Raw genomic sequence first — 43748 nt, forward strand, 5'->3', positions numbered from 1 at the left:
CGTTGAACTATCTCTAATTTTTCATTAACTGATTTTGGACTTCTTTTAGACATATGAAAACTCCCCTTATAGTTTCTGCTGTGGCTTGACGGACAGCAGGCTTAGCGATAGTTAGTGCTTGGCTGTTACCTGTAACTTCATCTGCGACAAAAGCAACCACTTGACCTTTTTCATTTACAACTGCTACGGCAACCTTGCCTTGGGCTTCGATAGCTGCCTTTTGTTTAGCAAGCTCAGCTTGACGTTCTGCTTCTACTTGCTTATCATAAGCTGTTGTAAAGAGCTTCTTTTTCAGCTTGGGTCGCTTTGAGTTCTGCTAATAAAGTTTCTTTTTCAGCGAGCACTTCTTTGGAAGCTTTGAGATCTGCTTGGGCAGTTGCAAGTTTAGCTTGGGCTTGTTTGAGCAATTCTGGTGCATTCTTCAAGTCAGAAAGAGTTTGTTTTTCAGAAGTCAACTGAGCAGTCAAGGTTTGACCTTTAGCTTCAAGATCAGCTACTGCTTGCGTAGCTGCTTCAAGACTAGCTTTCAAGTTTGTTAGCTTAGCTACCTCAGCATTGTAGGTTGCTGTGGCACTATCAAGTGCCTCTTGTTTGTCAGCAAGCACTGCTTTAGCTGCTTCAAGACTAGCTTTTTTCGTTGTGATATCAGCAGTTAGACTCGCTACTGCTGCTTGGGCAGCGTCATTGGCTTGAGTAGACTCAGCTAGCTTGGCATTTGCTTGGTCGAGCTTTTCTTGGGCGCTTGGTGTTTGAATAGCTACTGCTTTTGCAGAGGCTAGAGCTACCTTAGCAGCGTCAAGTGTATCTTGAGCAGACTGCATTGCCTCTTGCGCTTTAACTTTTGCATCTTGTGCTTGAGCATTAGCACTTGTCGCTTGCTCTAATTCGGCTTTAGCTTGATTGTAGCTTGCTGTGATTGCTTCCACTGTCTTGGTATTTTCAATAGGAGTGATGTCAAAGTTATCTTTTGTAGCTTCTTCAACGTCTGTATCATCAACAGCAATAAAATGAACGCCACCATAAAAGTCCTTAGGGCTCGTCAAATCAACACCAAGATAAGTCACCTGAGCATCCTCATCTCTAAATCTGACACCAGCAATTGAGCCCGCATGATCCCATTCTGCGACACCACCTGCAACACCAGACATAAATAAGACGATAGAATTGTAGACTTCTCTTTTCAATTCAGAGAGTGTCGCAGTTTTCCCAATAAAAGAGCCTGCCCAGTTTTCATAAAACTGGATATCCGTCTCTGTCCCTAGTGGCGCACTGATGTCTAAACCAAAATAAGCTGCTGCTGCATTGATCGCTTTGCCATCATGCCCTTTAGTCCATGTATCATGATTATCTGCAATATAACCATCTGTTACCAAGTCTGCAAATGTCACGCTAGAGCTTGTAACAACTGTTTCTGGCGTATCAAAGTATGCTCTAATTTGATTAATCAAATCAGAGGCAAATAAAGAAAGTTCTGTAATGACTGTATCTGGTAGGTTATTGGTATCGTAAACTGTCGTCTCTTCATTTGGATTACTCTTAAAAACATTTGTCTCAGAAACCGTTTGATACAATGCTAGCAAACGATCAAATGCTGCTTGTCTTTCTTCGTCTGATACGACGAAATGAAATACATAATCGCCATTTTCATCCACATCGTAAGAGGTGATGTCAGCGTTGTATAGCGTCTCTAGTGCTTGTACATACTCGTCAGGTAAGGTAATAATATTGATAGCCTTGTAGTCGTTTTCAGCTTTGGTAAAAGCTTCTTGCTTAGAAAGAAGTACGTCTGCTGTTTCAGTGGCTTTGGTGTTTGCTTGAGATAGTGCTTCTACTTTAGTATCAAGGTCTGTCTGGGCTGTGGTTTGCGCTTTTTCAGCTGTGTCGATAGCTTGCGCTCGTTTGGCATCTGCTGCCTGAGCGTCAGCCAATGCTGCTTGCGCTTTCGCAACGACTTCTTTATCCGCATCCACTTGCTTTTGCGTGCTTTCAGCTTTATCGTAGACCGCTTGAGCATTTGTCCCATCCAAAATAGCTTGCGCTTGATCAACGGATGCTTGAGCGCTATCAACTGCTGTTTGTGCCTTAGAGACACGGTCTTGCGCTTGATTGACAACTGTTTCTTGAGCAGCTACTGCCTCTTTTGCTATCGCTTCTGTTTCTTTTGAGTCATTGATGGCTTGACTATTCGTTGCAATCTCATCTGTCGTTACTGTGATTGTCTTTTCTGCTTGTTGAATAGCTTCAGGTGTTGCCTTGGCTACATTTTCCTCTGCTGTAGCTACTTCTGACTGAGCGCTGTCTACTTCTGCTTGATTTTGAGTAACAACTTCTTGAACCTTTACAACTTCAGCTTGAGCATTCGTCACTGCCTCTGTAGCGATATCAACATCCGATTTAGCACTGGCTAACTGCTCCTGTGTAACAGGCGTTGCTTGCTGTGCCTCTTGAACAGTCGTTTCTTGAGTCGTCACCTCATCTGCTTGAACATTCGAGATAAATCCTACTGCTCCAAGAGCGAGCGTTGCTCCTCCGATAACTGTAACTGCTTTCTTCATAGATCAAAAACTCCTTATTTCGGCAAAATTCAAGTCCAAGTTAGCCAGCGTATAACACCTCTCTGGGAGTTTTGTAATCTAATACTTTCTTAGGATAGTTATTGATCCAATTTTCAATGAATGTGACCTGTTTTTAGGTCGCATTTTTACTTCCCTTTGGTAACCAACGTTCAATATTTCTACGGTCTGATAGTGTTAAATGTTTTCCTTTTGGTGTATAATAGTCTTGCATCTCAGAGTCTTTCTAATTGTTTTTGTGGTGATTACAATTATATCTCTCTGAGGTGTTTTTTCATACTTTTAAGTCTAACTTCATTTTAGAACTTTTAAAAACTCCTTATTTCCTAAATAGATCTCAATTATATCATAACCTTAAGGTTTTTTTAAGTTATTTTTGTATACGCTACCATTTTTTAGCAAAAAAACGAGAACATCTTGTGTTCTCGCTTATAGTATTTTAATTTTTCCGATTTAATTTAACGACACACTCTGTCCGTGCTGTATGTGGAAACATATCGACGGACTGGATGTAGTCGACTGTGTAGACTTTGCTTAGTTTTGCAAGGTCGCGTGCAAGGGTTGAAGCGTTACAAGAAACGTAGACCATTTTTTCAGGTTGAACGTCCAAGATGGTAGCTAGTAACTTGTCATCTAGTCCTGTGCGTGGTGGGTCAACGATTAGGGCATTAGCTCGGTAACCTTCCTTGTACCATCGAGGGATGATGTCCTCAGCTTTTCCTGCTTCGTAAATAGCATTGGTGAAGCCAAGGCGCTTGGCATTTTCCTTGGCATCTGCGATAGCTTCTGGGATAATGTCCATACCTCGTACCTCAGCCACCTTGTCCGCAAAGATAAAACCGATCGTCCCCACACCGCAGTAAGCATCAATGATTTGATCCTTTGGTGAGACGTCGAGCGCTCTTACGACCTCACCGTAGAGACGATTGGTTTGCTCTGGATTGAGCTGGTAAAAGGCTCTTGGAGACAGCTCAAAGCTGTAATTAAGTACTTCTTCTGTGATGGTCTCTTTCCCCCAGAGGATAGTGGTTTTATCGCCATAAATATCACTGCTTTTGCTGGTATTAAGATTGACCGCTATCGTTTTTATCTGTGGAAATTCTCGAATCAACTCGGCAATCACATCATCAAAATCAAGCGCCTTGCTGGTGATGAAAATCAGCTGGACTTGACCACTTGCTTGTCCTTTTCGTATCATGACCGTACGCACTCCTGCAATTTTACGTTCATTGTAGATAGGGAGATGGTACTTATCTAAAAGCTGAGTGACACGATTGATGATTGCCTGCGTCAGCTCATCTTGTACCAAACAGTCAGTGAGTGCGACCAAGCGGTGACTGCCTTGCTGATAGAGTCCTGCCTTGACACTGCCACCAAAAGAGCGGGTCTGAAACTGCAACTTAGCACGGTAATGCCAAGGATTGTCCATGCCAATAGTTGGGCGGATGTCGTAGGAGGTATAACCTTCTGGTTTAAACTTTTTCAGCGCTTGCTTGATGACATCATCTTTGTAGGCAAGCTGCTGGTCATAGCGCAGGTGCATAATCTGACAGCCCCCACAAGTCTCATAAATCGAGCAGGCTGGCTGCACACGATAGGGTGAGGGTTTGTTAATGGTGAGAAGCCGTGCCTGCGCAAAATTACGCTTAACCGCTGTAATCTGACAATAGACATCCTCACCCGTCAAAGCACCCTCAACAAAAATCAAGGTCTTTTTATAAAAACCAATGCCCTCGCCATTGATCCCCATACGCTTTATCTTGAGTGGAATACGTTGTTTTACCTTTACATTCATACAGTTATTATACCACAATGCTAGACGATGAGAAAATGGGCAGTTTGTGTTAGAATAAAGGCAAAGCAACATCAAAGGAAGAACCATGAAGATCACAAAACTGGAAAAAAAGAAACGGCTCTATCTGCTAGAGCTAGACGAAGCTGAGCGTCTCTACATCACAGAGGACACCGTTGTGCGCTTTTTCCTCAGCAAGGACAAAATTATCAGCCAAGAAGAGTTAGAAGCTATCAAAGACTTTGCTCAGTTTTCTTATGGCAAAAACTTGGCACTCTACGCCCTGTCCTTCAAGCCACGCACGGAAAAAGAAACCCGTGACTATCTGCTCAAGTATGAGATTGATGAGACGGTGATTGACAAAGTCATCACAAATCTCAAAAAAGACAAATGGCTTGATGACACCAAGTATGCTAACACTTTTATCGAGCAAAGCCTAGCAACTAGCGACAAAGGAGCCTACATCATCCAGCAAAAGCTCAAACAAAAAGGCATTTCTCAAGACATCATCGAAAAAGCCTTGGAAAATCAAGACTTTAGCCCTGTCCTTGAAAAAACGACGGCTAAGCTGGTCAAAAAATACCAAGACAAACTGCCACTAAACGCTCTCAAAACAAAAGTCAAGCAAAGCCTCACCACCAAGGGTTTCTCCTATCAAGAAGCAAACCTAGCCGTTGACAGCCTAGAGCTTGAGCGAGACGATGAACAAGAGGACACCCTCATTGAGCGAGACTTGGAAAAACTCCATCGTAAATACAGCAGACGCTATGACGGTTACGAGCTCAAACAACGCTTGACCCAAGCGCTCATGCGAAAGGGCTATGACTACAGCGACATCAAAAGCCACTTGAGAGAATATTAACAGTTTTTACTATTATTATTTAAGAAATCTCTGACAATCGTACACTTAGGGGTGCGATTTTTTTCAAATTATGGTAAACTATAAGGGATAAATTTTAATTGTAGAAAGTTGGTAAGCCATGAAATTACCCAAGGAAGGCGACTTTATTACAATTCAAAGTTATAAACATGATGGCAGTTTGCACCGAACATGGCGCGATACAATGGTACTAAAAACAACAGAAAATGCTCTTATCGGTGTTAATGACCATACTCTAGTCACCGAAAGTGATGGCAGGCGTTGGGTAACGCGTGAGCCTGCTATCGTTTACTTTCACAAGAAGTATTGGTTCAATATTGTTGCCATGATACGAGACAATGGGATTTCCTACTACTGCAACTTAGCGAGTCCTTATCTGCTTGATGAGGAGGCGCTCAAGTATATTGATTATGACCTTGATGTCAAGGTCTTTGCAGATGGTGAGAAAAAATTGCTTGATGTGGATGAGTATGAGGCGCACAAGCGTAAGATGGGATACTCAGCAGACATCGACTACATCTTAAAGGAAAATGTCAAAATCTTGGTAGATTGGATTAACAACCAAAAAGGACCATTTTCTTCAGCCTATATCAACATTTGGTACAAACGTTATCTTGGACTGAAGAATCGTTAAAGTTGACAAAGAGGCTAGAGAGACATCTCAGTCTCTTTATTACTCTTAAAAGGAGGTTTTTATGGCATTTGACAAGACACGAGAACGCTATGCGAGTTTTGGGATTGCGACATCACTGTCGCATGAGCTCATCAATACCATCTGGGATGTGCTCGATAACTATCTAAAGGGAGTTGTACCTCTTGAAGAGGAGCTGACTTTTCACTTGATCAAGCGAGAGGACAAGCTCTCCATCCAGTATCTTGATGAAAAGAACAGCATCAGCATTGTCTTTGATTATGCGACTTCCTTTGACCCCTTTTTTCCTCATACTGTTTGCCTCATTGATGAGGGCGGGATTGAGACGATTTTGTTGCCTTATGAACTCTAAAAAAGCTTGGAGATTCCAAGCTTTTTTCGTTCTTTATAATAAGTCATCAATCAAGTCATCCAAGGCATCGTTGTCTGCCTGTGGAGTGATTTCTGTGATGGTGATACCTGCAACTGCTCGCTCAACCAGTCCCTCCACATCTAGACGAGCCTCATACTGCTCGACATTTTTAATCTTAGGATTGGTTTTTGGACGGTCTGGCGCAAAGATAGTACAACAGTCCTCAAAAGGCTGAATGGAAATATCAAAGGTATCAATCTTTTGAGCGATGTCAATAATCTCAAGCTTGTCCATGGTCACAACAGGACGGATGACAGGCGTTGTGGTGACGGCATTAATAGCCTGCATAGACTCTAGCGTCTGGCTTGCCACCTGCCCTAGGCTCTCACCGTTGATAATGACAAGTCCACGGCGTTCTTCACGGATACGGTCTGTAATACGCATCATAAAACGACGTGTCAGCGTCATGAGATAAGCTTCTGGCGCCTTTTCCTTGATTTCTTCTTGAATCTCAGTAAATGGCACCTCGATGAACTGGATATTGCCGCCAAATTTTGTCAATTTACGTGTCAAATCTTGCGCTTTCTTGAGAGCACCTGGGCTGGTATAAGGAGGGCTAGCAAAGTGCACTGCCTCAATATCAACCCCACGCTTTAGAGCAAGATAGCCTGCAACAGGTGAGTCAATCCCTCCAGACAGCATGAGCATACCACGCCCTGCTGTTCCTACCGGCAGTCCGCCAGCTCCCTTGATATTTTCATAAGAGAGGTAAGCCGCTTCGTCTCGGATTTCAATCTTGAGATTGACGTCAGGCTGCTTCATCTGTGCTTTTATCTGTGGCAAAACGTCAAAGACAGCATTTCCCATGACTTGGTTAAGCTCACGGCTGTCTAGCTCAAAGGTGTGGTCACTGCGTTTGCCAGTGATTTTAAAGGTCATACCATCTTGGTAGATAGAGATCATCAAGTTCTGCACTGCCTTTTTAATAGCAGGTACCGTCTTTTCCACCTTGTAAGAAGGCGAAAAGGCTTGAATCCCAAAAATCTGCTTGAGCGACTCGGCTACTGGCTGATAGTCTGTACCATTGAGATAGACGTGCGCACGGTCACGATCAGCCTGTACCGTCACGTCTGGATAAATAGACAAAACGTGCTTCATGTTTTGTTTGAGTTTGTTAATAAAACGCATACGGTTTTTGCCCTTGGTTGAGAGCTCGCCATAGCGTACCATAATTTCAGAATACTGCATATTACCTTCTAACTTTCTGTGTTTTTGCATAAACGTGTTTGAAAATGGTTAAAAATTGCTCCACTTGACTCATGTCATTGTCATCATCGAGACTGATACGAACCGCTGTTTGCGCTTCTTTTTGGGGCACTCCCATAGCAATCAGCGTCCCTGCTGGCTTACCAGCTTTTGAGGAACAAGCAGATGTGGTTGAGATATAGATAGCATGTTCTTCAAAGGCATGCACAACCACCTCACCACGCACACCTCGGATACCAAAGGTGATGATATTTGGCGCAAAACCTGCTTCATCTGTGAACAGTTGCACCCCGTCAAACTCTTCTAGTGCTTCTTGGATGACCTGCTTCATCTTAGTAATTTTTGGTAAAGCCAAGGCTTCCTTATCCAATGTCATACGGAGCGCACGTGCACTCGCCGCAATACCTGCGACATTTTCCGTTGTCGAGCGCAAATCGCTTTCTTGCCCGCCACCTGTTAGCAGTGGACTGATACGCTTGCCCTCTTTTTTGTAGAGGATACCGACACCACGCACACCGTGAAACTTATGAGCTGAAAAGGACGCTAGGTCCACACGGCTAGTCAGATAGTGGCTAACAGGAATCTTGCCAATCGCCTGCACCGCATCCACATGAAAGGTGATGGTTGGCTTGTCCGCCAGAAGCTCTGAAATCTCTGAAATCGGCTGAATAGAGCCAATCTCGTTATTGACCGCCATGACAGAGACAAGAATGGTCTCTGGTTTGATGAGCTTGGCTAGTGCAGCGACATCCACAAAACCACGGCTATCAACGGATGCGTAATCAACAGCGAAACCATGCTCGCCCAGCCATTTGGCAGACTCCTTGACCGCTGGATGCTCGATAGCAGACACGATGATGTGTTTGCCGTACTGCTCTTTTTCAAAAGCTGTGCCTTTTAGCGCCCAGTTGTCACTCTCAGTTCCACCTGAAGTGAAAAAAATCTCACTAGGCGCAACCCCTAGCAAATCCGCCACTTGTTTACGGCTCGCCTCCAAGATACGGGTCGCATTACTTCCTAGATTGTGGAGACTTGAGGGATTACCAAAAATTTTCGTTGCCACTTCCTGATAAGTCCTTAAAACTTCATCATAAGGACGGGTTGTGGCAGCATTGTCAAAGTAAATCATGTTTTATCTCTTCTCACTTGAAATCTTTTTACGAGTCAAACTCGTCAATCTTTACTATTATAACACATCCTGAGTGTGCGGTCAGCATTTTAAAATGAAGTTTTTGGTCGCTTTTTTTGTCGGAAAATCATATAATGAAAACAGACCATTTTTTCCTAATCAAAAGTTAAGGGTCAGGTGTTAAGATTAGATTATCTTAACCAAATCATCTCAGTCTTAAAGGAGTATCTTCTCATGTCAGAACATTATTCAAGACAGGATAAAAATGCGAAAAAATCATCGCAATCTCTTGAAAAACCTACTAAGCACATCAAGACAGGCTTTTCAGCGCTTCAAAAAACAGTAGCGCTTGTCGGTAGTATTTTGAGTATCATCGTGGCAAGTATCACCATTAACAATGCTATGAACGGCTCAAAGACAAAAGCTTCTAGCGATACATCAACCACTAAGACCGTAGTTATCAAAGAAAAAGACACAAACAGCAATACAACAACCTCTAGTAGTGCAACCACTAATAACAATCAAACAAACGATGACGAGGATGAACAAACCTATACAAGTAACACTACGACCCCGTCTAGTGATACAACTGTCAGCTCATCTACGCCTACTGTAAGCAGTAGAGATACAACGACAGTCTCAGACACGACAACTTCTGATGCTGCTAGCACAACAGCAGACAGCACTAACCCTTAAACCATTTGAAGCTTCAAATGGTTTTTTCCGTTTTTGACAGGAACATGCTATGATAACAGAGACTATTGATTGGATTCATTCTTATAAGGCAAATGGGAGACGTCCTGACAAGGAGCGTTTGCTGGCACTGCTTGCGGAGCTTAGCAATCCGCAGGAACAAGTGTCATGCGTCCACGTGGTCGGCACAAATGGTAAAGGTTCTACAACAGCTTACTTACAAGCACTCTTTAGCGCTTGTGATTACCGATGTGGCACCTTTACTTCGCCTTACATCACTTGCTTTAATGAGCGCATGGCTATTGACGGTGTGCCTATTTCTGATAGTGAACTTGAAGAGCTTTGCCAAGCTATCAAGCCGCATTTAGAAAAACTAGAAGAGCGCTATGGACGCTTGACGGAGTTTGAGCTGATCACTGCGCTGATGTTTTGCTATTTTGCCAAAGAAAAGCCTGACCTTGCTATCATTGAGGCGGGTATTGGTGGACTGCACGATGCGACCAACTGCTTTCGGGCGCAGGCTGTTGTCTGCCCCTCTATCAGCTTTGACCACACAGAGACACTGGGCGATAGTCTTGCAAAAATCGCAGCGCAAAAAGTCGGTGTGCTTGACGAGGGTGTCCCTGTGATTTTTGGTGCCTTTCAAAAGGAAGCTCAAGCTGTTTTTTACACTAAAGCTCGTGACACACACTCGCCTACTTTTGAGCTGGGAAAAGATTTTCAACTGAGACGAGAAGAGCAGAGTTTTGATTTTTCTTATCAAAGTTTTTCTTTAGAAAACATCCAGCTCGCTATGGTTGGCAGGCACCAGCAGGATAATGCTGCACTTGCTATCATGACCACGCTAGTTTTGAGTGAAAAATTTCCAAAGCTCAATCCTGAGAGCTATTTAGACGCACTCAAAGCCGTTCAAGTCAAAGGACGTACGGAGTGGTTGACGGCTAATCTGGTCATTGACGGTGCGCACAATGAAGGTGGGATCAAGAGCCTTCGTGACTGGCTGACCAGCCAATACCCCAATCGCTCGATAGCTATCCTTTTTGCAGGATTGCGCAGAAAGCCTCTTGAGAGTTTGCTGGAGCTCCTTGCAGGTTATGACGTCTCTGTGACCAGCTTTTCCTTTTTTGAGGCGGAACAGCTGGATAATTACCCAGATAGATATCTTAGAGTGGCTGACTTTGAGGAGTGGTTCCAAAGAGCAAAAGCAGATCCTAGCACCCTTTACGTCATGACAGGCTCGCTCTACTTTATCTCGGAAGTGAGAGAGCACTTTTTAAAATAAAAAAAGAGCTAGCATTCTAGCTCTTTTTTTACTTTAGCGCATAGTAACAAACTCTTCTGAGCCTGTTGGGTGGATGGCAACGGTGTTGTCAAAATCTTCTTTCGTTGCGCCCATTTTGATAGCTACTGCAAAGCCTTGAATCATCTCATCAACGCCGTAGCCAATAGCGTGAAGTCCTACGACTTTTTCCTCTTCACCTACCGTCACCAGCTTCATTTTGACCAATTGACGATGGTCTGTCACTGCCGTGTACATAGACGCAAAGCTTGACGTGTAGGCTTTAACATTGTCCTTGCCATACACTTCAATCGCTTTTTCCTCTGACAAGCCGACAGTGCCAATAACTGGGTGCGTGAAAATGACCGAAGGCACATTGGTGTAGTCCAGTCTTTCTTCCGGTTTATTGTTAAAGAGACGCTCTGACAGTCTACGACCCGCTGCGATAGCCACTGGTGTCAGGGCAATCTTACCATTAGCATCTCCAATAGCGTAAACACCAGAAACAGAGGTATTTTCATAAGCATCTGTCTCGATATAGCCATTTGCTTTTAACTTAATGTCTGTGTTTTCAAGTCCAATATTTTGCGTATTGGCACCACGACCAATCGCCCAGATAACACGCTCTGCCTCAATCGTCTCACCACTTTGCGCTTCAAACAAGAGAGTACCACGCTCTGTTTTTGTCAATGATTTTGGAATGCTTGTCGGGTGCATAGTGATACCTGCAGTTTCCATCTCAGCCATGACCTGCTCAGACAGCATGCTATCAAAACCACGTAGGATATGGTCACGACGAAAGGCAAGGTCGGTCTTGACGCCTAGCTCATTTAAAACGCCAGCAAGCTCTGCGGCGATATAGCCAGCTCCTACGACAAGCACTGATTTTGGTAAACTTTCCCAAGCAAAGAAATCATCAGATGTCTCACCCAGCTCACTTCCTGGAACATCTGGGTAGAGCGGATGACCACCCGTTGCGATAGTAATGTGCGGAGCAGTGTAAGTCTCGTCATTAACACTTACAGTGTGATTATCGACAAAGCTCGCAAAGCCATCAATACGCTCAACACCGTTACGCTCAAAGTTGTTGGCATAAGACTGTCTGGCACGAGAAACGTAACCATCTCTGCTCTCTTTGAGTTTACTAAAGTCAAAAGATCTGTCTTTAATCTCATAGCCATAGCCGCCAGCATACTTATGAATCGCTTCAGAGACTTGAGCGCCGTACCACATGATTTTTTTAGGCACACAGCCCACATTGACACAGGTACCTCCGACCTGACCGCCCTCAATCAAGAGCACTTTGGCGCCATACATAGCCGCACGATTGGCAGTCCCACTTCCGGCACTACCGCCACCGATAACGATATAATCATATTGTTTTACCATTTTTATTCCCCAATTCTTTTTGCTTTTGTTCTAATCTAACACAAAAAAAGCGGATACACAATTTTTTGCTACGGAAATTTTGTCTACACAAAAACAGCACTTGTCAAAAAGTACTGTTTTTCCTTTATTGAAGTTCCTGCAGTGGCGCAAAAATGATTTTTTCAATGTCAGCGACATAGACTGACAGACGCTGCTGAGCGTCAAGATAAGCTTTGAGAGTTGGATTGGCACTAAAGCGCTCAAGTAGTGTTTTGAACTCGTCTTGCTCTTCTTGAGAAGGGGTTTGACCAGACTGCACCATCATTTGTAAGCGAGATTGCACTTGTGTAAACTCGTCCCACAAGCTCTTAGCATCGCTATCGCTGTCAATAGCTGACTTTGCTTCTAAAACAGCCTTGTACTCTGGCAACTGGCGCAATTCACGCTCCAATTGATTGGCAACATCATAGATATTTGACATAAAAACCTCCTAAGATTTTATTGAATGGTGACTTTATACTGGGTATTTGCCTCGATGACCTTTTGCGCATGGGCTTGGTCTTTAGCATTTTTAAAGGAAATCTGCAAGATACCGTGGATATCATCACGATTTTCTTCATTGATACGCAAATTAACCAAGGAAGTTCCACGGAGCAACTCCAAAATGGTAAGGATAACATCCTCTTCGTCAGGGACATTGACAAAAATATCGTAAAAGCTGTCAACACCACCACGTTTGTGGATTTCCATCTCCTGACGAATGGTCTTGGCGTGGTTAAAATACTGCCAGATACCCTCATCATCCTGCGCCTTAATCTTATCAGCGATAGTGTCCAAGCGCTCCTTAAAATCCTCAATGCGCTCCAAAACGGCTTCTTTATTGGTCAAAAGGATACTCGTCCACATGCCCGCCTCACTCTCTGCGATACGGGTCATGTCACGAAAACCACCAGCCGCAAAATGATTGGTCATCTCATGTTCCTTGGCATAGTCGCCAGCCTGCTCCATGAGACTCGCCGCAATAACATGCGGAAAATGCGAAATCTGGCTGGTCACACGGTCATGCTCAACTGCATCAATGGTGATAAATCTAGCATGCAAACCAGACAAATCCGTCTTTAGCTCTTCTATCGTGTCATCCGTTGTTAATGCAGTTGGCGTGAGGATATAGTAGGCATTTTCAAAGAGATTGACATCTGCTGCGCTAGCACCTGACTTGTGACTCCCTGCCATTGGATGTGAGCCCACAAAGCGAACAGCTTGATTGGCAAAAGACGCTTCAGCTGCTTTGACAATCTCAAGCTTGGTTGAGCCAGCGTCGGTGATGAGGACATTTTCCTTGAGAGGCAGGTGCGCTAGCTTCTCGATAAAGGCGATAGTTTGCTTGATTGGTACCGCTAAGATAATAACGTCTGCCAAGGGCGCAAAGTGTGCAAAATCATCTGTCTCCTCGTCCACAATCCCACGCTCAAGAGCGATTTGACGGGATTTTTCCGAGCGATTATAGCCCAAGATAGTATAGTCAGGATGGTCACGCTTTATCCCAAGGGCTATAGATCCCCCGATAAGCCCCAAACCTGCTACATAAATGACTTTATGACCCATACTACCTCCTTGTGTTTCTCTTTAGGTTAAAAGTTTTTTAGATAGGTGCGGTAATCACTGACCGCTTTTTTCAGCTCTTCCATATTGTCAGATGAGAATTTTTCTAAGATTTCTGTGGCAAGAACAGTCGCTACAACAGACTCCATAACCACTCCCGCTGCTGGAAGCGCCGTAGGGTCTGAACGCTCGACCGTCGCCTTATAAGGCTCATGTGTCTCAATATCAACAGACATCAGCGGTTTATAAAGTGTTGGAATTGGCTTCATGACACCACGGATGACAAGTGGTTGACCATTGGTCATTCCACCTTCAAAGCCACCGAGATTGTTGGTACGGCGAGTGTAGCCGTCCTCTTTATTCCACAAAATCTCGTCCATGACCTGACTGCCCTTGAGGTAGCCCGCTTTAAAGCCAACCCCAAACTCAACACCCTTAAAAGCATTGATAGACACAACTGCTTGGGCGAGTTTGCCGTCTAGCTTTTTATCCCATTGCACGTAAGAACCTAGGCCTGCTGGCACGCCACCAACCACCGTCTCAACGACACCACCGATGGTATCTCCATCTTTTTTGATTTGGTCAATGTAGTCCTTGATTTCTTGCTCACGCTCTTGATTGACAATGGAAACCTCTGACTGGCTGGCACGTTCTTTGATATCAGCGACAGTAAGATTGTCTGGAACATCAATTTTCTTGCCACCAAAGACAACCACGTGATTGGCAATCGCAATATCTAATTCTGCCAGGATACGCTTAGCGACAGCACCTACTGCCACTCGCATGGTCGTCTCACGAGCAGAGGAGCGCTCTAGAGAATTGCGCAAATCCTCAAAACGATACTTCATCCCACCGACCAAGTCAGCATGCCCAGGACGTGGGTGGGTGATTTTACGCTTGGTTTTAAGACGATCCTCAACGTCCTCAACCGCCATAATATCTAGCCACTTTTGGTGGTCACGGTTGATGACATGTAGAGTAATAGGAGCACCTGTCGTTTTCCCATGACGCACACCAGAGGTGATTTCGACTTTGTCAGACTCGATTTTCATTCTTCCGCCACGTCCATAACCACCTTGACGGCGTTTCAAGTCAAGGTTGATGTCGTCAGCACTCAAGCTAAGCCCTGCTGGGACTCCTTCAATAATAGCGGTCAAGCGTGGTCCATGGGACTCACCTGCTGTTAAATATCTCATATTATCTCTCCAAGTATTCTTTCATCTCTGCTAGAGGAATTTGATTAATGCTGGCACGTCCTAATTCAGGTACGATGACCGTTTTAATGGTCTTACCTCGTGCTTTTTTATCATGGGTAAGGGCTGTGTAGAGCGTCTCAACCTCCCAAGGCTCATGGCTCGTTGGCAAGCCAAACTTCTCACACATCAAGCGAATATCCTCTGTGATACCCTGTGGCATTAAGCCTTTTTGCTCTGCGACACGTGCGATTTGCACCATGCCAATGGCTACCGCTTCGCCGTGCATGACCTGACCGTAACCAGCAGTCGCCTCAACAGCGTGCCCAATGGTGTGTCCAAAGTTGAGATAGAGGCGCACACCATTGTCAAGCTCATCCTCGACAACAACCTTACGCTTGACGTTACATGAGCGGTAAATGATACTCTCGGCGTGCTTTAGGATACTGTCTATTGAGCCATCCATATGCTGCAGCTCATCCCACAGCTCAACATCATCAATCAAACCGTACTTAATGACCTCACCCATACCCTCAATTAGCTCACGTTTACCAAGCGTCTGAAGGGTATCTGGGTCAATCAGCACACCATCTGGCTGGGTGAAAGTACCCACCATATTTTTAGCATAAGGAGTATTGACACCGGTCTTACCACCGATAGAGGAGTCGACTTGCGCAGTCAGGCTAGTTGGGATTTGCAAAAAGTGAATGCCACGCATATAAGTAGACGCTACAAAACCAGCTAAGTCGCCAACCACACCGCCACCAAGCGCCACAATACCATCGCTTCTAGTCATGCCTGCTTTTGCTAAAAATTCATAGGCTTTATTGACCGTTGTGAGATTTTTCCTGGCTTCGCCCTCTAAAAAATCAAAAACTGCCACTTCAAAGCCAGCGTCTTCTAAGCTCAACTTGACTTTTTCAGCATAGAGACGTCCGACATGGTTGTCTGTGATGATGACTATTTTTTGTGGCTGCCATAGGCTCTTAACCCATTGACCTGCCTTTGATAGACTGCCATGCTCGATGACGATATCATAGGGGCTTTGTGGTAAATCAACGTGTAATCGCATATCGTTCCTCCTCTTCTAAAGGATTAGTGTGTGTCGTAGGTTTCAGTTAGCGCCTGCCAAATCTCCTCTGTCGGCATGGTCACACCTGTCCAAGCTTCATAAGCTTCTGCAGCTTGGAAAAGGAGCATGCCTAACCCATTAAGCGCTGTTAGCCCTTTACTTCTCGCATAAGCTAAAAACGGTGTCTCAAAAGGCTGATAAATGACATCCGCCACCAAAAGATTATCTGGAAAAGTCATATCAGGCTTGATAATCATAGACTCTCCATCCATCCCGATACTTGTCGCATTGACAAGGAGTTGAGACTGAGCTGTCTTTTCCTCAATGCTATCAAGGTCTTCAACTGGCAAGACCTCAAGCTCTGCACCTGTTTTTTCAGAAATCATCTTGGCATAGGCTTTAGTTTGCTCTAAGAAGGGCGTTTGATTGAAAATAGTGATTTTCTTAGCGCCATTTAGGGCAGCTTGTGCGATGATAGCTGTCGCAGCACCGCCACCGCCTAGGATAGTCATGGTTTTGCCCTTGACGTCAAAGTCAGCAAAAGTCGCTAAACTTCTGAAAAAACCGATACCGTCTGTATTGTGCCCAATCAATTTGCCATCACGGTTGATAACAGTATTGACCGCACCAATCAATTGCGCAGACTCTGTCAACTCATCCATATAAGGCATGACCGTTTGCTTATAGGGCATGGAAATATTGACCCCAAACATATCATAGCGTTTGATATTGTCAAGACTAGCAGCAACGTCCTCTTCAGGGACATCCCAAGCGACGTAGACACCGTTGACACCTGTCTTGTCAAAAGCGTAGTTATGAATAAAAGGCGAAATCGAATGTTTTATCGGTCTAGCGACAACAGCAGCTAGACGTGTGTGTCCATCAATCTTCATCTAAGACCTCCTGAATGAGCTTCATATTGTTGAGCGAAACTTGCCCTGGTGCGCTGGCTTGGTCGAGACTAGCAAAAGTCCAGCTAGAGCCGACAAGGTCAGATGCCAAGCGTGAAATACGTCCCAATTTTCCCATAGACATGGTCGCAAACTCTTGCTCTGGATTGATACTCTTAAAACCACGGGTGTAGTTCATCAAGTCAAGCACTTCCTGCTCTGTCTTTGGCATGGTGGCAATCTTGACCACACGAGGCGCAAGAGACGTCAACTCTGAAAAGATTTCCATGATATCCTCTGGCATCTCCTCAAAATTGTGGTAAGACAGCACAAGATTTGGAAAATCAAGCATCTGTGAAAAGACATCCTTGTGTGAGTAATACTCAAAATCAATGTAATCAGGGTGATAGATGGCATCAATCTCACGAATCAAGCCAACATATTCCTCACTTGTAAGGGTCAGCTGACCGCCTTCTTTGCTGGTTCTTATGGTAAAGATGATTTCATGACCTGCAAATTTTTCAAAAATAGCAGGCGCAACTGTGATGATGTCATCTTTTGGTAATACATCTGCACGCCACTCGATAATATCAACTCCATGAAAGCGAGAGATGTCAATTGCTTGAGCCTCTTCTAAACTACGAGGCATTACTGGTACTACTATTTTCATTGCTCAACCTTTACTGTAAAAACTTTTAGATATTGACTTTGGGCGTCTGCCTTATTGCTCGCAAAATCGGATGGCAAAGTCTTAAAATCTAAATAGGTATGCGTAACTTCTCCAAAACCTTTCTCCAACTGCTTTTTAAACTGCGCCTTGCTGACATTTGCCGCATTGGTCGAGGCAATCAAAACGCCGTTTTCTGTGAGCAGCTCCAAAGCCTGACTAATCAGCTTGTGATAGTCCTTTGCGACTGAAAATGTTCGCTTTTTATTACGAGCAAAACTCGGCGGATCAAGAACGATCACCTCAAAACGTAATCCTTTTTTCTTGGCATATTTAAAGTAATCAAAGACATCCATAACCACAAAATGGTGATTTTCTAAAGAAAGACCATTTGCCATAAAATGCGCTTTAGAAAGCTCACGAGAGCGTTTTGCAAGGTCAACAGATGTCGTCTCAAGAGCACCTCCCATAGCTGCAGCTACTGAAAAAGCTGCTGTGTAGGAAAACATATTGAGCAGGCGTTTACCTGTCGCAAGACCATCTACCAAGCTCCCTCTCACCTCATGCTGATCAAGGAAGATACCTGTCATCAGACCATCATTTAGAAAAACGCTGTAAGCCACACCATTTTCTAAAATAGTAAAGGTCTCAGGTGCCTCCTGTCCATAGAGATGAGCGCTCTCATAGTCAAGCCCCTTAAAGCGAAGCTTTTCATAAGCGCCGATAAGTTCTGGAAAGACGGACTGAAAAGCTTCGATAATGGTCTGTCTATTCTCGTAGACAAAGGTATTGTACCATGAAAAAAGCGCATAATCACCATAGCGATCAATGGTTAAGCCACCAAAGTTATCGCCATCTTGATTGAAAAGACGATAAGCTGTAGTTTGGCTGTCATTTTCATAAGCTTGACGCTTTTGTCTTGCTTGCTCAAAAAGCGCTCTAAAGTAAGCCACATCAAGCTTTAGCTTTTTGGGCGATAAAAACCATCCCACGCCTTTATTTTGCTCAGACAAGTAAGCCGTTCCTAAAAAAGCAGACTTAGGCGAATAAAGGAAAACCAGCTGATTTGCTGATGTCTGGGTTGATATATCATGTTTGTCAAGAAGTTGGACGCCACTTGCAAGTTTTTTTTGCAAACTAGCATCGACAAATAGTTTACTCATACCTTCCATTATAGCAAAAATTCAAATATTTTCCCACCTAATTTACAATTTCAAATGATAACTTTTCCAAAAATATGTTATAATCAAATTTGAGATTTTAACTTTAGGAAATTGATAGCATAAGGATGTTCCTATTTTGAAAAAAATAAAAGAAACGCTTTTCGGAATTTTAAGCACACGTCTAGGCTTTGTCCTGACTTTGGTCTTGTGTTATTGGCTAAAGACCATGTGGGCTTATCACACTGATTTTAGTTTAGGACTGGAAAATATCTACCAAGTTCTCTTATCTATTTTCAATCCCATTCCACTAACACTACTGCTTTTGGGATTGTCTCTTTATGTTAAGAGAACAAAGGTATTTTATACTCTGGCTTGGGTTATTTATACCTTACTCAATGTCCTTTTGATTGCTAATGCCATTTACTACCGAGAATTTTCAGATTTCTTGACAGTCAATGCCATGCTAGCAAGTTCTAAGACATCGACAGGGCTTGGAGATTCAGCGCTCAATCTGATGCGTGTTACAGATATTATCTATATCCTAGACTACATCATCTTGATTGCTCTTTTTGCCACCAAGAAAATCCACACGGATAAGCGCCCATTTAACAAACGGGCAAGCTTTGCCGTAACGGCACTCTCTGGTATGCTCTTTTCAGTCAACCTCTTTTTGGCGGAGATTGACCGTCCTGAGCTTCTAACCAGAAGTTTCTCAAATGTTTACTTGGTGCGTGCCTTGGGGCTTCCAATGTTTACCGCCTACAGTGGTAATCAAACCTACCAAGCACAAAAAGAGCGCAGCCAATCAACCGCTGAAGAACTCAAGCAGGCAAAAGCCTATGTTGAAAAACACTACGCAGCGCCTAATCCTAAGTACTATGGTATTGCTAAGGGTCGCAATGTCATCGTCATCCACTTAGAGAGCTTCCAGCAGTTCTTGATTGACTACAAGCTAAACGTCGATGGTAAAGAGTACGAGGTCACACCGTTTATCAACTCACTTTACCATTCAAACGAAACACTTGCTTTTTCAAACTTCTTCCACCAAGTTAAGGCAGGAAAAACTTCTGACGCTGAGACTTTGATGGAAAACTCCCTCTTTGGTCTTAGCAGTGGTTCTTTCATGGTCAACTACGGTGGTGAGAATACCCAATTTGCCACACCAAATATCCTAGCGCAAAACGGTGGCTACACAAGCGCTGTTTTCCACGGAAATGTGGGGACTTTCTGGAACCGTAACAACGCCTACAAACAATGGGGCTACAACTACTTCTTTGACTCAAGCTATCTCTCAAAACTAACCAAGGAAAACTCTTTCCAATACGGTCTTAACGACAAGTACATGTTCAAGGACTCTATCAAGTATCTTGAGCATATGCAACAGCCGTTTTATGCTAAGTTTATCACGGTAAGTAACCACTTCCCATACACCAGTCTTGACGGTGACTCTAAGGAAAAAGGTTTCCCACTTGCCAAGACAAACGATGAAACCATTAACGGCTACTTTGCTACAGCCAACTATCTGGACTCTGCACTGCGTTCTTTCTTTGACTATTTGAAAGCGTCAGGTCTTTATGACAACTCTATCATCGTCATGTACGGTGACCACTATGGTATCTCAAACTCACGTAACACTAGTCTAGCACCACTTCTTGGAAAGAACTCTGAGACATGGACAGACTATGACAATGCTATGCTGCAGCATGTGCCTTATATGATTCACATTCCGGGCTATACAGAAGGTGGTATCAATGAGACTTATGGTGGGGAGGTCGATGCGCTTCCAACGCTTCTACATCTTCTCGGTATCGATACCAAGAACTATACGATGGTTGGACAAGACCTGCTCTCTACGCAAAACAGTCAGATTGTAGCGCTTCGGACATCTGGTTACTTTATCACACCAGAGTACACCAGCTACGGTGGACAGCTCTACTACACCAAGGACGGTACAGAAATCACCAATCCTGATAGCACGACCGAAGAAAAGGTCAAAGCTATCCGTGAAGCCGCTGCCGAACAGCTAAAAGTCAGCGACGAGATTCAAACAGGTGATTTGCTACGCTTTGATACGGACAATGGGCTCAAGACCGTTGACACCAGCAAGATTAACTACACCAAGGCGATGAGCCAGATGAAAGCCATCGAAAAGAAACTTGGTGATAAGTCAACCAGCCTCTACAGCCAAAACGGCAACAAGTCAACGCAAAGTCTCTTCAATGCACCAAGCTACCTGCAATTGAGCGAAACCATAACAAGTTCGAGCACCAGCTCAACTAGTGAGTCAGAAAGCTCCAGCACAAGTTCAGAATAATCACAAAAGCGACTAGCTATGCTAGTCGCTTTTAGTTTACTCTTTACTTTGCAATGGTAAAGAAATCCTTATAATCGCCTATATAGTTTCGCCCAGTTGTAATATCATACTGAATCATCTTCAAATCCTCTTGTGTTACCTTGTCACGCTTGTTTTGACTGTTTGGCAATGCTTTGGTCAAAAGAGCATAGTAAGGAGAAACTTTTGAATTTGTCTCTTCTAGGAGAAGGGCTGGAAAGTCATTGGAGCGAATCTCAGGATAATTGAGTTTTGGTGTGTCATAGTTTGACCAGATAAAGTAATCAGTCAAGTATTGACTCTCTGGGTTATCTTTAAAGAAATCCTCAGGATAAATGCCTGGTAGGTGATCTCCGTAAAAGACCACCGTGACTTTCTTAGGATACTCCTTTAGCTTATCCAAAAAAGCCTTCGTCGCTTTATCCGTCTCTGCGATTAAGTTAGTGTAATTATGAAGCTGCTGATTACGGCTCTCAGAAAAGTCCTGGCCAGAGATACTAATCGTATCACCGATATTGGAAGAGTAAGGACTGTGATTTTGCATAGTCATGACAGAGAAAAACTGGCTTTCATTGCTATTAAGCTTATCAAGGATGTTTTGATAAGTAGCTGTGTCACTATAGTGTACACCTAATGAACCTGTGTCTGTTGGTTTATCCTTTGTCCCAGAGGTCGCTACAAAGGTATCAAAGTCAAGCCTTGAGTAGACCAATTTGCGATTGTAATTACCAGCGCTAGCGAGATGGATAGCAATTCGATTTTTAGCACTGTACTGCTCGCTAAGTGTTGGCACATAGAACATGTAAGGAAAGACATCTGCATATAAAACTGAAACACCTGACTTAAAGTTCGTCATCGGAAGCCCTGTCAAGGACTGAAACTCCATATTAGCCGTTCCACCACCATAACCATCTGAGAGCATAAGACCACCTGTTGACTCTTGTTCAACTTGTGTGATGTACTCCAGTGGGTTAGCACTTGCGGTAATGCCTGCCAGTCTTGTTGGATTGGCTAAACTTTCACTCAAGATATAAATTACTGTCTGGTCAGATAGATTTTGCTGACGTGATTTGTTCAGCTCTGCTGCTGCATTTTTGTATTTGTCATAGATAGCTTTTATTTTAGCTCGGCTATAGCCTTTTGGTATCGCCATTTTCTTTGTAGTAAGGCTATTTACCCAGACATAGCTTAATGATTGATAATTAGCTTTAGCATTGATACCTAGCCAAGAAATATCATAGAGATTGTAAAGCGAGGAAAGTACAGGCACACCCGTTGGAAAACTCCCCTCATCATGGTTACTGATATAGCGAATACCTGTTACTGACACCACCAGCATAACAATGACCACACTCAAGCGCTCTTTCCATTTACGCATAATAGCACCAGACAAAAGGCGACCTCTAGCTAAGAAAAGAAGCCCTGAGACGACAAATATCCCTATCACAACAGCCATGATGATTTCATTGGAGACGTAGGCTTTGAAAAAGGAAATCTCTCGAATCCAAATCAAATCAGACGGCAAGAAGGGCTCTTGACGAAGCGCATACTTCGCTTGATTGACCACAGCAATGATAACTGCAAGTAAAATCACAAGTACCAAAGACACTAGATAGCGGTTGATGATAAGAAAAATGACAAAGAAAAGCAGTGTGAGGACGATAATCTGAAAAATCGTAGCTCCAGGAGCAGTGTAGTAATCGTACCATTTTCCCTTATCTGTGATACCTGCTTGGATGAAGTAATTGGCGATGGCTGCTACCAAAAGACTACTTGACAATGCCAAGGACAAGCTTGGACGATTGGATTTAAGATGATGGAGAGCCTTTAAGAACAGGTAATTAACAAAAAAGAAAAGAACAAAGAATGTTGAAACATACTGGATAACCGACCAAATGAGCTGCCCCTCGGATACCCCACTCCCAATAGGCAAAAGGTGGTTAGACTGGAGACGGTCTAAAAAGATATCTCCTGTCAGATAGACTGCTGACAGCATGCTTGAGAGGACAAGCCTGCGATTAAAACGTGATACATCAAGGCTAAACTGCTCTCTATCTTGTCCAAACTGAATGATGTATTGAAAACCATAAGCAAGGACAATAATCAGCACCGACTCTAACAAAAAATTGGTCTGCCAAAAGGACTTAAAGGCTTCCCAGTGAAAATCCTTATTATTAAGTGAGAGAGTCATATCCATCCAATAGGAGGCTATCAGATAAAGCACGTAACCACAGGCAAAGCGCACTACAAAGCGCCAAGTGACTAACCTACTAATCAAGAGACCAATGATAATCACAATCGGCACCTGAAAAAGAAATGGGAGCACACGACTCGTCTCGTTTTGTGCCACTGCTAGATTATTCCAAACAAGATAAATGCTAGACTCTAAAAAGAGTAGGAAAATAAGCACCTGATACCAAAAATTCCGTGAGGTCATCAAGTGCTTAAACCAATTAAGCATAGCTCTAAAAGAACGCTTGAACCACTTGCCGACAGCTTCTTTAGAAAAATTTTCCTTATTTAGTGTCGGTAGTATTCGATTGCTGACTTTTTTCATAATAATTACTAATCCATTTTGCGATTGGCTTTGGCCAAAACTGTTCATACATGAATAAATCTTCTTTTGTGCGGGTATTATCCTTTATGGTGTTGCTCGTTTCAGAATCCTCATGGATACGGTGAAACATCAACTGCTCTGGCACATAGTCAAAGCGCCCTTTCTTTTTAGCAATCTCTGCCCAAGCAAACCAGTCAATAGATACTTTCATTTCAGGGTCAAATTGGAAGTCTGACAGTTTTTCAAGATTATAGGTCACAGCAGGACAAGAGATAGGATTGCCCAGCGAAAGCACACGACGACGCCACCATTTCCATGACGGAAATACCGCTAAAGTGCCTAGCATAAGGCGCTTGATTTTGAGATTGGTGTTTACCGTGACCTTCTGGTTATTTTTAAACTCATAGTAATCACTGTAGGCAATCAAAGTCTTTGGCGACATTTTTGCCATAATTTTTTGAGCATAGTCGGGCTCGTAGTAGTCATCCTGATGTGCTATGGTGACATAAGGCGTTGTCACAAACGATAGCGCTGCATTCCAGTCTTTACCGATAGAACCGCCAGTTGCCGTATAATATGGAATGTGATACTGCTTACACAAATCCTCAATATAGCGGCTTGGAGTAGAGGTATAAAGCAAAATCTCTGATGAATAAGTCTGCTGCTTAAGAGAGGCAATACACTCACCAAGATAAGGGCTATCCCCATAAGCGCAAACAACAAAGCTGTGATTAGTCACGCTTGTCACCATCCTCTCTAATATCTTTTTTAACCATAGATACCTCTTGGATGAGGTCTTTAATAGCCTCTTTTTGCTTTGAAATCTGAATGGTTTGGAAAAAGAGCAAAACCATCAGTAAAATAACCGCTAAAAACAGGACAAAGTTGGAAGTTAGTTGAAAGCCTAGTATTCTGCTAAACCAACCTGGAATAGAAGGAAATAACGCACAAATCACCATCAAAATCCCTAACACCAACCACATAGCAGCTTGGTCAAAGAGAATTTTATTTTTATTGATCCCTCGGATGACAAAATATAAAAATAGCAAAGCTGTCACTAACATGACAAGAGAAAATATGGACATTACTCACTCTCCTTCATAAAGACTGCCACAACAATAGACAAACAAACCTCTAACATATAGCGAATGGATTTGAAAGGCGTAATCGAGGATTGCCCACCTGAGCGGTCATACATATTAGCTGGACACTCGACCACTCGTTTTTTACGCTTTAGGACATGTACCGTTGACTCTGGCTCTGGGTATTTTCTCGGATAGCGCTTAGCAAACTGAGCGACAATTTCTTTATTAGCTAAGCGGTAACCTGATGTGGTGTCATAGATTTTTTGACCTGTCACAAGCTTCATCATAAAGGAGATGACGTTGATACCAAAGCGGCGCATGAAGGTCGTTTGAAACTCTGAACGCACATCTCCGACAAAGCGTGACCCAATCACAAGATCTGCTTTGCCTCCTTTGATAGGCTCTAGAAGACTTGGTAGCGATGTAATATCGTGCTGACCGTCTCCATCAAATTGAACTGCCACATCATAGCCATGTCTAGCAGCGTACTTGTAACCTGTCTGAACGGCTCCACCAATTCCCAAGTTTGAAATCAGGTGAATGGCACTGAGATGATTACTATCTAAAATCTCCTTTGTTCTATCTGTTGACCCGTCATTGATGACGATATAGTCTAGAACAAAGTCCAGCTGCCTTTGCTCTCTAAAGTCTAAAATCGACTGCACCGTCTTTAAAATACTCTCTTCCTCATTGTAAGCAGGAATGATTACTAATACTTTCATACGTTATTATCCTTCATTTAGTAATTTCTTTGTCAGTAAAAAAACACCGATACTCAGCACCAAAAAAACAATCATGGCAATCAAAAAACTATATGCGGCACCAAGCATCCCTAACTTTGTAATCAAAGGCGTTGAAATCATCTTTGACACAATAAAGGTCACTATATAGACAACCATAAAATTCACTTGTTTTCTAAAGATAGTCATCATATTACCAATGACCGAAGCTAGCACATTAAAAATACCACCGAGCAGTAAAATCACAAACTCCCATTTATACTGCGTCAAAGGAACGCCATACAAAAGTCCAAGTACTTCTGTTCCTACCAAATAACCAGCTACTATTACAAATAGACCAAAGCCCAGCAAAATCAGAATGAGCTTTCCAAAAGAGCTATAAAACTGACGGTAGTCCTTGTCTAGCCATACCCTTGATAAATCTGTGATTAAGGGACGTAAAATGATCAACAGCAAGGACATGATAAAAGTCGGCATAAAGAGGATGTTAAAATCCCTCTGAAGCCCTGTCTGCAACTGCCCTGATGACAGTAAACCATCAATGACTAATTTAGGTTCATTAAAGATATAGTTAATTAAAAAACCACTAAAAAACAAGGGAAAGCAAGTAACTAGCACAGACCAGATTTGCTTGGCTTGCAAACGACGTCGCCACGTTATCGTATGACCAAAATGGCGTGACATATATCTAAAATCCAACAAGAAAGACAGCAACACATTTAAGCCAAAAATACCTAAGCAAGCTAACAAAAGCGAACCTGTCAAGAGCAATATGAGGTAGAAACTAATCATGATGACAATGCTTCTGAAAAAAAGGATTTTTCCAGCTAAGTCAGAGCGCTCATGTTGTTGGAAAAAGCCTTGAAACACATCTGAAAAAGCATCTACCGCACGGCTCATCACCAAGATAAGAAAGATTAAGGTCTTTTCAGCAGTATAGTGGCTAACAGCTGCAAAGATAAAGGTTGAGCCAATCATGAGCAAAATTGTCACAATTCTAGTTTCCAAATACACTTGAAAATCAAACTTCTCACGCACATCAGTCGCTTGATAATCCCGAACCTGAAACAAACCAACTACAAACAACTGCTGCCCAAGCGAATAAATAATTCCAAATAAATCTGAGGACTCTGGTGACAACAACCTGGCAGCAAATATCAAAAGGACTGTTGAAATTACAGAAGACGAAACTGAGCCAATCATATTCCAAATATAATTGCTCTTTTCATTTATAGCGTTACGTGTCATAAATTAGCCTTTACAGTAAAAACGAGCAAAGAGGGGAATGAGTTTACATTTTTCCATAATGGAAAAACTTGAAACAATGAAGCGAACCTTAAGAGACTCTCCTTTTAGTTGTTTATTAAAGAATGGAGAGAGGTTTGATTGTAAGTTTTTTCGTTCAATATAGCGGTATACTCTACTATGCTCCTCTACAAAGCGACTCGTACTGGCACTGCGCCCTGAATAAAGTAAATAGTAGATATAAAAGCGTTTGAAATAATACTTTTGAATACTATCTAAATTTTCTTGTTTACTTAATATAGCGTCAAATAAGTACAAAATATCAATATTAGGTTTAAATCCAACATGGTCTGTATTAGAGATACTCTCAGTATTAAAATACCAATTATAACCAATGTAATCAATGACCGTAACTTTTTTTGCAAATGAGTAAGCCAAGAGATTAAAGTAAACATCCTCACCTATTCCATAATCAAGAAATTCCAGATTATGCTGTACTAAAAACGCTCTACGATACAACTTTGCCCACGGTGCTATGACCATATATTTTGCCCAATCGGTGGTATTTAAGTGCTGTTGGTGTAATACTTTACTATCACTAACACGCTGGTAGCCTCCTACCACTATATCGGCATAAACTTTTGACACTTCAGAATAAAACGTCGAACAATAATCTTTATTGATATAGTCATCATTATCAACAAACATAATATATTCACCTTGCGCTAAGGTTATTCCTCTATTACGTGTTTTAGCAACCCCCTCATTTTCCTTATCAACTACCTTAACTCTCTCATCCATTGCTGCATAATAGTTTAAAATACTAAGAGAATCATCTTTGGAGCCGTCATTTAACAAAAGTAACTCAAAGTCTGTAAAGTCTTGTTCTAAAATAGAATCAATACATTTTGCAATATGTTTTTGAGCATTATACACGGGGATAATAATGGAAATAGCAGGTTGTTTCATAAAATTACTTTCTATATCGTTAGTTATTGTCCAGTATTACATCATTGAGATACTTAAGAGAAGCATCGCTACAGTTGAGTACAGACTGGTTTGTAAGACAAGTGAGTCAGAAATAGCACCAATCGTTATTTGTTTGGGCTTAAAGGAAGTGATAACAGCCAGTATCAAAATATACAGGCTAATGTAGTAACGCCCTTGTACACCTATAACTTCAAAGTGACCAACAGGTGTCCATGTCAAGAACATAATCCCAGTAACCCCTAGTACAATAGCTGAGCTAACGGCAATGATACCAAAGCGTGTCCAGTTGCTAAGCTTAATCTTACCAAGATTGAAAAAGACAATCGTTGCATATAAAAGCAAGAAATAAACGTAAAAGTTGCTCATTGAAAGATCTAGCCAACCAAACTCATAGAGCTGCCCTAAGCGAGCTCCAAAATTCAAGAACTCTTTTAAAATAACAGGGACATAAATATTCGGTTGTGTTATGAGATTATGCAATTGTTTTGGCAAGCTCACATTTGGCAAACTCATATTGGAGCCAAGCTGGCTTGTCGTTTTATACCAAATCGCTGTTGCAAATAGCAAAGCAATGATGGCGATAAAAGAAGACCAGTACAGTTTTGCTGATTTGAAACGCTTTTTAGGGATAAAAATCAAGAGCCCAGCAAAAGCCACAAACGGTAATTTGGATAGCATGACCAAAGCACAGATAACGATGTAAGTCAGCATGTGACCAATATCGATTGGCTTCTTCCTCTCAATCAGATAAAGGAAAAAACCAACAGCAAGCAACTGATAGCCAAGAGCCGTGCCATCTTGGTTATAAGAACCTACAAGAGCTATACTCATCGGAAATGTTGCTCCTAAAAACATCAACTGACTAAAGCGGCCACTAAACTTAATGGCTAACACAGCAAGAAAAGCATAAAATAACGCATTACAGATACGCCCTAGGTAATAAATAAAACCAACATTAAGGTGCAGTAATTTTCCTATTGCAATACCAATAGCTTGTGGGAGGTAACTTAAAAAGCTATACTGATTTGTTCCACGGTAATCCATCTCACCCTTTGCAAAAGGTACCATTTTATCACTACTAGAGATTGAAAAAAGATTTGTTTGGGTTATTTTAACCTTAGCTTGGTTATTTACTTGTCGATAATCCTCTGAAATAAGGAGATTTTTAGGATTGTCATCAAGATTAATCTCACCTGATGCTACTTTTAAGGAACGTGCAAAATGTACTGGCTCATCTGGTGTATTTAAAATCGGCGTCACAAGCGCACTAGAAACACCTAAGAAAGCAATGAACACATATAATCCCTTAGTGTTTTGCTTGTCCAACAAATGAGGTAATAACAAACTCACCAACAGAAAAATAGCCGTCACCAGATAGACAAGCTTAGGAATACCAACCTCACCAGGGTAAGCAATCAAAACAGCACAAGCTACCAATAGAAGAGCCAAGCTATACTTATAATTTTGTTTGATTAACTGTCTCACTTCCATCTTTTCTCAACTCTTTCTACTCTTTTCTAAGGAATATTTTGTATAGTCTCCCCCTATCTCAACACGATTGGCTAAACGTATACCTCGCCACTTCTCAATATGAAAGAGAGGATTTACCACTAGCCAATAAAGTTTTCGTTTCCACGAATATTGCTTATCATGAAGAATCTTAGAGCTGTCTTTGATACTAGCCTTTAGGCTGTTACGCCAGACTGACACTAGCGATACAGGATTTGTAGAACCACTATTTACACGAACATTATAAGTTTCATCAAAGATACGTTTTTTATACTCTGATAGTAGGACATCATTAGAATGTTCCACAACAGCTTTACCATTATAAGCTTTAATATAGCCTGCATCTACAATATCCTTACCATACTCGTAATCTTCAGAATAAGGAACATTTCGATAGCCTATTTCATGTAACAAAAATTCTCTCGGAGCAGCTGAGCAAACATCACTATAAAAAGAAGCTTCTGTATAGTGCCCTTTTTGTTCAGGGGTGTCTCTTGTCCATAAAGTAATCGCATCATTGACACCCTGATCATGAAATACAGCATTGATATCATATTTCATCGCTGGAAAGCAAGTTCTTCTAGGCTCTTGACGACCTAATACAGCCACAATTTTCTCATTCAATGCAAAAGGTGCAACCATTTCCGCTAACCACTTGTTGTTAGCTGGCACAGCATCTTGTGTCAAATAAACGACAATGTCCCCTTTTGCCCATTCAGCTGCTTTTTGGCGTGTACCACCATGAGAATACTCTTTTTTAGGCAATTTGACCAATTGTAAATTTCCATATTGTTCTGCAAACCTTTCGATAATAGCAACAGAATTATCTGAGGATTCAGAATCAGTGATGATAACATCCCATGAAAAATCTGTTTCTTGTTGATAAAGAGCGGTTAGAGTTTCCTCTAAATGGTCATTTTCTCCATTATAAACAGGTATAAAAACCGTTGCTTTAAGGTGTTTATCCATCTATAACCTCACGTTTGATGATTTCGTCCACTTTTTGGTAACTTTCTTGCCAAGAAGCACCCTGATATTTTTGACTCATTTGCTCAGCGTGCTGATTAACGTCTTTACGTTCAACAGCATTGCAAAGTTGCTGTGCTAACGCTACTGGATAGGCTTCTGTGTATAGAATATCCTCAGTCTCACCTAAAACCATGCGATTATTGTCTCCATCGTTCATGACAGGAATACAACCTGCCACTAAAAGTTCTAATGGTAATAAAGACACATTTGTCAATGACAAGACCAGACATGCTACACTTTCATGATAGACCTGCGCTAGTTCTTCTTTATTTAAAATACCTCGGTCAATAAATTCAAATGGTATATCATAGTTAGACATATCTTGACCGAAGAATTCAATCTCATAATCTGGGTGCTTTTCTTTAAAAATCTTCAACGCCATGACACCAATCTCAAAGCCACGACGTTCTGTGTGAGCACGTGCATAAAAACAGATTTTTTTCTTTTTGATTACCTCAGTTTTTGGGCGATAAATCTCAACATCAGCACCAAAATCAAAATAGTCTGCCTGCATACCATATTCGCTGACTTTCTGAGTCAACCAACGCCCTGCAGTAATCCCATAAAAACCAAATTTATATGTTGCTTCAGCTAATTTATAACGTGAACCTAAACCATAAAAAACTGGCTCAAAATCCTGTACAAAATAAAACTTATGAAGATTTTTTTCTTTCAGATTAAAAGCTGCGTAAGCTGTATCCCAACTTGTTGCAAAAACAACGTCCTGATTTTTAAATTCTGCCAGTTCCCTTACTTCAACATCAATACCATACGAGCGCTTAAAGATATCTTGTGCTTCTTTTGCTGACTGGTTGATAGTATTGACATGATAAAGATAAAAAGAAACATTATGCCCTTGTTCTTGGAGGTACTTTACAAAACGTGAGATGGTTGTATGACCTCCTCCTCCGGGACCCACTGGTTGTGTTAACCAAGCAATATTCAAATACTTTTTACTAATCTTTTTAGGTTTCTGATAAGGAAAATTTATGTAATCCGCCTTCACAATATCATCAAATTGTGGCATAGCAGGAAGATGTAATAAATCAATTTTTGCTGGTTGCGCCTGAGGCGAAGCTTGATGACCTAGGCGCTCTTTTACTTTTCGTAATGTTGCACACATGCCTTCCTGACGGTAACTTCTAATAACTTTTTTTAACATGTTCTTTTCCATCCTAGTCATGGCTCTATTTTTTTAATTTTTTTATTACTTTTTTAGTCACAAATTTGGCAGAATTGACATTTGCCTGATACCAATAGCGCAATGCACTCTTGAAACCGCCGTTTTGGTTAAAATCTGCGAAAGTTTGAGGAACAGCAACTACAGGTTTATGGTTGAGCAATTTATTATCAATAAACGGCGTAAGAGCGACAGGTGTCGGACTAATTCTAAAATCATAGTGACAATCCCAAGCGATATAAACAAGTAGACGCTCCATAGCATGTAATACTGAATTTTGAGGAAGTGGCTCTTTAGGGATAATTTCTAAGTCTATTTTTAAGTCAAATAAAGGTTTTAAGGCATCGTATTTGAACCACACAAAAGTACCATAACTCATCACAAAGGTGTGAAAGTTTTCAAAATCAATCGCCTTATTAAGTCCCATAGAAGACCAAAGTTGATTCATCGCAGGGGCAATCAAAGCCTCATTTCCAGCATCCACAATCTTATTGTATCTAAAAAATGTAGGGATATCTGCAATCACAAGTCCCAATGTTTCAGCTTCTAACTGGGAAATTATAGTATCAGCTGGAAGAATCATACTTTCAATCAGCTCATGGCGCCATGACTCACCTGCCCAAAAATCTGCTTCTTTGGACTTTTTCGTATGAAAATGACCTATATAGTCATACTTAGATAAAACATCACCCAACCTAAGCATAGGAATAATATCACGCCCGATATTATCAAAGACATAAATACTTGCTTTAGTATTTTCTTGTGTTAGCTGATTTTCTATCTCTGTTCTTTTTTCTTCAGAGTCTGTTGTGATAAACAAGTCATAATCAAAATGACAGGATTCAAATGCTCTTAAAAACTCTCCAAGCAAATCTGTATAATAGACATGTAAATGAATTGCTATCTTTTTTTCAACTTTTATCAGCGGCTTTTCTTTTAGATACTTCTTTCCTAATTTATAAGGATTGTCTGGCATATAAGTGTCTGATAAATGATGAATCATCACATCAATAGGATAATCCGTTTTACGTTCAATATAATCAAGTAAATACGGAGCAATACTGTTGTTTGCTTCTGGAATTTTCACCTTGAAAAAGGGAACCTTAGCCTCCAATAATGCCGTTGGATGATATAAACTAAAATTAGGAGGTAGATTATTGTGGACAGGAGCTTCAACTGTATCAAAAACGACTCCATATTGAAAACCAGCTTCTAAAAAAATAGAAGTTGTTTGCGCTTCATAATTATCAATAACGTCTTGAACATCCGAAAAATCTTTAATAGTGGACCAATAATTTTTAAAGGTACTAGATGTTGCTAACTTTTTCTTGTAAACAACAAAATAACTTTGGATATGCTCTGGCAGCACATCGCCTGCTCGGTGATTGGTCATTCCCCAAAAATCGACATTCTCATCTGACTCAAAACGCTTATAATAAGGTTCTAAATCCCATAGAGGTCCAAAGCAGGTATCATTCATCATTGTAACAGAATCATACTCTACTAGACTTTCATAACCCACTAAACTCAAGCCATCACGCCAAGCTGCAAAATCAAACCCTTTATTCTCACGCTGAAGAAAAACATCAATCATGTGTTTCTTTTTCAATTGTTCAACTTCTTCTTGATTTACAGCACTATTACTGATAAAAACAATCTTAGAAAATAGCGGACACACCTTCTCCAATTGATATTTAACATGCGGACTCACTATATCATATTTATTGAAGTGAACATACAGCAGTAAGCGGTTCATTTTTTTCTCCTTAAAAAGTTAATGATTTTTGTTGGAATAATCCAGCGGCGAGAGTTGATGACTGTATTATATTGATGTGTCATTTTTGTCAGCTCTGCCTTATAAAATTCAAGTTCTGATTGTAGCTTAGTGTATTTGTCAAAAGCTTCATCAAGCTCCTTATTTAGCTGGTCAATATCTTCAGATAAAACATTTGCTACGTAGTCTGTTGCATGAATATTCGTAAGATTGAACAACTCATAGCTTAACGTAAACTCCTTGTTAGCTATCTTTGAAATGTCGTAAACCAATTGTGGATCCGAATTTGCAAATATAACATAGCCACCTAGGAAATGACCGTTAGTTAAGGCAGGTTGAAGGATTTCTCCACTTTCCTTTACCTCTAAATGGACATATTTGTAAAAACTTGGTAATTCTGATAAATCAATACGTACTTGATCTACTGAAGCGTCAAATTGTATATTTATACGGTCTGATTGTGCAAAGTCATAGCTAAACTTACAGTCTTCTGACAAGGTCTCATCTTTAGAGCTATAGTAAATATTTACTTTTTGATTATAGTAATCTAAGGTAATATTGTGCCCAAAATGCAAGTCCGATGCTGCTCTCACTTCCTCAGGATAGCTATTGACATATTTCCCGAGGATATGAACATAAGCTTGATAGTACTTCAACATCAAATTCCTAGCTTGACCAGACATCGAATTTTCTAAAACTCTATAATAAAAGAATGTCGTCTCGCAGGGAACAGCCTTCGCTTTTTTATGCGTAATCAAGTATAAAAAGAAATCGAAATCCTCTAGCCTCTTACCGTTGAGGTAGTCATCATAGCGAACATCACCTATGATTGAACATCTCACAAGTGAACAAGAATCAATAAAATTCGATTTAAAGAGGCGGCTAAGCGAGAAAAATTCTAAAGGTAAAACTTCTCTTTGAGTATCAGGATTGATAAGACGTGTATAAATAATATCGCCCTGACTCTCTTGTGCTTTTTGAACAAGTTCCTCTAAAAAATTAGGAGTAAGATAATTGTCACTGTCTACAAAAAGAACAAACTCACCTTTTAATACATCAAAGGCTTTATTGCGAGTTTTTACTAGACCTATGTTCTCATGCGATAGAAAGGTGACTTTTTCTAAATTGGTTTGTTCTACAAAAGATTCTATCACCTCAGAAGACCGATCTGTTGAACCATCATTGATAATGATAAGTTCAAAATTGCGGTAAGTTTGCTGCTCAATACTTTCTAGACATTGTTTAATGTAAGCTTCATGATTGTAGCACGTTACAATAACTGAAACGAAATTGTTCATTTCTTAAATTCCCATTTTCCTCTGCGCTGTAAGAGTCCTGTTGCAGAATCTTTTTCTGAGATATCATCTGTTGCGATATCATCACGTACAATAAAGACCACTGGTGAATTTGCAGTGTCTGCAAAAGCAACCATTTTATCGTCATCATCACGTACAGATACCTGCAACTTAAGCTTTATATCATTTAAGCTTGGCATATCACAGGTATAAATAACTGATTTATGCCCCTTCCCACTGGTCATATAATCCAATGAATTATCATTATAAATCCATATATTGCGGTCAATATCGGTTAAAGAAAAAGCAATGTAGGTAGCGGTGTCATCTAAAACATCGTAAGAAATTCTAAACTGCACTTTCTCCTTTGGACTTATAGTATTTGCAGAAAGCAACTCTACTTTTAGGTTATCTACACATAAGGACTCTTCTTGCTCTTCTTTCTTATCTTCTGTAACAGATGTTGGAGCTACAGCATTATCAAAGCTATACTGGTTAGCCACATCGTCTGGATTTCCCAGCGCTTTCACCAAACCATTTTCGATGAGTACTGCTTGGTTACAGTATTTTTTGACAGCGCCCATGTCGTGTGTTACAAGGATGGTGGTTTTACCGCTTTTTTTGCGCTCCATAAAGTAGTCGTTACACTTGCGCTGAAAGGCTTCGTCACCAACAGCGAGCACTTCATCCAAAATCAAGACATCTCCTTGTGCCTTGATAGCTACGGAAAAGGCTAAGCGCACTTGCATACCGCTGGAGTAGTTTTTGAGCTTTTGATTCATAAAGTCACCAAGCTCAGCGAAATCGACGATGTCATCATACATAGCGTCCACTTCTTCTTTTGAAAAACCAAGAAGGGCACCATTCATGTAGACATTTTCACGTCCTGTCAGCTCTGGGTTGAAACCTACACCAAGCTCGATAAAGGACACTAGCTTACCATCTACCGTCACACTGCCTTTTTCAGGGACATAAATTTGTGAGATGATTTTTAGAAGTGTTGATTTACCAGAACCGTTACGTCCAACGATACCGAAAAAGTCACCCTCTTTGACTTCAAAGGAGATGTCTTTTAAGACATGTTGCTCCTTGTAGCCTTTAATCCCTCGAAAGCGATTGACCATAGCTGTCCGCAAACTGTAAGTACTCTCAGTTGGTAATTTAAAGAACTTGCTGACATGCTCTACCTTGACGACTGTTTTTGCTTGACTCATTTTAAAGCACCTCCGCAAATTTCTTAGAATACTTGTTAAAGACAAAGACACCAATCACAAAAACCACAAATGGAATCAAGTAAGGAATCGCTACGATAGCTTTGTTGTTAATCAATTGCCAAACTGTGACATTTGCCTTATCAATAAGAAAATAACGTGCATCTTGAATGATTTGTGCTACAGGATTAAGCATCATGACCTTGGCTGCAATCAAGCTACGGTCAGACACATAAGTGATTGGGTAGATAATCGGTGTCGCATAAAGCCCTGCCTGCATAAAGACTTCCCAGATTTGAGATAGATCACGAAAACGCACAAAAACAGTTGATAAAATCAGAGCAATCCCTGTCGCAAGAAGAAACAGCTCAATAGCCAATGGAATAGCCATCACAGCCGTCCATGAGAACTGCACACCGTTAAAGAGGGCAAAGAGCAGCACCACAATCAAGTTAATCCCAAAGTTAATCGCTGCACCGCAGATAGCTGAAATAACGATGATTTCTTTTGAGAAGTTGAGCTTACGCAACAAATCCCCACGAGAGACGATGGACACCATCCCCATATTGGTCGCTTCTGAGAAAAATCCCCAGATGACATTGGCAAGTAGCAAAGCCACGGCAAAATGCGGCACATCGCCACCCAAGCGTAAGAAATGGATGAAGACAACATACATGATTGCAAAGAGCATCAAAGGCTTCAAAATAGACCAAAGATAGCCAACAGCACTTCCTTGATAGCGTAATTTAAAGTCAGTCTTGACCATTTCTCTCAAGAGAATACGGTTTTCTTTACTGAAATAATTCATCAGTTTCTCCTATAACCAAATTTTGTAATAATCAATGTTCTAAAAATAAAGGTGTGAAACCAGCGGTTTTTAGCTAGTTTGTACGACTTTAAGGACGAGAGGCGTTTTCCAAGTGGCGCTTCTGTTATCCCGATAAAAGCTTCTACCAAAGCCCTGTCATTTTTATCAAGCTCAAAGTCTCTAAGGAGACTGACTTGCTCTTGACTAGAGGTGATGAGATACCAGTATTTTGCGACTAAGGCTTGCGGTTTTAGCCAATTTTTAATGCGCTTGTTCCACGTCCTAGCACCAAGCACATTATTGTCATGCTGACGATAGAACTCACCGGGCTTATCAATATAGATGAGCTGCCCCAAAGCAGCTGCTAGTAAAGCTAGGTACCAGTCGTGCATGATGACCTTATCCGTTCTCATCCAGAGCTTAGCTAGGCTGTGGTTAATGCCTGAAACGCCACCTGTTACTGTATTTTCAGTCATTTCTTGGTAGAGCTTGGTGTTTGCATGATGTGACTGTGTTCTCACCATACTTTTATGAAGGACATTGAGCTTTGCATCCACAATCATCAAGTCCATATAAACCATGACAGGCTGGCTATTATCAACTTCGGCAAAAGTTGCCAGCTGCATCTCAAGCTTATCCTCTAGCCAAACATCATCTTGGTCACTAAAAAAATAATAATCGGCTTCCTCGTACTTGACCAAGTGGTAAAAAGACTGGATGACACCGTAGTTCTCAGTCTCATCTTCATTGATAAAGCAAATCCGCTCATCTTTTTGCGTGTAGGCTTTGATGATAGAGCGTGTCTTGTCTGTTGAGCCATCATCTCGGATGAGCAGTTTCCAGTCTGTAAAGGTCTGACGGCGAATACTCTCAATCTGCTCCGCTAGAAAGGTCTCACCGTTGTAGGTAGACATCAAGATATTAACTCTCATGTAAAAACAAATCCTCGTACTCTCCTACAATTTTTTCCCAAGTATAATCTTTTTTGACAATCTCTTTGGCACGCTTGCCATAGGCTGTTTGCTCTGAAATCCCTTCAGCTTTTGTAATAGTATCCGCTAGATTTCCTGCTGCCTTTGTCCAGTAGAGGCTGCTGTCTCTAGCGACCGAGCGGTTAAAGTCGACACCAAGAACCAGATTGAGCTTGGTCTGGCTGAGCGCCTCAAGAAGCCCAGGATTGGTGCCTCCGACCTCGTGCCCATGGATATAAGCAAAAGCGTGCTCCCTTATATAAGCCAGTAAATCACGATTGTAGACTGTGCCAACAAACTTGATACGCTTATCCTCATCAAAGCCTGTTTTTTGACGCAGTTCTTCAAAATAGCCATTACCCTCGTGGTTACAAATGATGACTAAATCACGCTTAGTTTTTGTGGTCATAAACTCACGAATAACCGTTTCGTAGTTATTTTCAGGGACAAAGCGCCCAACGACGAGATAATAATTTTCCTCAGTGACACCCCATTTTTGATAGAAACTGTGCACCTCGTCAGAATTTTTTGTCAGCTTTGAAGGTGCTAGGTCTGTCCCATAAGCGATAAAGGTCGTCTTGGCAACAGGATAGGCTTTTTTGATATAGCTTTCAATGCCACTGTTATCCGCCACAATCAAGTCCGCTTTTTGCGCCATTTTTTTCTCGGCGTATTTGAGATAAGCCTGCACAGGACGTGACCACTTGGAGCGTCGCCACTCCATCCCATCAGGATTGACAAAGACTTTTCCGCCACATTTATGTATCTTTTTAATAAAAGGGCTAATAAAAGCACCGATTGTATTACCCAAAATATAAAAAATCGGCTGTTTGATCGCATCACGCTTAACAAGTGTGAGAGCATAGTTGATTGCCATCATGTCGTAGAGAATGACTCTCGCTGGACCAAGATTAGGCACCTTAATCCTAAAGCAATCTGCTCCTTTGTAATCATAGTGTGTGCCATGCTTCTCTTGACTAAGACAAGCCACATGGTATTTGATGTTCTGATTTTTTTGATGCGCTACCAACTCTGAAACAAAGGTTTCAAACCCGCCATAACTAGCAGGCAAACCACGGCTTCCGATGATGAAAACATGCTGCAAAGCGCACTCCTCCATACTTACAATAATCAATTTATTATACCATAAATAAAAGCAGATAGCGACTTAAAAAGGTAGACTTCTGTCCTTTCTGGCGCGAAAAAAGCCTGATATTATCAGGCTTTAAGATTATTTCTTGACGTCTTGCTTGTAAAATTCTTTTAGAGCGTCTTTCCAGCTTGAGATAACAAAACCTGTTGCTTTTGCCTTTGCCAGACTCATAGTTGAGTTAAGTGGGCGTTTGGCTTTTGCTGGGAATTGGCTAGAGTCCACTGGTTTGACAGTGACATTTGTGTCTTTCAAGATTTCAACCGCAAAGTCATACCATGTGGTATCTTCGTCAGCGTCGTTTGACAAATGATAATAACCAAATTCTTTTTGATTCTCAGCCAAGTAAACCATAAACTCTGCTAGTGTGCGTGTCCAGGTTGGACGACCGTGTTGGTCATTGACAACTGTCAGCGTGTCATGAGTCTTAGCAAGGTTTTGCATGGTAAAGACAAAGTTTTTACCGTAGTTACCAAATACCCAAGCAGTACGGATGATGTAGAATTTTTTAGCGTATTTTTCAACCAGCTCTTCACCCATACGTTTTGTGCGTCCGTACTCTGTTTGTGGGTCTGGTGTGTCATCGACTTCCCACTCTTCTCCAACTGGCTTTTCACCATCAAAAACATAGTCTGTTGAGATGTAAACCAAGGTTGCGTTGTACTTAGCAGCTGCTTTTGCGACATTTTCAGTACCTGTCACATTGATAGCGTAGTCAAGCTCTTTGCCTTCGTCTTCTGCTGCGTCAACAGCTGTATAAGCTGCACAGTGGTAGACAAGTGTTGGTTTTACTTCTGAGAAGACTTTGTCCACCATTTCAGCGTTTGTGATGTCCATTTCAGCGACATCCACAGCCACGTATTCTTCATTGCGCTCATCAAGCAAATAACGCAATTCTGTCCCTAACTGTCCATTTGCACCTGTAATTAAAATCATCTGTTACTCCTTTAATTTCGTAAACTAGGTTTATTATAACGCAAAAAAGGGAATTTTTCATCCCTTTTCTTTTTTATCTGATACCAAGCGCAATGCGAGCGTAGCGGCTCATCTTTTCCACCGACCAAGCCGGTGTCCAGACAAGCTTAACCTCAACATTTGTCACTTCGGGAATATCACGCATAACATCATAGATTTGGTCGGTCAATAGATCCGCCAAAGGACATCCCATCGTCGTGAGTGTCATATCAATCTCAGTCTCACCATCATCAAAGCGAATCTCATAGACCAAGCCAAGATTGACAATATCAATCCCAAGCTCAGGGTCAATAACCATCTCTAGCGCTTCTAGGATACGGTCTTTGATTTTTGCGACTTCTTCTTCAGTATATAGTGCTGACATCTTTCACCTCCTCAAGCGAGCTTAGTCTTCCATGAAATCTTTGAGTTGTTTGCTGCGGCTTGGGTGACGCAATTTACGAAGCGCCTTAGCTTCAATCTGGCGGATACGCTCACGGGTAACATTAAAGACCTTGCCGACATCTTCTAGCGTACGCATTTTACCATCATCAAGCCCAAAACGCAGACGCAAAACGTTTTCTTCACGGTCAGTCAAAGTATCAAGCACTTCATTGAGCTGCTCACGCAGCACCACACGTGTGGTGTACTCAACAGGATTTTCAACGACTTCGTCCTCGATGAAATCACCAAGATGGCTATCATCTTCTTCACCGATTGGCGTTTCTAGGGACACAGGTTCTTGTGCGATTTTAAGAATTTCACGCACCTTGTCTGGCGTCATGTCCATACGCTCTGCGATTTGCTCTGGTGTTGGATCTTGCCCTAGCTCTTGCAAGAGATTGCGCTGTTCACGCACAAGCTTGTTGATAGTTTCCACCATGTGAACTGGGATACGAATGGTACGGGCTTGGTCAGCAATAGCACGTGTAATGGCTTGACGAATCCACCATGTCGCATAGGTTGAAAACTTGAATCCTTTTGAATAGTCAAACTTATCCACAGCCTTCATGAGACCCATATTACCTTCTTGGATAAGATCAAGAAACTGCATTCCACGCCCCACATAACGCTTAGCGATAGAAACCACCAAGCGCAGGTTCGCTTCTGCGAGACGTTGTTTTGCCTGCATATCTCCAGCTGCTACTGCTAGCGCAAGCTCTTTTTCTTCTTCGTTGGTTAAGAGGGGCACAACACCGATTTCTTTAAGGTACATACGTACTGGGTCATTGACCTTAGCTGAGTTGTTACCGAGCAACTCCTCATCTGTCAACTCCTCTGGCTTTGGTCCTTCAACCACGTACTTGCTAGAAGGATTGCCTTCCTTGTCAGTGATGGCAATACCACCATCTGTCAAACGCTCTAGTAAATCATCGATTTGGTCTGCATCCAAAGTAAATGGAATGACTAGCTTTTCAGTGACCTCATCATCTACCGCAGTACCTGCTTTTTTATGGTTTCGAATAAAGTCTGCAACTTGTACGTTAAAGGTTGTAATTTCTTTTGTTTCTGCCATAGTTTCCTCATTCCATATTTCTTTTTTGAGCAATCAATTGCTGCAGCGCTTCTAGCGCACCATAAACATCACCTTGATTGCTTGACTCACGTATCTGTTTACTTTGTTTATGGATATCTCGCTCTGTTAGCAATTGCTCACGCCTACGCTCAATCGCCTCAATCTCACCCGAAGCCACCTCATCTGGCAAGCGCTCCTCTAACACACGATAATACATCTGCCGCTCAGCATCACTAATCTCTGCCAAGTCAAGACTAGTAATCTCACCCTGCTGACACAACAGCTCATACAGAGCCTCAATCTCTGGCGTATCAAAGGTAAAATCCAAGCGATTGCGATACGATTGTAGTAAATAATCGTGATGTAGGAGACGATGAAAGAGCTGAATCTCTGCTTTCATCAAAGCAGATAAACTCTTAGATACTGGTGGAGATAACACCTGCTGTTGTGTGTATTGGCTGGTCTTTTTCCGATTGCTGCGACTGATGAGACGCTCGTTGTTAACAGCCTGCTCGACTTGAAAATAGTCAAAATCCGGCAAAAGCTCAGCTACCTTGTGGATATAGCTATTTTGCGCCGTGATGGACGACTCTTGTGCAATCAGCTTAGCCATTTTTTCCACATAAGCAATCTCAGCTTGCAGATTGTCGCTATTTTCTGGCTTCAAATGCTGAATATAAAATTCGGTGCTACTGATACGCCCTTGCTCGAGAAGTTGCTTGAGTGCTTCTTTTGAGTTGTGTCTTAAAAACTCATCTGGGTCCATATGGTTAGGAATCCTAACCACATCAACAGATAAAGAATCTAATAGTTCTAGAGACTTAGCTATCGCTTCTTGACCAGCATTGTCCCCATCGTAAGTCAGAATCACCTTTTTAGTAAACTGGCTCAAATGTCTCACATGCTCAGGTGTTAGCGCCGTCCCCATAGAAGCGACCGCATTTTCAATACCAGATTGATAAGCTGCAATGACATCCATAAACCCTTCCATGAGATAAAGCTCGTGCGTTTTTTGCGCCACTTTTTTAGCTTTGTCTACATGATATAATTCGTAAGATTTATTGAAAATGAGCGTTGATCGGGTATTTTTATATTTTGCTTGCTTTTGCTCGTGATCTTGCTGCGTCCAGATACGCCCAGAAAAAGCAATCACACGCCCCTTATCATCTGTCAAGGGAAACATGATCCGATTTTTAAAGGCATCGTAGAGACGACTAGACGTTTCATCAATATTAAAGAGCCCAGACTGCGCAAGAGCTTCCTCATGATTAGGGTATTTATCGCTCAAGGCTTTATAGAGAAAATCAGGCTGTTTTGGCGCTAAGCCGATATTAAAGTGCGTTAGCACTTCTTCATCAAGTCCCCGAGCCTGCAAGTAATCCCTAGCCAGCTGCCCCTCTTTGGTTGTCATCAAGATAGCATGGTAAAATTGAGCCGCCTCGCTATTGAGATCATAAAGGATCTGATTAGGGTTTGCTTTTGCTACCGTCTGCTGCTTTGGTAAATCAAGTGTTATCCCTGCACGCTCAGCCACAAGACGAACACTCTCCATGAAACTAATCTGCCTGTAGTCTTCTAAAAACTTGAAAACATCCCCAGACTTTCCACAACCAAAACAGTGAAAAAACTGCTTGTCCTCAACGACATTAAACGAAGGTGTTTTTTCCTTATGAAAAGGACACAGACCAAGGTAGTTATGCCCAGAGCGTGTCAGACTAACCACCTCACCAATGACATCCACGATATTGACACTATTTTTAATATCAGCTATCGTTTCACGACTAATTGCCAGAGCCATCACCTCCCTAAAATACCCCGATTTTAGTTTTACGTTTCATTATAACACTTTCTAATCTTTTTGTAAATCGTAACGTTTGGCGATAAAGTGTACTTTAATTGGACTTTATGAGTCTATTTGCTTGCTATTTGTACCTTTTACTTGATATAATTGTAGTATCACTATAATTATGAAGGAGTTTTTTATGATTAAAGAACTTAAAGACTTTCTATTTAGAGGCAATATCCTCGATCTTGCTGTTGCCGTTATTTTGGGGGCTGCCTTTAACGCTATTATCACATCACTTGTCGGTGACATCATCACCCCTCTTATCTTGAACCCTGCCTTAAAGGCTGCAGGTGTTGAAAAGATTGCTGACCTTGCTTGGAATGGTGTTGCTTACGGTAGCTTCTTGAGCGCTGTTCTTAACTTCCTCATCGTTGGAACAACTCTCTTTTTCATCGTTAAAGCAGCTAATAAAGCTATGTCGCTTGGTAAAAAAGAAGAAGAGGCTGCAGACGAGCCAGCTGGACCTACTCAAGAAGAGTTGCTCGCTGAAATTCGTGATCTCTTAGCAAACAAATAATAGACAAGACGAAAAAGATTAGAGATGGCTCTAATCTTTTTTTCATGCTTTGTTAGAATAGTAAAAACTAGGCAGAACCTAGTTTTTTTGTTTTCATTAGAATTTTTTACGTTTGCGAGCAGCTTCTGATTTACGTTTACGTTTTACAGAAGGTTTTTCATAAAATTCACGTTTACGTGATTCTTGAAGAGTTCCTGCTTTCGTAACAGAACGCTTGAAACGACGAAGTGCATCATCAAGTGATTCATTCTTGCGTACGACAGTTTTTGACATAGTTTTCACCTCCTCAAGATATTGTGACAATGATGTCCATATACTAGGATACCTAAATCCCTCTTTTTTGTCAATAGACGAGCCCACTATTTTTTCAAAAAAATCGCAAACAGGCTGTTTTTAAAAGTTCTAAAATGAAGTTAGCCACTTAAAAGTATGAAAAAACACCTCAGAGAGATATAATTGTAATCACCA

The 43748-nt window shown here is 41.6% G+C and carries 39 protein-coding genes and 1 pseudogene; 7 read left to right on the forward strand and 33 right to left on the reverse strand.

All coding sequences use genetic code 11. The annotated features are described in order from the left end of the window. Nucleotides 1-263: 263 nt before the first annotated feature. The 3 genes and pseudogenes from AALA56_RS04655 to rlmD all read right to left on the reverse strand — a co-directional run bounded on the left by AALA56_RS04655 (nt 264) and on the right by rlmD (nt 4368). Nucleotides 264-2555, reverse strand: coding sequence for an SEC10/PgrA surface exclusion domain-containing protein (locus AALA56_RS04655; RefSeq protein ID WP_369908991.1), 2292 nt, complete (start codon nt 2553-2555; stop codon nt 264-266). 40 nt (nt 2556-2595) lie between these two features. Continuing rightward, nucleotides 2596-2736, reverse strand: a pseudogene (locus tag AALA56_RS04660) (IS30 family transposase); the annotation flags it as partial. 276 nt (nt 2737-3012) lie between these two features. Continuing rightward, nucleotides 3013-4368 (reverse strand): 23S rRNA (uracil(1939)-C(5))-methyltransferase RlmD, encoded by a 1356-nt coding sequence (gene rlmD, locus AALA56_RS04665; RefSeq protein WP_369908993.1) that lies wholly within the window; start codon nt 4366-4368, stop codon nt 3013-3015. Between the two features lie 85 nt (nt 4369-4453). Between rlmD and recX the strand changes: the two genes are divergently transcribed. From recX to AALA56_RS04680, 3 genes are all read left to right on the forward strand, one after another. Further along, a complete protein-coding gene (recX, locus tag AALA56_RS04670) occupies nt 4454-5227 on the forward strand; it encodes a recombination regulator RecX (protein WP_369908995.1) in 774 nt (257 codons plus the stop codon). A gap of 118 nt (nt 5228-5345) precedes the next feature. Continuing rightward, a complete protein-coding gene (gene ntdP / locus AALA56_RS04675) occupies nt 5346-5879 on the forward strand; it encodes a nucleoside tri-diphosphate phosphatase (protein ID WP_276760707.1) in 534 nt (177 codons plus the stop codon). 61 nt (nt 5880-5940) lie between these two features. After that, nucleotides 5941-6249 carry a DUF960 domain-containing protein gene (locus tag AALA56_RS04680; RefSeq protein WP_369908997.1) on the forward strand — a complete coding sequence of 103 codons (309 nt, stop codon included), beginning with the start codon at nt 5941-5943 and terminating at the stop codon, nt 6247-6249. A 33-nt stretch (nt 6250-6282) separates the two neighbouring features. On the opposite strand, the gene thiI is transcribed toward AALA56_RS04680, so the two are convergent. Both thiI and AALA56_RS04690 read right to left on the reverse strand, forming a co-directional pair. Then, nucleotides 6283-7497 carry a tRNA uracil 4-sulfurtransferase ThiI gene (gene thiI / locus AALA56_RS04685; protein WP_369908999.1) on the reverse strand — a complete coding sequence of 405 codons (1215 nt, stop codon included), beginning with the start codon at nt 7495-7497 and terminating at the stop codon, nt 6283-6285. A gap of 1 nt (nt 7498) precedes the next feature. Further along, nucleotides 7499-8644: a cysteine desulfurase family protein gene (locus AALA56_RS04690; protein WP_369909001.1), complete on the reverse strand. Its 1146-nt coding sequence runs from the start codon at nt 8642-8644 to the stop codon at nt 7499-7501. Nucleotides 8645-8878: 234 nt separating this feature from the next. Here AALA56_RS04690 and AALA56_RS04695 point away from each other — a divergent pair, with 234 nt between their 5' ends. Beyond that, a complete protein-coding gene (locus tag AALA56_RS04695) occupies nt 8879-9340 on the forward strand; it encodes a DUF6556 family protein (protein ID WP_369909002.1) in 462 nt (153 codons plus the stop codon). A 49-nt stretch (nt 9341-9389) separates the two neighbouring features. Further along, nucleotides 9390-10619 carry a bifunctional folylpolyglutamate synthase/dihydrofolate synthase gene (locus AALA56_RS04700; protein WP_369909003.1) on the forward strand — a complete coding sequence of 410 codons (1230 nt, stop codon included), beginning with the start codon at nt 9390-9392 and terminating at the stop codon, nt 10617-10619. Nucleotides 10620-10652: 33 nt separating this feature from the next. Here AALA56_RS04700 and gorA read toward each other — a convergent pair whose 3' ends face one another. From gorA to AALA56_RS04740, 8 genes are all read right to left on the reverse strand, one after another. After that, entirely contained in the window at nt 10653-12005 is a 1353-nt protein-coding gene (gene gorA / locus AALA56_RS04705) for a glutathione-disulfide reductase (RefSeq protein WP_369909005.1), read from the reverse strand. Nucleotides 12006-12129: 124 nt separating this feature from the next. Next, a complete protein-coding gene (locus AALA56_RS04710) occupies nt 12130-12465 on the reverse strand; it encodes a YlbF/YmcA family competence regulator (RefSeq protein ID WP_369909006.1) in 336 nt (111 codons plus the stop codon). Between the two features lie 17 nt (nt 12466-12482). Then, complete coding sequence (locus AALA56_RS04715; protein ID WP_369909007.1) at nt 12483-13589, reverse strand: prephenate dehydrogenase; 1107 nt, start codon at nt 13587-13589, stop codon at nt 12483-12485. A gap of 26 nt (nt 13590-13615) precedes the next feature. Next, nucleotides 13616-14782, reverse strand: a complete 1167-nt coding sequence (aroC, locus tag AALA56_RS04720) for a chorismate synthase (RefSeq protein ID WP_369909008.1) — start codon at nt 14780-14782, stop codon at nt 13616-13618. 1 nt (nt 14783) lies between these two features. Then, nucleotides 14784-15851, reverse strand: a complete 1068-nt coding sequence (aroB, locus tag AALA56_RS04725) for a 3-dehydroquinate synthase (RefSeq protein WP_369909009.1) — start codon at nt 15849-15851, stop codon at nt 14784-14786. Nucleotides 15852-15874: 23 nt separating this feature from the next. Beyond that, on the reverse strand, nt 15875-16744 hold the full coding sequence (locus AALA56_RS04730) for a shikimate dehydrogenase (RefSeq protein ID WP_369909011.1): 870 nt from the start codon (nt 16742-16744) through the stop codon (nt 15875-15877). Beyond that, entirely contained in the window at nt 16734-17411 is a 678-nt protein-coding gene (gene aroD, locus AALA56_RS04735; RefSeq protein WP_115270343.1) for a type I 3-dehydroquinate dehydratase, read from the reverse strand. The genes AALA56_RS04730 and aroD overlap by 11 nt, the downstream gene beginning before the upstream one ends. Further along, nucleotides 17408-18571 carry a class I SAM-dependent rRNA methyltransferase gene (locus AALA56_RS04740; protein WP_369909012.1) on the reverse strand — a complete coding sequence of 388 codons (1164 nt, stop codon included), beginning with the start codon at nt 18569-18571 and terminating at the stop codon, nt 17408-17410. Before AALA56_RS04740 ends, aroD begins: the two co-directional genes overlap by 4 nt. Before the next feature lie 136 nt (nt 18572-18707). Between AALA56_RS04740 and AALA56_RS04745 the strand changes: the two genes are divergently transcribed. Then, nucleotides 18708-20885 (forward strand): LTA synthase family protein, encoded by a 2178-nt coding sequence (locus tag AALA56_RS04745; protein WP_369909014.1) that lies wholly within the window; start codon nt 18708-18710, stop codon nt 20883-20885. A gap of 43 nt (nt 20886-20928) precedes the next feature. Here the strand turns inward: AALA56_RS04745 and AALA56_RS04750 are convergent, their stop codons facing one another. The 19 genes from AALA56_RS04750 to dnaG all read right to left on the reverse strand — a co-directional run bounded on the left by AALA56_RS04750 (nt 20929) and on the right by dnaG (nt 42715). Beyond that, nucleotides 20929-23460 (reverse strand): LTA synthase family protein, encoded by a 2532-nt coding sequence (locus tag AALA56_RS04750; protein WP_369909016.1) that lies wholly within the window; start codon nt 23458-23460, stop codon nt 20929-20931. Continuing rightward, a complete protein-coding gene (locus AALA56_RS04755) occupies nt 23420-24199 on the reverse strand; it encodes a glycosyltransferase family 2 protein (RefSeq protein ID WP_369909018.1) in 780 nt (259 codons plus the stop codon). The genes AALA56_RS04750 and AALA56_RS04755 overlap by 41 nt, the downstream gene beginning before the upstream one ends. Continuing rightward, on the reverse strand, nt 24192-24545 hold the full coding sequence (locus tag AALA56_RS04760; RefSeq protein ID WP_277294689.1) for a DUF2304 domain-containing protein: 354 nt from the start codon (nt 24543-24545) through the stop codon (nt 24192-24194). The genes AALA56_RS04755 and AALA56_RS04760 overlap by 8 nt, the downstream gene beginning before the upstream one ends. Next, the gene (locus tag AALA56_RS04765) at nt 24545-25267 is read right to left on the reverse strand and encodes a glycosyltransferase family 2 protein (protein ID WP_369909020.1); all 723 of its coding nucleotides are present in this window, start codon (nt 25265-25267) and stop codon (nt 24545-24547) included. Before AALA56_RS04765 ends, AALA56_RS04760 begins: the two co-directional genes overlap by 1 nt. Before the next feature lie 6 nt (nt 25268-25273). Then, entirely contained in the window at nt 25274-26488 is a 1215-nt protein-coding gene (locus AALA56_RS04770) for a lipopolysaccharide biosynthesis protein (protein WP_369909021.1), read from the reverse strand. A gap of 48 nt (nt 26489-26536) precedes the next feature. Further along, complete coding sequence (locus tag AALA56_RS04775) at nt 26537-27499, reverse strand: glycosyltransferase family 2 protein (protein ID WP_369909022.1); 963 nt, start codon at nt 27497-27499, stop codon at nt 26537-26539. A gap of 36 nt (nt 27500-27535) precedes the next feature. Beyond that, nucleotides 27536-29011 (reverse strand): DUF2142 domain-containing protein, encoded by a 1476-nt coding sequence (locus AALA56_RS04780; protein ID WP_369909023.1) that lies wholly within the window; start codon nt 29009-29011, stop codon nt 27536-27538. Between the two features lie 6 nt (nt 29012-29017). Beyond that, nucleotides 29018-29998 (reverse strand): glycosyltransferase family 2 protein, encoded by a 981-nt coding sequence (locus tag AALA56_RS04785; RefSeq protein ID WP_369909024.1) that lies wholly within the window; start codon nt 29996-29998, stop codon nt 29018-29020. Beyond that, entirely contained in the window at nt 29991-31220 is a 1230-nt protein-coding gene (locus AALA56_RS04790; RefSeq protein WP_369909025.1) for a rhamnosyltransferase WsaF family glycosyltransferase, read from the reverse strand. The genes AALA56_RS04785 and AALA56_RS04790 overlap by 8 nt, the downstream gene beginning before the upstream one ends. 25 nt (nt 31221-31245) lie before the next feature. Next, entirely contained in the window at nt 31246-32994 is a 1749-nt protein-coding gene (locus AALA56_RS04795) for a rhamnan synthesis F family protein (protein WP_369909026.1), read from the reverse strand. After that, entirely contained in the window at nt 32991-34310 is a 1320-nt protein-coding gene (locus AALA56_RS04800) for a glycosyltransferase family 2 protein (RefSeq protein WP_369909027.1), read from the reverse strand. The genes AALA56_RS04795 and AALA56_RS04800 overlap by 4 nt, the downstream gene beginning before the upstream one ends. Further along, nucleotides 34307-35521: an ABC transporter ATP-binding protein gene (locus AALA56_RS04805; RefSeq protein WP_277066640.1), complete on the reverse strand. Its 1215-nt coding sequence runs from the start codon at nt 35519-35521 to the stop codon at nt 34307-34309. Before AALA56_RS04805 ends, AALA56_RS04800 begins: the two co-directional genes overlap by 4 nt. Nucleotide 35522: 1 nt before the next feature. Beyond that, the gene (locus tag AALA56_RS04810; protein WP_369909028.1) at nt 35523-36326 is read right to left on the reverse strand and encodes an ABC transporter permease; all 804 of its coding nucleotides are present in this window, start codon (nt 36324-36326) and stop codon (nt 35523-35525) included. Continuing rightward, nucleotides 36326-37258: a glycosyltransferase family 2 protein gene (locus AALA56_RS04815; RefSeq protein WP_369909029.1), complete on the reverse strand. Its 933-nt coding sequence runs from the start codon at nt 37256-37258 to the stop codon at nt 36326-36328. The genes AALA56_RS04810 and AALA56_RS04815 overlap by 1 nt, the downstream gene beginning before the upstream one ends. Continuing rightward, a complete protein-coding gene (cps2T, locus tag AALA56_RS04820) occupies nt 37248-38402 on the reverse strand; it encodes a beta 1-4 rhamnosyltransferase Cps2T (protein WP_369909030.1) in 1155 nt (384 codons plus the stop codon). The genes AALA56_RS04815 and cps2T overlap by 11 nt, the downstream gene beginning before the upstream one ends. Before the next feature lie 126 nt (nt 38403-38528). Further along, complete coding sequence (gene rfbD / locus AALA56_RS04825; protein ID WP_369909031.1) at nt 38529-39383, reverse strand: dTDP-4-dehydrorhamnose reductase; 855 nt, start codon at nt 39381-39383, stop codon at nt 38529-38531. 73 nt (nt 39384-39456) lie between these two features. Beyond that, complete coding sequence (locus AALA56_RS04830) at nt 39457-39786, reverse strand: metal-sulfur cluster assembly factor (RefSeq protein WP_115270379.1); 330 nt, start codon at nt 39784-39786, stop codon at nt 39457-39459. Nucleotides 39787-39807: 21 nt separating this feature from the next. After that, nucleotides 39808-40917, reverse strand: a complete 1110-nt coding sequence (gene rpoD, locus AALA56_RS04835) for an RNA polymerase sigma factor RpoD (protein ID WP_369909032.1) — start codon at nt 40915-40917, stop codon at nt 39808-39810. A 7-nt stretch (nt 40918-40924) separates the two neighbouring features. After that, a complete protein-coding gene (gene dnaG / locus AALA56_RS04840) occupies nt 40925-42715 on the reverse strand; it encodes a DNA primase (protein ID WP_369909033.1) in 1791 nt (596 codons plus the stop codon). A 184-nt stretch (nt 42716-42899) separates the two neighbouring features. Here dnaG and mscL point away from each other — a divergent pair, with 184 nt between their 5' ends. After that, nucleotides 42900-43280, forward strand: coding sequence for a large conductance mechanosensitive channel protein MscL (gene mscL / locus AALA56_RS04845; RefSeq protein ID WP_369909034.1), 381 nt, complete (start codon nt 42900-42902; stop codon nt 43278-43280). A gap of 96 nt (nt 43281-43376) precedes the next feature. Here mscL and rpsU read toward each other — a convergent pair whose 3' ends face one another. Continuing rightward, entirely contained in the window at nt 43377-43553 is a 177-nt protein-coding gene (gene rpsU / locus AALA56_RS04850) for a 30S ribosomal protein S21 (RefSeq protein ID WP_000048058.1), read from the reverse strand. Between the last annotated feature and the right edge of the window lie 195 nt (nt 43554-43748).

Source organism: Streptococcus hyointestinalis (assembly GCF_041225505.1).
Taxonomy (GTDB): Bacteria; Bacillota; Bacilli; order Lactobacillales; family Streptococcaceae; genus Streptococcus; species Streptococcus hyointestinalis_B.

What these genes read in the sequence shown, in the direction of transcription:
- AALA56_RS04655 (WP_369908991.1), bottom strand. Translation starts at nt 2,555, where the DNA reads ATGAAGAAAGCAGTTACAGTTATCGGAGGAGCAACGCTCGCTCTTGGA.
- rlmD (WP_369908993.1), bottom strand. Translation starts at nt 4,368, where the DNA reads ATGAATGTAAAGGTAAAACAACGTATTCCACTCAAGATAAAGCGTATG.
- recX (WP_369908995.1), top strand. Translation starts at nt 4,454, where the DNA reads ATGAAGATCACAAAACTGGAAAAAAAGAAACGGCTCTATCTGCTAGAG.
- ntdP (WP_276760707.1), top strand. Translation starts at nt 5,346, where the DNA reads ATGAAATTACCCAAGGAAGGCGACTTTATTACAATTCAAAGTTATAAA.
- AALA56_RS04680 (WP_369908997.1), top strand. Translation starts at nt 5,941, where the DNA reads ATGGCATTTGACAAGACACGAGAACGCTATGCGAGTTTTGGGATTGCG.
- thiI (WP_369908999.1), bottom strand. Translation starts at nt 7,497, where the DNA reads ATGCAGTATTCTGAAATTATGGTACGCTATGGCGAGCTCTCAACCAAG.
- AALA56_RS04690 (WP_369909001.1), bottom strand. Translation starts at nt 8,644, where the DNA reads ATGATTTACTTTGACAATGCTGCCACAACCCGTCCTTATGATGAAGTT.
- AALA56_RS04695 (WP_369909002.1), top strand. Translation starts at nt 8,879, where the DNA reads ATGTCAGAACATTATTCAAGACAGGATAAAAATGCGAAAAAATCATCG.
- AALA56_RS04700 (WP_369909003.1), top strand. Translation starts at nt 9,390, where the DNA reads ATGATAACAGAGACTATTGATTGGATTCATTCTTATAAGGCAAATGGG.
- gorA (WP_369909005.1), bottom strand. Translation starts at nt 12,005, where the DNA reads ATGGTAAAACAATATGATTATATCGTTATCGGTGGCGGTAGTGCCGGA.
- AALA56_RS04710 (WP_369909006.1), bottom strand. Translation starts at nt 12,465, where the DNA reads ATGTCAAATATCTATGATGTTGCCAATCAATTGGAGCGTGAATTGCGC.
- AALA56_RS04715 (WP_369909007.1), bottom strand. Translation starts at nt 13,589, where the DNA reads ATGGGTCATAAAGTCATTTATGTAGCAGGTTTGGGGCTTATCGGGGGA.
- aroC (WP_369909008.1), bottom strand. Translation starts at nt 14,782, where the DNA reads ATGAGATATTTAACAGCAGGTGAGTCCCATGGACCACGCTTGACCGCT.
- aroB (WP_369909009.1), bottom strand. Translation starts at nt 15,851, where the DNA reads ATGCGATTACACGTTGATTTACCACAAAGCCCCTATGATATCGTCATC.
- AALA56_RS04730 (WP_369909011.1), bottom strand. Translation starts at nt 16,744, where the DNA reads ATGAAGATTGATGGACACACACGTCTAGCTGCTGTTGTCGCTAGACCG.
- aroD (WP_115270343.1), bottom strand. Translation starts at nt 17,411, where the DNA reads ATGAAAATAGTAGTACCAGTAATGCCTCGTAGTTTAGAAGAGGCTCAA.
- AALA56_RS04740 (WP_369909012.1), bottom strand. Translation starts at nt 18,571, where the DNA reads ATGAGTAAACTATTTGTCGATGCTAGTTTGCAAAAAAAACTTGCAAGT.
- AALA56_RS04750 (WP_369909016.1), bottom strand. Translation starts at nt 23,460, where the DNA reads ATGAAAAAAGTCAGCAATCGAATACTACCGACACTAAATAAGGAAAAT.
- AALA56_RS04760 (WP_277294689.1), bottom strand. Translation starts at nt 24,545, where the DNA reads ATGTCCATATTTTCTCTTGTCATGTTAGTGACAGCTTTGCTATTTTTA.
- AALA56_RS04765 (WP_369909020.1), bottom strand. Translation starts at nt 25,267, where the DNA reads ATGAAAGTATTAGTAATCATTCCTGCTTACAATGAGGAAGAGAGTATT.
- AALA56_RS04770 (WP_369909021.1), bottom strand. Translation starts at nt 26,488, where the DNA reads ATGATTGGCTCAGTTTCGTCTTCTGTAATTTCAACAGTCCTTTTGATA.
- AALA56_RS04775 (WP_369909022.1), bottom strand. Translation starts at nt 27,499, where the DNA reads ATGAAACAACCTGCTATTTCCATTATTATCCCCGTGTATAATGCTCAA.
- AALA56_RS04780 (WP_369909023.1), bottom strand. Translation starts at nt 29,011, where the DNA reads ATGGAAGTGAGACAGTTAATCAAACAAAATTATAAGTATAGCTTGGCT.
- AALA56_RS04785 (WP_369909024.1), bottom strand. Translation starts at nt 29,998, where the DNA reads ATGGATAAACACCTTAAAGCAACGGTTTTTATACCTGTTTATAATGGA.
- AALA56_RS04790 (WP_369909025.1), bottom strand. Translation starts at nt 31,220, where the DNA reads ATGTTAAAAAAAGTTATTAGAAGTTACCGTCAGGAAGGCATGTGTGCA.
- AALA56_RS04795 (WP_369909026.1), bottom strand. Translation starts at nt 32,994, where the DNA reads ATGAACCGCTTACTGCTGTATGTTCACTTCAATAAATATGATATAGTG.
- AALA56_RS04800 (WP_369909027.1), bottom strand. Translation starts at nt 34,310, where the DNA reads ATGAACAATTTCGTTTCAGTTATTGTAACGTGCTACAATCATGAAGCT.
- AALA56_RS04805 (WP_277066640.1), bottom strand. Translation starts at nt 35,521, where the DNA reads ATGAGTCAAGCAAAAACAGTCGTCAAGGTAGAGCATGTCAGCAAGTTC.
- AALA56_RS04810 (WP_369909028.1), bottom strand. Translation starts at nt 36,326, where the DNA reads ATGAATTATTTCAGTAAAGAAAACCGTATTCTCTTGAGAGAAATGGTC.
- AALA56_RS04815 (WP_369909029.1), bottom strand. Translation starts at nt 37,258, where the DNA reads ATGAGAGTTAATATCTTGATGTCTACCTACAACGGTGAGACCTTTCTA.
- rfbD (WP_369909031.1), bottom strand. Translation starts at nt 39,383, where the DNA reads ATGATTTTAATTACAGGTGCAAATGGACAGTTAGGGACAGAATTGCGT.
- AALA56_RS04830 (WP_115270379.1), bottom strand. Translation starts at nt 39,786, where the DNA reads ATGTCAGCACTATATACTGAAGAAGAAGTCGCAAAAATCAAAGACCGT.
- rpoD (WP_369909032.1), bottom strand. Translation starts at nt 40,917, where the DNA reads ATGGCAGAAACAAAAGAAATTACAACCTTTAACGTACAAGTTGCAGAC.
- dnaG (WP_369909033.1), bottom strand. Translation starts at nt 42,715, where the DNA reads ATGGCTCTGGCAATTAGTCGTGAAACGATAGCTGATATTAAAAATAGT.
- mscL (WP_369909034.1), top strand. Translation starts at nt 42,900, where the DNA reads ATGATTAAAGAACTTAAAGACTTTCTATTTAGAGGCAATATCCTCGAT.
- rpsU (WP_000048058.1), bottom strand. Translation starts at nt 43,553, where the DNA reads ATGTCAAAAACTGTCGTACGCAAGAATGAATCACTTGATGATGCACTT.